Annotated in this window: 41 protein-coding genes, 1 tRNA gene and 1 pseudogene (2 of these 43 cut by a window edge); 25 read left to right on the forward strand and 18 right to left on the reverse strand. The window is 71.7% G+C overall.

From position 1 onward, the window contains the following. Positions 1 to 953: the 5' end (the start) of an anthranilate synthase family protein gene (locus ACN265_RS08815; RefSeq protein WP_421406690.1), read on the reverse strand. It extends 967 nt beyond the left edge of the window; the window shows 953 of its 1,920 coding nt (coding positions 1–953); its start codon is at positions 951 to 953; the stop codon falls past the left edge of the window. Positions 954 to 1,183: 230 nt separating this feature from the next. On the opposite strand from ACN265_RS08815, the gene ACN265_RS08820 reads away from it, so the two are divergent. The 3 genes from ACN265_RS08820 to ACN265_RS08830 all read left to right on the forward strand — a co-directional run bounded on the left by ACN265_RS08820 (position 1,184) and on the right by ACN265_RS08830 (position 5,679). Further along, the gene (locus ACN265_RS08820; protein ID WP_420117163.1) at positions 1,184 to 2,611 is read left to right on the forward strand and encodes an FGGY family carbohydrate kinase; all 1,428 of its coding nucleotides are present in this window, start codon (positions 1,184 to 1,186) and stop codon (positions 2,609 to 2,611) included. Between the two features lie 69 nt (positions 2,612 to 2,680). Further along, on the forward strand, positions 2,681 to 5,260 hold the full coding sequence (locus tag ACN265_RS08825) for a nitrate- and nitrite sensing domain-containing protein (protein ID WP_421406691.1): 2,580 nt from the start codon (positions 2,681 to 2,683) through the stop codon (positions 5,258 to 5,260). A 5-nt stretch (positions 5,261 to 5,265) separates the two neighbouring features. Continuing rightward, entirely contained in the window at positions 5,266 to 5,679 is a 414-nt protein-coding gene (locus ACN265_RS08830) for a roadblock/LC7 domain-containing protein (RefSeq protein WP_204926246.1), read from the forward strand. 100 nt (positions 5,680 to 5,779) lie between these two features. Here ACN265_RS08830 and ACN265_RS08835 read toward each other — a convergent pair whose 3' ends face one another. Beyond that, a complete protein-coding gene (locus ACN265_RS08835; RefSeq protein WP_420117161.1) occupies positions 5,780 to 7,273 on the reverse strand; it encodes a GH1 family beta-glucosidase in 1,494 nt (497 codons plus the stop codon). Between the two features lie 896 nt (positions 7,274 to 8,169). Here ACN265_RS08835 and ACN265_RS08840 point away from each other — a divergent pair. Next, positions 8,170 to 11,067 (forward strand): glycoside hydrolase family 48 protein, encoded by a 2,898-nt coding sequence (locus ACN265_RS08840; protein ID WP_421411433.1) that lies wholly within the window; start codon positions 8,170 to 8,172, stop codon positions 11,065 to 11,067. A 338-nt stretch (positions 11,068 to 11,405) separates the two neighbouring features. Here the strand turns inward: ACN265_RS08840 and ACN265_RS08845 are convergent, their stop codons facing one another. Further along, positions 11,406 to 12,011 carry a DUF3159 domain-containing protein gene (locus tag ACN265_RS08845; RefSeq protein ID WP_204926249.1) on the reverse strand — a complete coding sequence of 202 codons (606 nt, stop codon included), beginning with the start codon at positions 12,009 to 12,011 and terminating at the stop codon, positions 11,406 to 11,408. A 227-nt stretch (positions 12,012 to 12,238) separates the two neighbouring features. Between ACN265_RS08845 and ACN265_RS08850 the strand changes: the two genes are divergently transcribed. Both ACN265_RS08850 and ACN265_RS08855 read left to right on the forward strand, forming a co-directional pair. Next, entirely contained in the window at positions 12,239 to 13,126 is an 888-nt protein-coding gene (locus ACN265_RS08850; protein ID WP_204926195.1) for a phosphatase PAP2 family protein, read from the forward strand. After that, positions 13,114 to 13,845 (forward strand): maleylpyruvate isomerase N-terminal domain-containing protein, encoded by a 732-nt coding sequence (locus ACN265_RS08855; protein WP_421406693.1) that lies wholly within the window; start codon positions 13,114 to 13,116, stop codon positions 13,843 to 13,845. The genes ACN265_RS08850 and ACN265_RS08855 overlap by 13 nt, the downstream gene beginning before the upstream one ends. A 161-nt stretch (positions 13,846 to 14,006) precedes the next feature. Here the strand turns inward: ACN265_RS08855 and ACN265_RS08860 are convergent, their stop codons facing one another. Next, complete coding sequence (locus ACN265_RS08860) at positions 14,007 to 15,221, reverse strand: low temperature requirement protein A (RefSeq protein WP_421406695.1); 1,215 nt, start codon at positions 15,219 to 15,221, stop codon at positions 14,007 to 14,009. A gap of 134 nt (positions 15,222 to 15,355) precedes the next feature. Between ACN265_RS08860 and ACN265_RS08865 the strand changes: the two genes are divergently transcribed. After that, complete coding sequence (locus ACN265_RS08865; RefSeq protein WP_421406696.1) at positions 15,356 to 16,375, forward strand: LLM class F420-dependent oxidoreductase; 1,020 nt, start codon at positions 15,356 to 15,358, stop codon at positions 16,373 to 16,375. A 1-nt stretch (position 16,376) separates the two neighbouring features. Continuing rightward, a complete protein-coding gene (locus ACN265_RS08870; protein WP_204926198.1) occupies positions 16,377 to 17,186 on the forward strand; it encodes an SDR family oxidoreductase in 810 nt (269 codons plus the stop codon). A gap of 50 nt (positions 17,187 to 17,236) precedes the next feature. Here ACN265_RS08870 and ACN265_RS08875 read toward each other — a convergent pair whose 3' ends face one another. The 5 genes from ACN265_RS08875 to ACN265_RS08895 form a co-directional block, all read right to left on the reverse strand. Next, on the reverse strand, positions 17,237 to 19,576 hold the full coding sequence (locus ACN265_RS08875) for a transglutaminaseTgpA domain-containing protein (RefSeq protein WP_421406697.1): 2,340 nt from the start codon (positions 19,574 to 19,576) through the stop codon (positions 17,237 to 17,239). Beyond that, positions 19,552 to 20,736: a DUF58 domain-containing protein gene (locus ACN265_RS08880; RefSeq protein WP_421406698.1), complete on the reverse strand. Its 1,185-nt coding sequence runs from the start codon at positions 20,734 to 20,736 to the stop codon at positions 19,552 to 19,554. Before ACN265_RS08880 ends, ACN265_RS08875 begins: the two co-directional genes overlap by 25 nt. Positions 20,737 to 20,747: 11 nt before the next feature. Further along, positions 20,748 to 21,746, reverse strand: coding sequence for an AAA family ATPase (locus ACN265_RS08885; RefSeq protein ID WP_421406699.1), 999 nt, complete (start codon positions 21,744 to 21,746; stop codon positions 20,748 to 20,750). A gap of 35 nt (positions 21,747 to 21,781) precedes the next feature. Continuing rightward, positions 21,782 to 24,406 (reverse strand): fibronectin type III domain-containing protein, encoded by a 2,625-nt coding sequence (locus ACN265_RS08890; protein ID WP_421406700.1) that lies wholly within the window; start codon positions 24,404 to 24,406, stop codon positions 21,782 to 21,784. Between the two features lie 223 nt (positions 24,407 to 24,629). Further along, positions 24,630 to 27,647 (reverse strand): tetratricopeptide repeat protein, encoded by a 3,018-nt coding sequence (locus tag ACN265_RS08895; protein ID WP_421406701.1) that lies wholly within the window; start codon positions 27,645 to 27,647, stop codon positions 24,630 to 24,632. A 210-nt stretch (positions 27,648 to 27,857) separates the two neighbouring features. On the opposite strand from ACN265_RS08895, the gene ACN265_RS08900 reads away from it, so the two are divergent. The 4 genes from ACN265_RS08900 (at position 27,858) to ACN265_RS08915 (ending at position 33,578) form a co-directional block, all read left to right on the forward strand. Beyond that, a tRNA-Leu gene (locus tag ACN265_RS08900) sits at positions 27,858 to 27,941 on the forward strand. 116 nt (positions 27,942 to 28,057) lie between these two features. Then, positions 28,058 to 28,534, forward strand: a complete 477-nt coding sequence (locus ACN265_RS08905; protein ID WP_421406702.1) for a hypothetical protein — start codon at positions 28,058 to 28,060, stop codon at positions 28,532 to 28,534. A gap of 80 nt (positions 28,535 to 28,614) precedes the next feature. Then, a complete protein-coding gene (locus ACN265_RS08910; protein WP_421406704.1) occupies positions 28,615 to 29,550 on the forward strand; it encodes a tyrosine-type recombinase/integrase in 936 nt (311 codons plus the stop codon). Positions 29,551 to 29,687: 137 nt separating this feature from the next. After that, entirely contained in the window at positions 29,688 to 33,578 is a 3,891-nt protein-coding gene (locus ACN265_RS08915; RefSeq protein ID WP_421406705.1) for a hypothetical protein, read from the forward strand. A gap of 371 nt (positions 33,579 to 33,949) precedes the next feature. Here the strand turns inward: ACN265_RS08915 and cas6e are convergent, their stop codons facing one another. From cas6e to cas3, 7 genes are read right to left on the reverse strand one after another with little or no spacing between them, the layout of a single operon-like run. After that, positions 33,950 to 34,660 (reverse strand): type I-E CRISPR-associated protein Cas6/Cse3/CasE, encoded by a 711-nt coding sequence (gene cas6e, locus ACN265_RS08920; protein ID WP_421406706.1) that lies wholly within the window; start codon positions 34,658 to 34,660, stop codon positions 33,950 to 33,952. Continuing rightward, positions 34,651 to 35,403: a type I-E CRISPR-associated protein Cas5/CasD gene (gene cas5e / locus ACN265_RS08925; protein ID WP_421406707.1), complete on the reverse strand. Its 753-nt coding sequence runs from the start codon at positions 35,401 to 35,403 to the stop codon at positions 34,651 to 34,653. Before cas5e ends, cas6e begins: the two co-directional genes overlap by 10 nt. 5 nt (positions 35,404 to 35,408) lie before the next feature. Beyond that, a complete protein-coding gene (gene cas7e / locus ACN265_RS08930) occupies positions 35,409 to 36,581 on the reverse strand; it encodes a type I-E CRISPR-associated protein Cas7/Cse4/CasC (RefSeq protein ID WP_421406709.1) in 1,173 nt (390 codons plus the stop codon). An 11-nt stretch (positions 36,582 to 36,592) separates the two neighbouring features. Then, on the reverse strand, positions 36,593 to 37,192 hold the full coding sequence (gene casB, locus ACN265_RS08935; protein WP_421406710.1) for a type I-E CRISPR-associated protein Cse2/CasB: 600 nt from the start codon (positions 37,190 to 37,192) through the stop codon (positions 36,593 to 36,595). 14 nt (positions 37,193 to 37,206) lie between these two features. Further along, a complete protein-coding gene (gene casA, locus ACN265_RS08940) occupies positions 37,207 to 38,781 on the reverse strand; it encodes a type I-E CRISPR-associated protein Cse1/CasA (RefSeq protein ID WP_421406711.1) in 1,575 nt (524 codons plus the stop codon). Between the two features lie 5 nt (positions 38,782 to 38,786). Next, positions 38,787 to 39,182 carry a hypothetical protein gene (locus ACN265_RS08945; RefSeq protein WP_421406712.1) on the reverse strand — a complete coding sequence of 132 codons (396 nt, stop codon included), beginning with the start codon at positions 39,180 to 39,182 and terminating at the stop codon, positions 38,787 to 38,789. After that, complete coding sequence (gene cas3 / locus ACN265_RS08950; RefSeq protein WP_421406713.1) at positions 39,175 to 41,643, reverse strand: CRISPR-associated helicase Cas3'; 2,469 nt, start codon at positions 41,641 to 41,643, stop codon at positions 39,175 to 39,177. Before cas3 ends, ACN265_RS08945 begins: the two co-directional genes overlap by 8 nt. 424 nt (positions 41,644 to 42,067) lie before the next feature. Here cas3 and ACN265_RS08955 point away from each other — a divergent pair, with 424 nt between their 5' ends. After that, complete coding sequence (locus ACN265_RS08955; protein ID WP_421406714.1) at positions 42,068 to 42,553, forward strand: hypothetical protein; 486 nt, start codon at positions 42,068 to 42,070, stop codon at positions 42,551 to 42,553. Then, a complete protein-coding gene (locus ACN265_RS08960) occupies positions 42,487 to 45,360 on the forward strand; it encodes a tetratricopeptide repeat protein (protein ID WP_421406716.1) in 2,874 nt (957 codons plus the stop codon). The genes ACN265_RS08955 and ACN265_RS08960 overlap by 67 nt, the downstream gene beginning before the upstream one ends. Before the next feature lie 71 nt (positions 45,361 to 45,431). Here ACN265_RS08960 and ACN265_RS08965 read toward each other — a convergent pair. Further along, a pseudogene (locus ACN265_RS08965) lies at positions 45,432 to 46,246 on the reverse strand (IS630 family transposase); the annotation flags it as partial. 131 nt (positions 46,247 to 46,377) lie between these two features. Continuing rightward, complete coding sequence (locus ACN265_RS08970; RefSeq protein ID WP_421406717.1) at positions 46,378 to 46,803, reverse strand: hypothetical protein; 426 nt, start codon at positions 46,801 to 46,803, stop codon at positions 46,378 to 46,380. Positions 46,804 to 47,283: 480 nt separating this feature from the next. Here ACN265_RS08970 and ACN265_RS08975 point away from each other — a divergent pair, with 480 nt between their 5' ends. The 11 genes from ACN265_RS08975 to ACN265_RS09025 form a co-directional block, all read left to right on the forward strand. Then, positions 47,284 to 48,138: a MinD/ParA family ATP-binding protein gene (locus ACN265_RS08975; RefSeq protein ID WP_421406718.1), complete on the forward strand. Its 855-nt coding sequence runs from the start codon at positions 47,284 to 47,286 to the stop codon at positions 48,136 to 48,138. 29 nt (positions 48,139 to 48,167) lie between these two features. Then, positions 48,168 to 48,539 (forward strand): hypothetical protein, encoded by a 372-nt coding sequence (locus ACN265_RS08980; RefSeq protein WP_421406719.1) that lies wholly within the window; start codon positions 48,168 to 48,170, stop codon positions 48,537 to 48,539. A 10-nt stretch (positions 48,540 to 48,549) separates the two neighbouring features. Beyond that, the gene (locus ACN265_RS08985; protein WP_421406720.1) at positions 48,550 to 50,583 is read left to right on the forward strand and encodes a hypothetical protein; all 2,034 of its coding nucleotides are present in this window, start codon (positions 48,550 to 48,552) and stop codon (positions 50,581 to 50,583) included. 16 nt (positions 50,584 to 50,599) lie between these two features. Then, positions 50,600 to 52,069, forward strand: coding sequence for an SCO6880 family protein (locus ACN265_RS08990; RefSeq protein ID WP_421406722.1), 1,470 nt, complete (start codon positions 50,600 to 50,602; stop codon positions 52,067 to 52,069). A 254-nt stretch (positions 52,070 to 52,323) separates the two neighbouring features. Further along, positions 52,324 to 53,610, forward strand: coding sequence for a hypothetical protein (locus tag ACN265_RS08995; protein WP_421406723.1), 1,287 nt, complete (start codon positions 52,324 to 52,326; stop codon positions 53,608 to 53,610). Continuing rightward, entirely contained in the window at positions 53,610 to 55,460 is a 1,851-nt protein-coding gene (locus ACN265_RS09000) for a type IV secretory system conjugative DNA transfer family protein (protein WP_421406725.1), read from the forward strand. Before ACN265_RS08995 ends, ACN265_RS09000 begins: the two co-directional genes overlap by 1 nt. Continuing rightward, positions 55,460 to 56,062 carry a hypothetical protein gene (locus tag ACN265_RS09005; RefSeq protein WP_421406727.1) on the forward strand — a complete coding sequence of 201 codons (603 nt, stop codon included), beginning with the start codon at positions 55,460 to 55,462 and terminating at the stop codon, positions 56,060 to 56,062. Before ACN265_RS09000 ends, ACN265_RS09005 begins: the two co-directional genes overlap by 1 nt. Next, positions 56,059 to 56,319, forward strand: a complete 261-nt coding sequence (locus ACN265_RS09010; RefSeq protein ID WP_421406728.1) for a hypothetical protein — start codon at positions 56,059 to 56,061, stop codon at positions 56,317 to 56,319. The genes ACN265_RS09005 and ACN265_RS09010 overlap by 4 nt, the downstream gene beginning before the upstream one ends. Continuing rightward, on the forward strand, positions 56,316 to 56,540 hold the full coding sequence (locus tag ACN265_RS09015) for a hypothetical protein (protein ID WP_357537064.1): 225 nt from the start codon (positions 56,316 to 56,318) through the stop codon (positions 56,538 to 56,540). Before ACN265_RS09010 ends, ACN265_RS09015 begins: the two co-directional genes overlap by 4 nt. After that, the gene (locus ACN265_RS09020) at positions 56,537 to 57,031 is read left to right on the forward strand and encodes a hypothetical protein (RefSeq protein WP_421406729.1); all 495 of its coding nucleotides are present in this window, start codon (positions 56,537 to 56,539) and stop codon (positions 57,029 to 57,031) included. The genes ACN265_RS09015 and ACN265_RS09020 overlap by 4 nt, the downstream gene beginning before the upstream one ends. Beyond that, positions 57,028 to 57,671: the 5' portion of a M23 family metallopeptidase gene (locus tag ACN265_RS09025; protein WP_421406730.1), read on the forward strand. 442 nt of this gene lie beyond the right edge of the window; only the first 644 of its 1,086 coding nucleotides appear in the window; the start codon lies at positions 57,028 to 57,030; the stop codon falls past the right edge of the window. The genes ACN265_RS09020 and ACN265_RS09025 overlap by 4 nt, the downstream gene beginning before the upstream one ends.

The following is a 57,671-nucleotide window of genomic DNA, read 5'->3' on the forward strand; positions in this document are numbered from 1 at the left end:
TAGTAGCGCCGGCCGGTCCGTTCGTGCCGGGCGATCACCCGGCAGGCGTTCTGCATCGGGCTGCCGGTCACCGTGGGGGCGAACATGGTCTCCCGCAGCACCTCCCGGACGTCGCGGGTGCCCCGGCCGGCCAGCAGGTACTCGGTGTGCGCCAGGTGCGCCATCTCCTTGAGGTACGGCCCGACGACCTGCCCGCCGTGCTCGGCGACGCCGGCCATCATCTTCAGCTCCTCGTCGAGGACCATGTACAGCTCCTCGACCTCCTTCGGGTCGTGCAGGAACCGCAGCAGCGCGTCCCGCCCGGCGGTGGCCCCGGTGTGCCGGAAGGTGCCGCTGATCGGGTTCATCATGACCAGCCCGTCGTCGACGCTGACGTGCCGTTCCGGGCTCGCGCCGACAAGCGTCCGGGTGCCGGTGTGCACCAGGAACGTCCAGTACGCGCCCCGCTCGTCGCGCAGCAACCGGCCCAGCGCCGCCAGCGCGGCGCCCAACGGGCTGCCCTGCACGGTGGCGTACAGGGTGCGGTGGATGACGAAGTTCGCCCCCGCACCCCGACCGATCTCCTCGGCCAGCACCCGGTCGACGATCCGGGCGTACTCGTCGTCGTCGACGTCGAACGCGGCGTCGGCGCAGACCACCGGCCCGGCCGGGAGGGCGGCGAGCAGGTCGGCCAGGGGCAGCGTGGCGTGCCCGGTGACGGTCAGGTACTCCATCGGGACGCCGTCGTCCACGCAGGCGAAGCCCCGTTCGGCGATCTGCCGGTACGGCACCAGCGCCAGCGTGCGGGGGCCCGCAGCGTCGTCGGGCAGCGGCAGGTCGGCGAGCCGGTCGGCGACGTCGACCGGGCCGGTGAACAGGTCGACGTGGTCGACGCCGTCGCGGCGCAGCAGCGCGAACGGGCCCGGGTCGACGCCGTCGGCGACGGCGGCGAGCAGGTCGTAGAGGTGGTTCATCGGGTTTCTCCTCCGGGTCGGGTCGCCTCGTCGTCGGGCGGCCCCGGGTGCCGGGGGAGGACCGGCGGCCGCCTCGTGGGGCGGCCGCGTGGATAGCTACGCGCGGGGGATGGCCGCCGGGTCGGCGGGCCACCAGCAGGTCAGGTGCGCGGGCATACCGACACCCTAGGCGGCGGACGGGCGGCAGGGAAGGGCGTTCCCGTCCGCGCCGCCGGGTAGCGTGACCCGCGATGAACATTCTCGCTCTCGACCTGGGCACCTCCTCGGTCCGTGGTCTGGTGCTCGACGCCGACGCCGACCCGCTGCCGGGAGCGTTGGCCCGCCGCCGGGTGCACCTGACCGTGGCCGGGGACGGCACCGGCACCCTGGACGCCGCCGGCTACCTCGCCGGCCTCACCGAGTGCCTCGACGAGCTGGCCGCCGCCGGTCACCTGCGCGACGTCGGGCTGGTCGCGGTCTGCGCGCAGTGGCACTCGGTGCTGCCCCTGGACCGCTCCGGTGACCCGCTCGGCCCGGTGCTGACCTGGTTGGACACCCGGGCCGCACCGCCGTCGGGGGCGTCCGGTCCGGCCGACCCACAGGAGTTCCACGCGCGGACCGGGGCGTGGTGGCACCGCTGCTACTGGTCGGTGCGGCTGCCCTGGCTGCGGGACCGTACGGCCGGGGTGACCCGGTTCGCCGGCCTGGTCGAGTACGTCCTCGGTCGACTGCTCGACGACGCGCCCATGTCGGTGTCCATGGCCTCCGGCACCGGCCTGCTCGACCTGAGCCGGCTGGCCTGGGACGACGAGGCCGTCGCGGTGGCCGGGGTCCGGCCGGGTGAGCTGCCGGAGCTGGCCCCGATGGACTGGCAGGGCCGGCTGCGGGCCGAGCACGCCCGCCGGTGGCCGCAGCTCGCCGGGGCGCGCTGGGCCGCCCCGGTCGGCGACGGGGCCGCCTCCAACGTCGGCTCGGGCTGCGTCGACCCCCGCCGGGCGGCGGTCACGGTCGGCACCTCGGCCGCCGTACGCCTGGTCCAGCGGGTTCCGGCGGGGTCGCCGCTGCCAGCCCTGCCGGCCTCGCTGTGGCGTTACCGGGTGGACCACGAGTACGTGGTGACCGGGGCGGCCTACTCCAGCGGCGGGAACCTGTTCGCCTGGGCCGACCGGGAGCTGCGGCTGCCGCAGGGGCCCGATCTCGACGCCGCGCTGGCCCGGATCGCACCGGACGGCGTACTGCCGGCCAACCCCCGCCTCGGCGGGGACCGGCCCCCCGGCCTGGCCCCGGCCGGCTCGGGTGAGCTGCGCGGGCTCAGCTTCTCCAGCACCGGGGTGGACATCCTCGCCGGGCTGATGACCGGGCTGTGCCGGATGGTCGCCGACGACCTCGCCGTGCTGGAGTCCGGTGTCGACGCACCCGTCGAGGTGGTGCTCGGCGGGGGAGCGGTGACCGCCTCCGCGTGGTGGCGTACGGCGTTCGCCGCCGCGCTCGCGCCGCGTCCGGTCCGGCACCGCGCCGAGCGGGAGATCGGGGCCACCGGAGCCGCGCTGGTCGCGCTGGGTCGGGTGCCCGACGCGGACCGGCTCGCCGGCACCGGCCGTACGGAGGAGGACCCCTCGCCGACCTCGGCCGTCGGAGCAGGCACCTCCGCCCGGTCGGATGCGCCGTCGACCCGTTGACATGGGCGTCTGGCCTGGTTGGATGGACCCGGCCCCCCGTCGTGGGGACGGGGACCGAGGAGGCGAGACGTGGACGCAGGTCCCGACCCGACACCGAGCGCGGAGTCGCCGGGTCGGAACCGGTTCGACGAGCGGGTCGTGCCGCACCGGCGGCGTTCGCCGTTGCGGCTGCGGGACTGGCGGATGCGCACCAAACTCGCCACCGTCCTGGTCATCCCGTCGGTGGCGTTCCTGGTGCTGGCCGGGGTGCAGACCGCGGGGCTGGTGGGACGCACCACGGCGCTCAACGACTTCGCCCGGCAGGTCGGCATCGGGCAGCAGATCACCACGGCGGTGGACCGGCTCCAGCAGGAACGCGACCGTACCGCCGGTGAGCTGGCCGCGCTGAGACGGGCGGGCAGCGCCGCCGACCGGGACGCGGCGCTGGTCGCGCTCCGGCCGCTGCACGCCGCCACCGACACGGCCTTCGGGGCGTTGCGCGAGGCGGCCGGGCCGCTGGCCGACTCCGACGCCGCCTGGCAGGTCGCCTACGCCGAGGCGGTGGAGGCGTACGACCAGGTGGTCTACATCCGTTCGGCGGTGCCGCCGGCGGTGCTGAGCAGCGACACCATCCTGGGCAACTACCACCGGGCGGTGGAGGCGCTGCTCGGCCTGCTCGCCGAGCCGAGCCCGGGGCCGGACCGTCCGGAGTTGACCGACGCGGTGCTGCGCTACGTGCAGCTGGCCCGGGTCAAGGAGCTGTCCGCACGGATCAGGGGCCAGTTGTACGCCGCCTCCCGGGCCGGCCGCTACGGCCTGGAGGACCAGGTCAACCTCGCCGACCTGCGGGCGCAGCAGCTCGCCGCGCTGGGCGCGTTCCGGGTGGCCGCGACGACCGCCCAGATCCAGGCGTACGACCGGACCTCGCGGACGGGGGCGTTCGTGGACGCCACCCGGCTGGAGGAGCGGAGTATCAGCACCAGCGGCACCGCCCTGCCCGCGGTGCTGCCCGCCAACCAGTGGTGGACGGCCAGCGAGCAGCGGCAGGAGCTGCTGCGACAGCTGGAGGAACGGGTGCTCGACGACGCGGTGGCCCGGGCCGATGAGGTCAGCGGCGCCCAGTTGCGCACCACCCTGCTGGTGCTGGGCGGCATCGTGGTGGTGCTGGCCCTGGCGGTGCTGCTGGCCGTCCTGGTCGGCCGGTCGATCGCGAACTCGATGCAACGGCTGCGGGACCAGGCGTTGCGGATCGCCCAGGTGGAGTTGCCGCACGCCCTGAAGCGGCTGCGCGCGGTCGACGGCGGGGTGCCGGCGATCGACGTGCCGCCGGCCGTGGTCCGCTCGCTGGACGAGATCGGCGAGCTGGCCGAGGCGTTCGTGGCGGTGCACCGCAGCGCGGTCAGCGTCGCGGTGGAGCAGGCGGAGACCCGCCGGACGGTCAACGCGATGTTCGTCAACCTGGCCCGGCGCAGCCAGGTGCTGGTGGAGCGGCAACTGGAGCTGCTGGACGACCTGGAACGGGAGGAGGCCGACCCGGACCAGTTGGAGAACCTGTTCAAGCTGGACCACCTGGCCGCCCGGATGCGCCGTAACGACGAGAGCCTGCTGGTGCTCGCCGGCACCGAGTCGACCCGCCGGTGGAACCGGCCGGTGCGGTTGGGTGCGGTGCTGCTCGCGGCCAGCGCCGAGATCGAGCAGTACCAGCGGGTCCGCCACGAGTCGGTCGCCGACCTCTACGTGGTGGGGCACGCCGTCGGGGAGCTGGTGCACCTGGTGGCGGAGCTGCTGGAGAACGCGACGGCCTTCTCCCGGCCGGACACCCTGGTCCGGGTGACCGCGTGGGCCGAGGGCGGCGGGGCGGTGGTGGACATCGCCGACGCCGGCCTCGGCATGAGTCCGACGGCGTTGGCACAGGCCAACGCGGTGTTGGCGGAGCCGCCGGTGGCCGACGTGGCGGCGGTCGAGCGGATGGGTCACTTCGTGGTCAGCCACCTGGCCGCCCGGCACGGCGTCGGCGTGCGGCTGGTCGCGCAGGGGCAGGGGCTGGTCGCCCGGTTGACCCTGCCGGCGGCCCTGCTCGCCCCGGCGCCGGAGCTGGACGGGTCACCGCCGCACGCGTCCGCCGGGCCGCGGGCGCTGGCCCCGGTCGCCCCCGCCGTCCTGCCGGCCCGTCCGGCCGTGGGGTCGCCGTCCGGTCCGGTCGGGCCACCCTCGCGTCCGGCGCAGTGGCCCGGTCCCGGCGGGGTGGCCCCGGCGGAGCTGCCGGTGGCGGGCCGTCGCCCGGTTTCGTCGCCGCCGAACCAGCTCCCGGCCCGGGTCGTGGACGTGCGGACACCGGCTCCCCCGGCCGACGGCGGCTGGTGGTCCCGGCAGGGCCCGGCCCCGTCGTCGCCGGCCACCCTGGGCGGGGGCACCCCGGCGCCGCCGCTGGTCCCGGTCACCGGGGGCACCAACGACCGGGGGCTGCCGGTGCGGGTGCCGATGGCCCAGCTGACCGCGGTGACCGAGCCCGCCCGGCCGCCGTCGGCCCGGGTCCGCGAGGACCTGGACCCGGAGGCGGTGGGCGGGATGCTGTCCCGGCTCTACAGCGGCGTGCGCCGTGCCGAGGCCGAGGAGACCACCGAGTTAATCTTGCCGCCGGGTGTGCGCAGCGAAGGGGGACGACAGTGATGACACTGAGCCAGGAGGCGCGTGACCTGAACTGGTTGGTCAACGCGTTCGCCGAGCGGGTGCCCGGGGTGGCGCACGCGGTGGTGGTCTCCTCGGACGGTCTGCTGGTGGCGATCTCGGCGCAGTTGCCCCGCGACCACGCGGACAAGTTGGCCGCCGTGACGTCGGGGCTGATGAGCATCACCGCGGGCGCGGCCCAGATGTTCGACGGGGACGTGGTCAAGCAGACCGTGGTCGAGATGGGCCGGGGCTACTTCCTGGTGATGCAGATCCGGGACGGGTCGATCCTGGCCACCCTGGCCGGCGCGGACGCGGACATCGGCGTGGTGGGCTACGAGATGGCCCGGCTGGCCAAGCAGGCCGGCGAGATGCTGACCCCGGCGTTGCGCGCGGAACTCCAGCAGGCGTTGCCCCGCTGACCGGCCTCTGGTCGGCTGCCGGGCCTCTGGTCGGCTGCCGGGCCGGACCGCCCCCACGCGGTCCGGCCGTGCCGGTGCTGCTCCGGTCCCTGCGCCCGACCTACAGGCCGTTGTCCCGGATGACCTGGCGGTACCAGTGGGCGCTGCGCTTGAGGACACGCCGCTGGGTCGGATAGTCCACGTAGACCAGTCCCCAGCGCTGGTCGTAGCCCTCGGCCCACTCGAAGTTGTCGAGCAGCGACCAGACGTGGTAGCTCTCCAGCGGCACGCCGTCGGCGATGGCCCGGTGGGCGGCGGTGAAGTGGTCACGCAGGAAGGCGATCCGGCCGGCGTCGTCGACGGTGCCGTCCGGGCCGAGCGTGTCCGGGCAGGGCAGACCGTTCTCGGTGACGGTGATCGGGACCGGCCCGTAGTCGCGGGTGACCCGGGTCAGGATGTCGTACATGCCCTGCGGGTAGATCTGCTGCCAGTCCGCCTCGCTGGTGGGCCAGCGGGTGACGGTGTTGCCGTTGCCGGTCAGGTAGAGCGGGGTGTAGTACTGCACGGCGAGCAGGTCGATCGGGCTGGCGATGGTCGCCAGGTCGCCGTCGCGGATGCCCTTGGCCATCCGGCTGTCCGGGCCGAGGTCGGCCAGTACGTCGGCCGGGTAGGCACCGGTGAGGATGGAGTCCAGGTAGAGCCGGTTCTCGTACCCGTCGTGCAGCGTGGCGGCCGCGGCGGCGGCCGGGCTGTCGTCGGCGGGGTAGCACGGGTGCAGGTTCAGCGCCGGGCCGATCCGGGTGTCGAAGCCGGTGGCCCGCAGCGCGCGGACGGCGAGGCCGTGGGCGAGCTGGAGGTGGTGGGCGACGAGGTAGGCGGCGTCGGCGTCCTGCCGGCCGGGGGCGTGGTGTCCCCAGAGGTAGCCGTTCTGCACCACGGTCTTCGGCTCGTTGATGGTCAACCACACCGGCACCTGGTCGCCGATGCCCCGGAAGACCGCGTCGGCGTAGTCGGCGAACCGGTGGGCGGTGTCCCGGTTCTCCCAGCCGCCGTCGTCCTGCAACGCCTGCGGCAGGTCCCAGTGGAACAGGGTGACCATCGGGGCGATGCCGCGTTCGTGCAGGCCGCCGATGATCCGCTTGTAGAAGTCGAGCCCGCGCTGGTTGGGCTTGCCGGTGCCGTCGGCCTGGATCCGGGGCCAGGAGATGGAGAACCGGTAGCTGCGCAGCCCGAGGTCGCGCATCAGGTCGAGGTCGTCGGCCCAGCGGTGGTAGTGGTCGGCGGCCACGTCCCCGGTGTCGCCGTTGCGGGTGCGACCGGGGGTGTGGCTGAAGGTGTCCCAGACCGATTCGCCCCGGCCGTCCTCCTTGGCGGCGCCCTCGATCTGGTACGCCGAGGTGGCGGCGCCCCAGCCGAAGTCGTGGGGGAAACGCACCCGTTCCGCGGTGGGGTCGGCGGTCGGGTCGCCACCCTTCGGCGCGTCGCAGCCGGCGGCCAGCACGCCGGTGGCCGCGGCCAGGCCGGCGCCAGTGGCGGCGGAGAGCCCGGCGCCGGCGGTGGCGGTGGCGGAGAGCGCGGCGCGGCGCAGCAGGCGTCGCCGGGTGAGTATCGACATGGATGTTTCTCCTCAGGGTGCGGGCCACCCCGACGGCCGGGAGCGCTCCCAGCGCGGGCGTACGACGGCCCGGCCGCCTCGGGGCGGACCGCCAGCCTAGAGGGCCGCGCGTGGGCGGCCGGGATGGGGAATGGCGAGTGTGACGGGCGCCGTCGAGGGACGGTCGGCCGATCTGTCGAGGGGCAGATAGCGATCGAGGCCGGCCGGGCGGCGCGCACGCCTGACCCGTCGGCCTCTTTTCCCGTCGAGTACGGGGGTTTAGTGTGGGGACGGGGGAGGGCAACCCCCGTCCCCACCTGTGTTGCACACACGCACGCTCGAATTGGCGTCCGGCCGTGCGTGTCGCGCGGGAGCCGGGCCACGCGAGTGGCTCTGGTTCCACCTCCCTCCGTGATGGTGGGGTGTTGGCTGGCGACGGTGTCCGGGCTGGCCCGTCGTCAGCCGTTCGGGCTGAACCCCGTGGTCGGGCGACCACGGTTGTGACCTTCACTTGTTGCATCTCCGTCGATGGAAGCGCTCCCATCGGCGATGCTGCGACTGTAACGCCCGTCACGGCTTTGTGAAAGCCCCTAAACGAGATCGAAACATCGACCTGCGTTTCGACAGAGGTAGTTGTCGTGGGAGCGCTTCCATGGCACACTGTCGAATCAACGCAGCGGAGCCAGACACGCGCGAGTGATGGGTCGCCGAGGGCATCCGGGTCTCCCGGACGGCACCCGAAGGAACGGCACGACGGCCTGAGCCGTACCCCGTCCCTGCCCCGGCCCACCGGCCGGACCGACCACCATTCCGGCACCTCCGTCCCCCCGCGCACCCCTGTAGCAGCGCGTGGAGGTGCCCCCGCCGGGGCCCGCAGCCCCGGCCCGGTCCGAGGAGACACCGCGCACATGAGACTCATGGCAAGACGTCGCCGCACGGCGATGCTCGCCGCCACCGCACTCGCCATCGGCGGGGTGGGCCTGCCGGCCAGCGCGGCCCAGGCCGCGCCGGCCTGCGACGTGGTCTACGCCACCAACGACTGGGGCAGCGGCTTCACCGCGAACGTCACCATCAAGAACCTGGGCGACGCGCTCAGCAGCTGGTCGCTCAAGTGGACCTTCCCGAACAGCAGCCAGCGGGTCACCCAGGGCTGGTCGGCGAAGTGGAGCCAGAGCGGCAGCGAGGTCACCGCGACCAACGAGTCCTACAACGGCAACATCGCGACCGGCGGCTCCACCACCATCGGGTTCAACGGCTCCTACTCGGGCAGCAACCCGAAGCCGACGTCGTTCACCCTCAACGGCACCCCGTGCAACGGCACCCCGGCCAACCAGCCGCCGACGGTCTCCCTCGGCGTGCCCACCGGGCCGTTCACCGCGCCGGCCGACGTGCCGCTGACCGCCACCGCCAGCGACCCGGACGGGACGATCAGCAAGGTCGAGTTCTACCGCAACGGCCTGCTGGTCAACACCGACACCTCCGCGCCGTACGCGTACACGCTGACCTCGCTGCCGGCCGGCAGCTACACGGTCCAGGCCAAGGCGTACGACAACGCCAACGGCATCGGCGTGGCGGAGAAGTCGTTCACCGTCAGCCCCGCCACCGGCCCGGCGCTGGTCGCCACGCCCTCCGCGGTGAGCGTCAACGAGGGTGGCAGCAGCACCTTCAACCTCAAGCTCAGCGCCGCGCCCTCGGGCAACGTGCCGGTCACCCTCACCCGTGCCGGTGACACCGACATCACGGTCTCGCCGGCCAGCGTCACGCTGACCCCGAGCAACTGGAGCACCGGGGTCACCGTCACGGTCGCCGCGGCGGAGGACACCGACACCGCCGGTGGCACCGCCACCATCACCGCGGCCGGCACCGGAGTCTCCTCGGTGGTGGTCACCGCCACCGAGATCGACAACGACACCCCCGGTGGGGACAACGCCTACGTCGCGAAGTTCCTCGACCAGTACGGCAAGATCAAGAACTCGGGCTACTTCAGCCCCGAGGGCGTGCCGTACCACTCGATCGAGACGCTGATCGTCGAGGCCCCCGACCACGGCCACGAGACCACCTCCGAGGCGTTCAGCTACTGGCTGTGGCTGGAGGCCTACTACGGCCGGGTGACCCAGAACTGGGCGCCGTTCAACAACGCCTGGACGGTGATGGAGAAGTACATCATCCCGTCGCACGCCGACCAGCCCACCGCGGGCGTCGCCGGCACCCCGCAGTACGCCGCCGAGTACAACCTGCCCAGCCAGTACCCGTCGGCGCTGAACGCGAGCGTCCCGGTCGGCCAGGACCCGCTGCGCTCGGAGCTGCAGTCCACCTACGGCACCGGCGACATCTACGGCATGCACTGGCTGATGGACGTCGACAACACCTACGGCTTCGGTCGCTGCGGTGACGGCACCACCAAGCCGGCGTACATCAACACCTTCCAGCGCGGCACGCAGGAGTCGGTGTGGGAGACCATCCCGCAGCCGTCCTGCGACACCTTCAAGCACGGCGGCCAGTACGGCTACCTCGACCTGTTCGTCAAGGATTCGGGTGCCCCGGCCAAGCAGTGGAAGTACACCAACGCCCCGGACGCCGACGCCCGCGCCGTGCAGGCCGCGTACTGGGCGCTGACCTGGGCCAAGGCGCAGGGCAAGCAGGCCGACGTCGCGGCCACCGTGGCCAAGGCCGCCAAGATGGGCGACTACCTGCGGTACGCGATGTACGACAAGTACTTCAAGAAGATCGGCAACTGCGTCGGGGCCAGCACCTGCCCCGCCGGCACCGGCAAGGACTCGGCGCACTACCTGCTGTCCTGGTACTACGCCTGGGGCGGCGCGTACGACGCCAGCGCGGGCTGGTCCTGGCGGATCGGCTCCAGCCACAGCCACTTCGGTTACCAGAACCCGTTCGCGGCCTGGGCGATGACCAACGTGAACGAGCTCAAGCCGAAGTCCCCGACCGCGGTCGGCGACTGGCAGAAGAGCCTCGACCGGCAGCTGGAGTTCTACACCTGGCTCCAGTCCGCCGAGGGCGGCATCGCCGGTGGCGCCACCAACAGCTGGGACGGTAGCTACGCCCAGCCGCCGGCCGGCACCGCCACCTTCTACGGCATGTACTACGACGTCGACCCGGTCTACAACGACCCGCCGTCGAACCAGTGGTTCGGTATGCAGGTCTGGTCGATGCAGCGCATCGCCGAGCTGTACCTGGAGACCGGCAACACCAAGGCCAAGGCGCTGCTCGACAAGTGGGTGCCGTGGGCGATCGCCAACACCAAGCTGGGCACCAACTGGGCGGTTCCGTCCGAGCTGAAGTGGACGGGCCAGCCCGCCAACTGGAACCCGAGCAGCCCGGCGTCCAACACCGGCCTGCACGTCGAGGTCAGCTCCACGGGCCAGGACGTCGGCGTCACCGGCTCCCTCGCCCGGACCCTGATCGCGTACGCGGCCAAGTCCGGCAACACGCAGGCGAAGACCACCGCCAAGGGTCTGCTGGACGCGCTCTCGGCGGCCAGCGACAGCAAGGGTGTGTCGACGACCGAGACCCGCGGCGACTACAAGCGGTTCGACGACGTCTACAACGCCGCCGACGGCCAGGGCCTCTACGTGCCGCCGGGCTGGACCGGGAAGATGCCGAACGGTGACACCATCGCCGCCGGCAAGAGCTTCCTGGACATCCGGTCGTTCTACAAGAACGACCCGGACTGGCCGAAGGTCGACGCGTACCTCAAGGGCGGCCCCGAGCCGACCTTCAACTACCACCGGTTCTGGGCCCAGTCCGACATCGCCATGGCGTACGCGGACTACGGGATGCTCTTCCCGAACGGGTGAGTTGACCCTGCCGGGTGGGTGGCGCGGCGCCACCCACCCGGAGGCCGACCGGGCCCGGGGGAGCGGACAGCCCGGTCGGCGGGCGGCCTGATTCCCACGGTCAGGCCGGGGGTGGGTCGACCGTCCGGCCGACGCAGCGGAGCGGCCGGCCCACCCCGCCATCCCCCCTTCCCGCCCCGGCGGGAAAGCGGTGAAAAAAGAGCGCGCGCGGGATAACGCGACGCCCTATGACGGAGTACCGTGTTGATCGGAGAGGCCGCTCCCCCCGTGGCGGCCTCTCCTTCAACGTCTGTGCCCCCGGTGCCCCGCACCCCACGTCGGCAACGGGCGGTCCCGGCTCACCCGGGTTGCACCGGGTGCCGCAGCCCCGGATGACCGGCCGGCAGCGACCGGCGGATCACCACCCAGCTCACCGTCAGCGCCGCCGCCACCAGCGGCCAGGTCAACGCCACCCGGGCCACGGTCAACGCGACCACCTGCCCGCCCAGCCACAGCGGCAGGAACACCGCCACCCGCAGCACGTAGGTGGCCGCCCACACCCAGCTGCCCCGCCCGTACGCCCGCAACAGCGCCGGGTCGCGCCGCCACCGCCCCCGCTGCCGCAGCGCCGCCCCGACGACCACGCCGAGCAGCGGCCGGCGTACCACGATGCTCACCATCCAGACCAGCGCGCTGGCGAGGTTCGAGAAGACCTGCACCGCGAAGAAGTCGGCCGCCCGGCCGGTGCGCAGCGCCACCACGGCGGCCAGGCACACGGCCAGCAGCCCGATCAGCACCGCCCGGGGGCGGTCCCCGCGCCGCCACCGCCACAGCGCCACCGCCGTGCCGGCCAGCACCGCCACCGCCACCCCGCCGACGACCGACCGTCCGGTCGCCAGCCAGCCGACGGTGAACGCCACCGGCGGCAGGGTCGCGTCGATCGCGCCACCGCGCCCACCGAGCAGACCGGCCAACGACTCCACCGGGTCCGGTGGCCCGGCGTCTGCGGGCTGCCCGGGCGCTGGCTGCGGGGCCGGCCCGTGCGGTGTCAACGGGGTGCCGTCCGGCGGCTGCCGGGTCGGTCGTCCGTGTTGTGGTGTGCCGGTCACCGTCACCTCCCGTGGTCCCGTGTCAAGGTATCCGGACCGTCCCGGTGGGCCCACGCGCGACGTGCCGCGCGTGCCGCTACGGTGTGCGGGTGCGTGCGACGGCAAGGGGTTGGACCGCGGTCTGGTTGGTCGTGCTGGCATTGGCCCAGACGGCGGCCTTTCTGCTGGTGTGGCGGTTCGCCGTGCACACCGGGACCGGGCAGTGGCTCGACACCGTCGCGTTGACCGGCAACCGGATCGGCCAGGACCGCATCGACGGTCTGGTCAACCGGATCCTCAACGCCATGTCGGTGGTCTCCCTGCTGGCGGCCATGGTGGTGATCTTCTTCATCGCCCTGATCCGGGGCCGCAAGGCGCTCGCCATCTCGGCCACCCTGTTGATCGCCGGGGCGAACGTCACCACCCAGGTGCTCAAGTACGTCATCGACCGGCCCGCGCTCGGCATCGACCCGCAACGCGACGCGGTCGGCAACAGCCTGCCCAGTGGACACACCACCATCGCCGCCTCGGTGGCGCTGGCGCTGATCCTGGTGCTGCCGGCGAAGGTGCGCGTGCTCGGGGCGTTCCTCGGCGCCGCGTACGCCGCGGTCGCCGGGGTGGCCACCCTCTCCGCCGGCTGGCACCGGCCCAGCGACGCGGTCGCCGCCTTCCTGGTGGTCGGGGTGTGGGCGGCGCTGGCCGGCCTGCTGCTGCTGGTGTTCCAGCACGAGCAGGCGCAGGTCGCTCCCGACGACGCCCACAAGGTGGCCGCCAGTGTGCTCGGCATCGGTGGCCTGCTCGCCGTCCTCGGCTGCGGGTTGGCCCTGTCCGGCCTGCTCGACCAGCAGCAGACGCCGGTGGACGAGTTGACCCGCCGCACCCTATTCATCGGGTACGCCGGCAGCGCCGCCGGGATCGCCGGCACCATGGGGGTGGTGGCGGCGCTGGTGCTGCTGTCCGTGCACCGCCTGGTGCCCCGTTGGAAGGGCTGACCGGAGGCCGGGGTCGGCACCTGGTGCCCCTGGCCGGTACGGCGTTCCGTGCCGAGTGCGTCCGGCTGGCGGTGGTCCTGGCCACGCTGACCGACGCGGACCTGGACCGGCCCACCCCGTGCCCGCCCTGGGCGGTCCGGGACCTCGTCGCCCACGTCCGCACGGGTGCCGGACGCCTGGTCGACATGCTCGCCGCGCCCGCGCCGCCGCGCGCCGAGGTGGACGCCGCCGGCTACTTCGGCCCGGCGAAGTTCACCCCGCAGGTCGACGCCGACCGGATCGCCGACGCCCGGCGGGCGGCCCGCGGTCCTGCCACCCCGACCGGGTCCACGGAGGCGGCGGCGACCGCGGCGGCCTTCACCGCCGCCTGGCGGGCGACCGACGCGGCGGTGCGGACGCAGCCGGCTGACCGGGTCGTCCGCACCCGCCACGGTGACCCGATGACGGTGCACGAGTTCCTGGTGACCCGCGTGGTGGAGGTCGGCGTGCACGGGCTCGACCTGGCGGTGGCGCTGCACCGCGGGCCGTGGCTCACCCCCGCCGCCGCGCGGGTCGTCGCCGACCTGTTCACCGGGGGACGACCGGTTCCGGACGGGCTCGGCTGGGACCGCCTCACCCTGATCCGCAAGACCACCGGCCGCGCCCCGCTCACTCCCGCCGAGCAGCGGATCATCACCGCGCACCCCTGGCCCCACCTGTCCCTCACCACCCAGCGCTGACCCCCACCCCCAACCCCACCCCCATCGCGCGCGGTGATCAAGAGGTTTGCGCGCGGTGATCAAGAGGTTCGCGTCAGTTTGATGATCAGACTTGACGCAAACCTCTTGATCACCGGACTCAGGCGGGCGGCTGAGCACGGGGCGGGTGGGTGGGGCGGGGGTTAGAGGGGTGGGGTGGCCGGTTCCGGGGGGTGACCCCGGGCCCGGCGGGCGTCGGCTGCGGCGACCCCGCCGAGCACCAGCGCGGCCACCGTGGCGGAGACCAGCGGCACCACGTGCAGCAGCAGCGGGAAGAGCACGACCAGCAGCGCCGCCGCGAGCCACCGCGACGGCGACACCCGGCCGAAGACCTCGTACTCGAAGCGGGCGCGGGCGAGCAGGAACAGCACCGGACCGCCCACCAGCAGCACCACCCACGCCGCCTCCGGGGAGGTGAGCGGATGCTCGATGGTCAGCTCGTACCCGATCGCCGTGCCGACCAGCCCCACCACCATCGCCAGGTGGGTGTCCGCCGCCGAGCGGCCGGTGTCCGACGGGTGCCGGGACCGCACCACCGCCTCGGCGAGCACCTGCCCGGCCCGCTGCACGTAGATCCGCCACAGCAGCACCGAGGTCACCAGCGCCACCGCGAACGCGCCGGTCCGGGCCGGATCGAACGGGCCCGTGCTGTACGCCAGCCCGCCCACCAGGATCGTCTCGCCCAGCGCGACCAGGAAGAACTGCTGGTACCGCTCGGCCAGGTGCTCCCCGGCGACGTCCCAGCGGCTCGCCCTCGACCGGCCCAGCCCCGGCACCGGCCACCCGAACCGGGCGGCCAGGTACTCCACGACCAGCGCCAACGCCCAGAGCAGCCCCCGGGGGGTGGGCGACAGGAACGCCCCGGTCAGCCAGAGCACCCCGGTCGCGCCGAAGGTGATCAGCATGCGCAGCTTGAGCCGCCGGTACTCGTGGCTGCCGAGGGCCAGCAGCAGCAGACCCGGGCGGGACACCTGCGTCACCACGTACGCCACCGCGAACGCCAGGCCGGTGGAGGTGAATGCGCGGGTGATCGCCACCCCCATCACCATGCTGCCGACCAGGGCGGTGATCACCACGAGCTGGAGCCAGCTGTGGTGCGGGTCGTACCGGCTGGTCGTCCACGCGGTGCCCTGCCAGACGGCCCAGAGCGCGAGCAGCAGCAGCAGCGTCTTGACGCCCCCGGTGACCGGGGACCAGCCGGTGGTGCCGCCGGGTTCCAGGGCCAGGTCCTCGAAGGCGCGGAACGAGATCCGGGTGAGCGCGAAGACGTACACCAGGTCGAAGAAGAGTTCCAGGAACGTGGCCCGCTGGGCCGTTCCGGTACGCCGCAGCGGGGCGGCCCCGTCGCCGCCCGTCATGCTCGTCGGCAGTCGCCGTCGGCCCGGCCCACCAGGGGTTCGTAACATCCCGGGCGGCACCGGCGGCGGGTATCGCCGAATCCATCCCGGTTCCGGCCTTGTTCCGGCCGGGGCGAGCGGGCACGATCGACCGGATGACGAACCGATGGGGCTTCACCGTGCCGCTGACCGGCGTCCCGCTCGCCGAGCACGCCGCCGGCTACGCGGCCCTGGCGGAGGCGGGTTTCACCGACCTGTGGTCGTCGGAGGTCAACGGCACCGACGCGTTCACCCCGCTGGCGCTGGCCGCCGCCTGGCAACCCGGGCTGCGGCTGGGCACCGCGATCACCCCCGTCTTCACCCGGGGACCGGGCCTGCTGGCGATGAGCGCGGCGGCGCTGGCCGAGGCCGCCCCGGGCCGGTTCGCCCTCGGCATCGGCGCGTCGTCCCCGGTGGTGGTGGGGGACTGGAACGGCGTGCCGTACACCGAGCCGTTCCGGCGCACCCGCGACCTGCTGCGGTTCCTCAGGCCGGCGCTACGGGGCGAGACGGTCGACGGGGCGTTCGACACGTTCCGGGTGCGCCGGTTCACCCTGGAACGCCCGCCGGCCAGCCCACCACCGGTGCTGCTGGCCGCCCTGCGCCCGGGGATGCTGCGGCTGGCCGCCGCCGAGGCCGACGGGGTGATCCTCAACTGGCTGGCCGCCGACGACGTCGCGCAGGCCCTCGCCGAGCTGACCGGGCGCGGCCCCGGCTTCGAGGTGGTCGCCCGGGTCTTCGTCTGCCCCACCGAGGACGCCGGCTACGCCCGCACCCTCGGCCGGCGGCTGATCACCAGCTACCTCACCGTCCCCGCGTACGCCGAGTTCCACCGCTGGCTGGGGCGCGAGGACGTGCTCGGCCCGGTCTGGGCGGCCTGGGCGGCAGGTGACCGGCGGGCCGCCGCCGCGGCCGTGCCCGACGAGGTGGTCGACGCGCTGATCCTGCACGGCTCGCCCGAGCACTGCCGCGACCAGGTCCGCCGCTACGCCGACGCGGGCGTGGACGTGCCGGTGCTGGCCCTGCTGCCCACCCCGGAGGTGACCGCCGGTGGGGCCGCCGCCCTGGGTGAGCTGATCAGCCGGCTGGGCCCGCCGTCGGCGGTGGACGCCGGACGGCCGGCGGAGCGGGGCTGAGATGAACCTGACCGACCGGGTGGTGGTGATCACCGGGGGAGCGGGTGGCATCGGCGCGGCGCTGGCCCGCCGGTTCGCCGCCGAGGGGGCCGCCGCCGTCGTCCTGGCCGATCTCGACGCCCACGCGACCGCCGCCGTCGCCGAGTCGGTCGGCCCGGTCGCCCGGGGGGTCGCCGTCGACGCCGCCGACGAGGGCCAGGTCCGCGACCTGGTCGCCGACACCGAGCGACGGTACGGCCGGATCGACCTGTTCTGCGCCAACGCGGGGGTTGCCACCGGCTCCGGCATCGACGCCCCCGACGCCGACTGGGACCGTGCCTGGCGGGTCAACGTGCTCGCCCACGTGTACGCCGCCCGCGCCGTGCTGCCCGGCATGCTGGCCCGGGGCGGCGGCCACCTGATGCACACCTGCTCGGCGGCCGGGGTGCTCACCGCGGTCGGCGACGCCCCGTACACCGCCACCAAACACGCGGCGGTCGGGCTGGCCGAGTGGCTGGCGATCACCTACCGGGACCAGGGCATCCGGGTCAGCGCGCTGTGCCCGCAGGGGGTGGACACCCCGATGCTCGCCGACGGGCTGGCCACCGGCCACCTGGCCGCCCGGGTGATCGCCGCCTCCGGCCCGGTGCTCACCGGCGACCAGGTCGCCGACGCCGCGGTCGCCGGGCTCGCCGAGGAGCGTTTCCTCATCCTGCCCCACCCCGAGGTCGCAGGGTACGCGCTGCGCCGCGCCGAGGACCCGGACGGCTGGCAGGCCGGCCTGCGCAAACTGGTCCGCCGACTACGCGCCGCCGGCCCGCCCCCCGCGTAACCGGCCCGTCCCGGCACTCCACAGTGCTCCGGATCCGCGCCGGGGGCCGGTCAGCGGGGCCAGCGCAGCGGGCCAGGATGGACCGACCAGAGCAGCCGCCGCCAGCCGGGGCGGGCCGCCCGCAGCGCCGTCGCGTAGGCCACGGCGATGTCCCCGGCCCGGTCGGCCTGGGCGTCGGTCAGCGTGCCCGGGGCGAAGGCCGCCTGGTTGAGCAGCCCGGCCAACTCGGTCAGCCCCGGGTCCCCGGCGCGGGCGGTGTCCGGGACGGGAGGGGAACCCCCGGCGCGGGCGGTGTCCTCGGCGAGGGCGTGCCCGGCCCGGTCGGCGACCTCGGTGGCGGACAGGTCCCCGCCGACCGGCCGTCCCGACAGCCGCAGCGCGTCGGTGGTGTGCCGCCACGCGCCGCCGACCCGGGTCCCCGGGTCGCCCCGGCCCAACCGGGCGCGGGTCTGCGCCCGACGACGCCAGGCCAGCACCCCGAGGGCCACCCCGGGCAGCAGCAACCCGCCGGCACCGGCACCCAGCAGTAAGGGCGTCGACCCGCCGCGCTCACCGGTGGTGGTCCGGCCCGGTGCGGCCACCGCCGGCGGGGTGGCCGACGGGGTTCCGGTCGGCTCGGGCACCTCCGACGGCGGCGGGCTCGGCGGGGCCGGCCGGAAGTCGTCCTCCACCGGCCGGGGCGCGGTGTCCGGGCGGGGCCGGGGATCGAACGGCACCCACCCCACCCCGGCGAAGAGCACCTCCGGCCAGGCGTACGCGTCGGCGGCCCGCACCGGCCCGTCACCCCGGGCGGTGAACCCCACCACCACCCGGGTCGGCAGGCCGGTCAACCGGCCCAGCACCGCGAAGGCGGCGGCGAACTGCTCCGAGGTGCCCCGCTGGCCGCCGCCACCGCGCGGCCCGAACAGGAAGAACTCCAGGTTCGGGTACGCGTGCCCGCTCGGCGCGTCCGCCACCAGCCGGTAGTGCTCGGCGAGGAACTGCTCCACCGCCGCCGCCCGCGCGTACGGGGCGCCGTTCTCCTCGGCCAGGTGGGTGGCGAGCCGGCGCAACCGTTCCGGCGTCCCGTCGGGTACCCGCAGCACCCGGGCCACCTGCGCCCCGGCCGGTACGTCGGCGGTGGCGAGCAGGTTCGCGTCCAGCCGTTCCCGCGCCGAGGTGACCGTGTACGTCAACCCCGGGGTCAGCCCCTCCGGCCGGATCAACGTGCCGCTCTGCGGGTCGTACGCCACCCGGGCCCCGTCCACGGTGCGGGGGGTGGCCACCGCGGGCAGTAGCCGGCCGGTCAACCCGGCCACGGTGATCTCCTGCCGGACGGTGTCCGCCGCCTGCGGGTCACCGCCGGGCAGGACCCGACCGGCGGTGCGGTAGGTCGCCCCGACCCGCCAGGTCACCCCGTCGTAGTCGCTGAGCACGGCCAGCCGGATCGTGGTCGGCCCGTCGCCCGGGGCCCGGGTCGACACGTCCAGCAGCTCCTGCTGCGGCTCCAACGCCCAGCCGGAGATACGGATCAGCGGGTTCTCGTCCAACGACTCCACCCGGGGCGGCGGCACGTAGCGGCGCGGGTCGACCGGCCGGTCGTCGATCCGACCGGCGAGGGCCGGCCCGAGCAGCGCCGCCGACCCGACCACCACCGCCACCCCGGCGGCGGAGACCACCGTCGCCCGGACCCGCACCGGGCCGCGAACGGCCGGCGGCAGCCCGGCGACCGGGTCGTCACCCGGCGTCCGGCCGGCGGCCAGGGCGAGCGCGACCAGCCCGGCGAAGACCACCGACGCCCCGACCGCCGGTGGGGCGTTCGGGCCGACGACGTAGACGGCACCGGCGTACGACGCGGTGGCCGGGAGGAAACCGAGCAGTACCCGGCCGGCCCGCAGCGCCACCTCGGCACCGGCCAGCCCGGCCAACCAGGCGGCCACCACCGGCACCAGCACCGTGTCCGGGGCCGGCTCGACCGGGATCATCGCGGTGAGCAGCCGGGGCACCGCGTTGGCGGCGGCGTCCGCCGCCACGTCGAGGAAACCGCCCGGCAGGTCGGCGTGTGCGGCGGCGAGCCGCACCGACCAGGCCGTCGCGCCGAGCATGGCGGCCACCGACAGCGGCGCCACCTGCCAGGACGGCAACCGGCGGGCGGCCACGCTGACCAGCACCGCCCCCAGGGCCGCGCCGCACACCAGGCGGGTCAGCAGGTCACCGGCGTACACCCGGTCGAGCGCCACGCCGGCCAGGCCGATGGCGGCGACGAGCGTCGCCGGCACCACGGCCGCCCGCAGCACCCGGACGACGGCCCGGCCCGGCCCACCGCCGGCCGGGCCACCCGCCCGCGCCCGGTCCGGTCGGGCGGCGTCGGGCTGTTCGGTCACCGTCACCATCGGCCGGTCGCGTCCCACGCGGCGGCGAACGCCGCGCCGTCGACCGCGTCGAGCACCACCGGCCCGGCCGCCGTCGGCGTCGGCCCGGCCGCCCCCAACACCCCCACCACCACCGACGGGTACGCCCCACGCAGCGCGCCGACCCGCCCCACGTCGTCGCGGCCACCGGGGCCGGTGAGGAAGACCAGCGTGTCGCCCGGCCGGTCGGCGCGCAGCCGGGTCAGGGTCGCGTCCAGCGCCGCACCGTCGCGGTCCCCCGTCGTCGCGCCGACGGGCTGCCGGCCCGGCAGGTCGGTCAGGGTCACCGCGGCGAGCCGGTCCAGCGGCGGGTCGGCCGTCCGGTCGTCGGCCGGACACACCAGCAGCAGCACCACCGGCAGGTCCTGCCGGAACGCGGCCACCACCAGCGACGCCGCCGCCTCGCAGGCCGCCTCAAACGACGCGGCCACCCCGCCGGACCGGTCCGGGTGGGCGGCGGCCCGGTTGTCCAGCAGCACCACGATCCGGGGCAGGCTGGTGTCCACGTTCTCCCGCACCATCAGCTCACCCACCCGGGCGCTGGTCCGCCAGTGCACCCGGCGCAGCTCGTCGCCGACCACGTACTCCCGCAACGCGTCGAAGGTGATCGACCCGTGCGGCACCCCGTCGACCCGCCCGTCGAGGCTGCGTCCCGCCCCGGTCGGCACCGCCGTCAACGGGTGCACCCGGGGATGCACCCGGACCACCGCCGTCGGCCCGTACGCGCGGGTCGCGGCGTACAGGCCCAGCGGGTCGCGGCGGGTCACCCGCAGCGGCCCCACCGGCAGCACCCCGCGTCGACGGGTCGGCACGTCGTAGGAGAGGCCGGTGTCCCGGCCGGGACGCAGCCGCACCACCGGCACCGGCACCGGCCGGCCCGCGCACCGGTCCTCGGCCAGCAGGCTGCCCACCCGCAGCCGCCCGGCGTTGCGGACGGTCAGCGCCATCCGGGCCGGCTCGCCCACCGCCACCCGGTCCGGGTCGGCGGTGCGGGACACCACCAGCCGGGGCGTGCGGGCCGCCACCAGCACCGCCTGCCCGACCGCCACCGCGCCCGCCGCCCCCAGCACGGCAAGCTCCGGGTACGCGAACCGCAACCCCGCGCCGAGCAACGCGGTCGCGGCGACGAGCAGCCCGGTACCCCGGGCGGTGAGCCCCACGCCCGGCCCGCTCAGCCGTGCGTCGGGGTCGACTGGCCCGACGGCAGCGGCACCGGCACCGACGCCACCGCCTGCCGCAGCACGTCGGCGGCGGTCACCCCGCGCACCTGCGCGTCGGCGGTGAGCAGCAGCCGGTGGGCGAAGACCGGTTCGACGAGCGCCTTCAGGTCCTCCGGCATGATCCAACCCCGGCCGTCGATCAACGCGTACGCGCACGCCGCCCGGGTCAACGCGATCACCCCACGGGGGCTGACCCCCACCCGGACCTGCGGATGCGCCCGGGTGGCCGTGGCCAGCCGGACGGCGTACCCGTAGAGGGGTTCGGCGATGTGCACCCGGCGGGCCATCCGGACCATCTCCCCGACGGTGTCCGTGTCGGTGACCGGTTGCAGCGAGTCGGGGGAGCGGACCGTCGCCCCACGCAGCACCTCCACCTCGACGGCCTCGTCGGGGTACCCCACCGACAGCTTCACCAGGAACCGGTCCAGCTGCGCCTCGGGCAGCCGGTACGTGCCGTCCATCTCCACCGGGTTCTGCGTGGCGACCACCAGGAACGGCTGCGGCACCGGGTGCCGGACCCCGTCCACCGTGACCGTCCGCTCCTCCATCACCTCCAGCAGCGCCGACTGGGTCTTCGGCGAGGCCCGGTTGATCTCGTCGGCGATGACGATGTTGGCGAACACCGGCCCCGGATGGAACTCGAAGCCCCGGCTGGCCTGGTTGAAGATCGTCACCCCGGAGACGTCCGATGGGAGCAGGTCCGGGGTGAACTGGATGCGCCGCCACTGGCCCTGCACGGTCGCCGCCACCGCCCGCGCCAGGGTGGTCTTACCCACCCCCGGCACGTCCTCCAGCAGCACGTGCCCCTGGGCGAACAGGGCGGTCAACGCCAACCGCACCACCTCCGGCTTGCCCAGCACGACCGCGTTGACGTTCCCGGCCAGCCGGGCGGCCAGGGCGGCGAAACCCTGGACCTCCGACTGGCTCAGCGGTGCGGGGGTGTCGTTCACGACGGCGGGATGCTCCTCGGCTGCGGCGGCGCTGGTCAGCAGGTGGGCAGCACGGCGATGTCGTCACCGCCGGCCAGGTTGAGCCAGGCCCAGGGGATGTAGTTGCGTCCCTCGTAGTCGACCCGGACCCACCAGGTGGACTGCTTCTGGTCGTTGTAGATCCAGGAGTCGACGTTCTCGCCCTGCCGCCGACAGTACGCCCGCAGCCGGGTGCCCGGCTTCGCCCAACCGACCTGTTTGTCGTTGTCCTGCCGGGGCACCGAGAAGACCTCGTTGCCGTTGCGACCGTCCACATCGCGGTCGCAGTAGGTGCGCTGGTCGCCGTCCGGCCCGTTGACGCAGGTCGCCACCCCGTACAACGGATCGGTGCCCTGCGCCCGGGTGGCGGTGCCCCGACCGGCGGCGTTGACGGCCGTCACCGTCACCGTGTAGGCGGTGCCCGGGGTCAGACCGGTCACCCGCAGGCTGGCGCAGCTACCCGTGGCGCTCTTCCCGCCGGTGGCGGCGGTGCAGATCGACTCCCCGCCCCCGGCGTCCACGGTGAACGTCACCGTCACCGACGTCGCGTCCGCCGACGACCCGGTCAGCGTCACCCGGGGCGCGGCCACCGTCCGGGCGGTGACGCTCGCCTCCGGCCCCGACCCGGCCTCGTTGACCGCCCGCACCCGCACCAGCACGTTCTGCCCGTCGCCCAGCCCGGTGACCGTCGTCGCGGTGCCGGTCACCTCGCTGGTCCGCCCGCCCACGTCCACCTGGTAGCGGCTGACCGGGCGGCCGTTCGCCGCCGCCGCCGACCACTGCACCGCGACCGTGCCCGCCCGGTCGGCCACCGTCGCCGCCCGCAGGCCCGCCGGCTGCCCCGGAGCGGCGAACGGCACCACCGGCTCACTCGGCGGGGAGGCCACCGAGGCGGCCCCCCGGTCGCTGACCGCGATCACCGTGAACGCGTACTGGGTGCCGTAGGTCAACTCACCGGCCGGCACCACCAGCTCGGTGCGACGCGACTCGCCGACCGGGGCGTTCGCCCCGGCCGAGGTGGCGGTCACCGCGTACCGGGCGATCCGGTTGCCCTGCCCGTCGGCCGCCGGCCAGCGCACCAGCACCGTGCCGTCGGGGCGGGCCTGCGCGCTGACCCCGGCCGGTGGGGCCGGCACCGCCGAGGTCGGGGTCACCGGGTTGCTGCGCCGCGCCGGACCGTCGCCCCTGCCGTTCACCGCGTACACCGTGAACGTGTACGTCGACCCGTTGGTCAGCCCGGTGACCTCCAGCGACCGCTGGTTCGCCCCCACCTCGTGCCGACTCCCCGCGCCCTGCACCACGTACCGCAGCACTGCCGAGCCGTTCGCGGCGGCCGGCCGCCAGGCGACCCGGGCCCGCGCGTCCCCGGCGGTGGCGGTGACCTGACCCGGCGCGCCCGGCTTACCCACCCGGGGCTTCGGCGGCGGAGGCGGCGGGGGCGGGTCCGGCGGCGGGTCCCCGCCCAACACGTCGTTGGCGTACTTGTCGACGGTGCGCACCCGGTGCGCGTCGTCGACCACCCGGGCGCTGGCCGAACCCGGGGCGTTGATGAACAGGTGGTTCTCCCGCACCTCCAGCTCCAGCGGGCCGGTCGTCCGGCCCGGCCGGATCGTCTCCACCAACTGCCCGGCCCCGTCGAACGCGTAGATCGTGCCGGTGACCCCGTCGGCGCAGTAGAACCGGCCGGCCCAGGCCACGGCCGGCCCCACCCGGTCACCGCTGCCCGGCACGACGAACCGGGTGACCACCCGGCCGTCGTCGACGGCGAGCACCCGCCGTTCCCCGCCGATCGTCACCGGCACCACCGGGCCGCTGGTCCGCGCCGGCACCGCGCCACCCGCGGCGGCCTCCAGCACCGCACGCCGGGTCTGTCCGCCCCGGACCGTCACCAGCGTGCCCGTGGTGCGGTCCAGCACCGCCACCCCGTCGTCCAGGGTGGACAGCGTCAACTCGTGACTCGGCTCGGCCACCGGATGCGTCTGCACCCGTCGGGGACCCCCGACGTCGGCCCTCCCCGACGCCGGCCCGGACGGCAGCGCGGCGGCGGTGACCGCCGCGACGGTGCCCTCCGACGGCACCGCGATCCACAACCGGCCCCGACCGTCGAACGCGCCGGCGGTGATGCCCGGCGGGAACAGCACCGGGTCACCCACCGGCACCAGCGAACGGGGATCGAGCTGACGCACCACGCCGCGCACCGCGTCCACCACGAAGGCGGCGTCGTCGTGCAGCACCACGTTGACCCCGAGACCGGGCGTGGTGGGGGTGGTCGCGGTGATCTGGAGGGTCGCCAGGTCCAGCGCGCTCACCTGGCCGGTCTCCAGGTCGCGCAGGATGAGCAGCCGGTCGGTCTGGGTGACCTGCACCGGATGCTGCCGGGCCCCGGGAACCTCCTTGCGGGTGTCCACCCTGGCGGTGATCCCGTTGACCCGGGCCAACTCGCCCCGGGTGCTGCTCCACAGCCAACTGCTGGCGTCGAAGCTGGCCAACGCCTCCTCGGCGGCACCCCGACCCAGCAGGGTGAGGCCCAACGCCGCCACCAGCGCGGTCACCGTGCCGACGGTGACCAGCCCACCCCGCAACCGGGACCGTCGGCGGGACGCGCCGCCCCCGGCGCTCGCGGCATCGTCGATGCTGGCCACAGCGGGTCGACCTCCGTCCGGTGGCCTCAGACGGCGTGCCGGGTGCCGGACGCCCTCGCCTGAACCGTGGCACATCATAGGGGTCGATCCGGGACGAGGAAACCCGGACCGTTCCGCCGCGGACACCCAGCGTGCCGGTTCGGCGGGGCGTTCCACCGTCGCGGCGCAGGCCGGAGCCGCCGGTCAGCCGCCCCGCCCGGCCGCCCTGGCCCGGCCGTCGCGCTCAGCTGCTCGGCGACGGCCTGACCCGGTCGGTGCAGACCTGGCCGGAGGTGGCGAACGAGTCCGTCGAGTAGACCGCCAGCACGGTGAAGCAGTAGTCCACCTCGGCGTTCAGCCCGTTGACCGTAAAACTCGTCTGTCCCGGGTCGACGGTCGCCATCACCCCGAGCGCCCGCCCCGTGCGTCCACCCGCGACCATGAACGGCACCGAACCGCCGCTCGGGTCGGACCAGGTGACCGTGATGGTGGCCTCGTCGTCCCGCAACTTCAGGTCGGCCGGGGGCGGACCGGCCGTCTGCCGGGGGGCGGTGCCGGTCGACCGCTGCGGCCCGTCCGCGTCCCGACCCAGGGTCAGCGCCCCGGCCGTGCCCCCGGCGACCAGCACCAGGATCACCCCCGCCACCACGGCCACCGTCCGGCCCCGGCGGCGCGCACGCCCGTCCTGCACCGGGTACGACGGCGCAAGCTCCGGATATCCCGCCCCCTCCACCACCGGCGGTACGCCCCGGTCGGTGCCACGCTCCCCGCCCCCTGGGCCGGCTGCCCCGGGGACCGGTCCGGGCTCCACCGCTGCCTGTGGCGCGGACTCCGTGGGTGCCCGCAGCGCGGGCTCGTGGGCGGCGGTGGGTGCCCTGAACTCGTGCGTACTGTCCGGCGCCGGTGCAGGTGATCCGAAGCCCGTTCCCGGTGCCGGCGGGTGCCCCGCATCCGGCGGTGACCCGGGGGCCCGCCCCGGATCCGAGGGCCATCCCGGGGTCCGGCCCGCGGTCGGTGGCCATCCGGAGTCCTGCGCCACCACCGGCGGTGATCCGGCGGTCCGTCCCGGGTACGGCGGCGGGCCGGTGGTCTGTTCCATGGCTGCCGGCGGTTCGGTCATCGGTACCAGCGGCATGATGATCGACCGACCCGGCGCGACGTCGCCCCACGTCGGGTCGTCGGCGGGAGCCTCGTCGTCCCCGCCCGCGTCGCCGACCGTCCCGGTGGGGCCGGCGGTCCACACCGGGACGGGCGGGTTCCCGGCGTCCCCGCCAGGTGGGGCGTCGAGCGGTGCGGTGGTCACCGCCGGATACCCGGTCCGCCGGTCGGCATCTCCGGAGGCTGCGGGCGTCGGTGGCGGGATGGCTGTCTGCCCTGTCGTCGGTGCTGCTGCCGCCCGGATCGTCGTAGCCGCCGGCGGTGCGGCTGCCGACGGGGCGCTCGGAGGCAGCTCCGGCGGGACGGCGGACGACGGGGGCGCTGCCGGTGCCGCCTGCGGTGGTGCGGGGTACGCCTGCGACGCTGCGGAGGCCGTCGGGCGATCGGCGGGTGCGGCCAGGGCGGGCGGCGGAGCGGATTCGAAGGCGGACGCGGCCGTGGAGGCGGGACCAGCGGTGTCCCCGGACGCTGGGGCGGGAACCGGGTCGGCCGTACCGCCAGGTGCCGTGGTGGGTGCCGGGTCGGCGGCGGTACCGCCGGACGTCGCCCCGGGTACCGCGTCGGCCGGGTCGGCGGAGGACGCTGCGGGTGCCGTGCCGTCGGATGCGGTAGCCGCCGGGGTTCGGGCGGGGTCCGGGTGCTGGTCCTCCAGCAGGGGGCCGATCTGCTGGACCCGTACCGTCGGCCGGTCCCAGCCCGGCGCGGGTGGGGTCGCAGCCGGGCCCGGTGCGGGCGGGACTGCGGGAATCGCCGCCGAACCGGGCGCGGCCGGTGGTGCGGGAGTCGGCGCGTCGGCGGGTGCCGTGCCCGGTGCGGCACCGTCACCGGTCGGGGCGGGCGGGGCGGCGGTGGGGAGGGGGTGTGCCGGACCGGCCTCACCCGGCGCGGGCGCAAGGGCGGTCGGCTGCCCGTGCCGGATGGGCGCGCCGTCCGCTGGCCCGCTCGGCTGGCCGGGGCCGGCGGGCGGCACGGTGGGGATCGGCACCGGACGCCCGTGCTGGGCCGGCGGACCGGACGGCACCCCGGCCGACGGTGCGGGGTGCGGTGCGGCCGGGGGAGCAGCCGACCGGCCGGGTGCTCCCGGCGGGACGGCATCGTCCGCCGGGACCGGCGGGACAGCGGAGGGCTGCTGGAGGTGGGGCGGCGCCCAGGGCGAGGTGGGTGGTGCGCCACCGGAGACCGGAGCGGGTGACGCCGGGTACCGCTGCGCCGGGGTGGCATCCGGTGCCGGTGCAGCGGCGGGCGGTGGGCCCGGCGATGACGCCGGCGGCCCGGAGTGCGGTGCGGTGGAGGCCGGACGGGGCCGGGGCGCGCCGGGCCGGTGGGTGGGCTGGACGCCGTACATCTGCCGGGGCAGTGGCACCCGGGGCTCGGCGTCCGGAGCCGGGCCGGCCGGTGCGGGGCGGGCCGGTGCGGGGCCCGGTCGTGGTGCCGACGGGCGAACCGGCTGGCCCGGAGGGGGCGGGTGGCCGGCCGGCACCGGTGGGCCGGGTGCGGCGGGGGTGGGAGGCGCGGAGACAGGATGGGGCGACGGCGGGCCCGACCCGGGCCGGGGCGTCGGAAGGGGTCGGTGCCCCCGGTGGGGCGCCGTCGGGGCATGGTCGGGCGGGGTCTGCGGGGGAGTCGGCAACGGGGGCGCAGTCGCGGCACCGGGGGACGGCGACGGTGGCTGGCCGTCGGGGATTCCGAGGTACTGACGGGCGGCGCGTACGGCGGGATGCTGCTCGCCGAGTGCGGCGGGCCCGGCGGTGGCCACCCGGGTGTAGTTGCGGCGGGCCTCGTGCCGGTTGCCCAGTTCCTCGGCGACCCCGGCCAGGTCGAAGGCCAGGGCCAGCATCAGCGGGTCGGCCGGGTTCCACCGCCGCTCGCCGGCTGCGTACGCCTCCTCCAGCACCCGCCGGGCGGCGGCCGGATCGTCGGCCTCCCGGTGCAGCCTCGCGAGCAGGTGCGCGGTGCCCATGATCTCCGGGTGGTCCTCACCGTACGCGGGACGGGCCGAGGCGATCGTGTCGGTGAGCAGCCGGCGGGCCGCCGACAGATCACCGGCGGAACGCAGGGCGAGAGCCCGATGCTGGACTGCGGCGAGGGGTGAGGGTACGGACACGCAAGCAATGCTGCCGCCTGAGCGGGTCCGGACGCTACCCGCCCGCTCCAGCCGCGTCCTGACCTGCGATGATCCGGCTCCCGCCGGTAGGGCGGGCGGCGATGTGCATGATCCATACGGGCCGTGTACAGTAATGCCCCGTGCGGCCCACCAGGGCGGCTGACCGGGGGTGAGAGCCGCCGGAGCCGACACGGTAGGCTGGACGGGCAGGTCCGGGTGGCGGAATGGCAGACGCGCTAGCTTGAGGTGCTAGTGCCCGTATAGGGCGTGGGGGTTCAAGTCCCCCCTCGGACACACTTTTGCAGCATCCCTGCTGTCTACGACGTACGTGTGGTCAAGCGCTCTTGACCACACCAATCTGATCTCCGTGTTGACGTCGGCCGGTCCCGCTTCGGGCGGGGGTGGCCGGCGTGGCTGACGTGGTGATCGCTCCTGTCGTCCCGCCGGTCGTGCTGGCGGGCCGGGGTAAACCGGGTGGTCGGTCTGACGGGAGTCTTCGTCGTCGGCCGTTGCCGCTTCCGGATCTTCCGACTCCTCGTGTCGGCACCCTGGTCTATGGGGTCGCGGCGCTGGATGCCAGCGGTCGGATCGCCGACAGTGGGGTCGTTCGGGCGCTCGGTTGGGTGCCCGGTACCCGGCTGCACATCCATGCGGGTGCCGGTCTGGTGGTGCTCCGCGCGGATCGGCAGGGCGTGTTCACGGTGACCGGTCAGGGTCATCTGCGGCTGCCGGCGGCGGCGCGGCAGTGGTGCGGGTTGACGGCGGGTGACCGGGTGCTGCTGGCGGCCTGTCCTGCGGATCGGTTGTTGGTGGTGCATCCTCCGGCGGCCGTGGACGCGATGGTCGTTCCGGTGCACGCTGCTGTTCTCGGTGGTGGTCGGCCGTGACCGGTGGTGCGGTGGGGCGGGCGGAGCTGGACGCGGCCCGGTTGTTGTTGGCGCGGATGGGGATCTCGCCGGCTGATCTGGTGGAGGCGGCGGCGGTGCGGCCGGTGGCGCCGACGTTCGCGGAGTACGTGCCGGTGGTGTCGGCGGCGGTGACCGCGGGCACGCGGCGGGCGTACGGGTCGTACTGGAAGCGGGTGGTGGAGCACTGGGGGCAGCGGCGATTGGATGAGCCGAATCCGTCAGAGATCGAGTGGCTGGCGGAGTACGTCAGGACGCATGTGGTGGCGCGTCGCAATGCGCGGGGTGGGCGGAGCGCGGCGGAGCATCTGATCGCGGCGTTGCGGTGTCTGTACAAGCGGGCGGTGGCGGACGGGTTCATCGCGGCGGCGGACAATCCGGCGCTGAAGGTGGCCAAGCCGCGGCGGTTGGCGAGCACCAGGCGGGCGGTGGCCGATGCCCGGTTGGCGGAGATCAACGCGGTCGCGGCGGGTACGGGTGATGATCCGGTGTTGGACAGTCTGTTGTTGCGGTTGCACACCGAGACGGCGTGCCGGCGGGGTGGGGCGTTGGCGTTGCGTCCGGTGGATCTGGATCCGGATCAGTGTCTGATCCTGTTGCGGGAGAAGGGTGACACGGTGCGGTGGCAGCCGGTCTCACCGACGCTGATGCGGCATCTGCAGCGGCACGCGGAGGAGCGTCATGCCCCGGCGCGGGGCCAGTTGCTGCGGTACCGCAACGGGCAGCCGATCACGTACCGGCGGTACGACCATCTGTGGGTGCGTATCGGTGAGCATCTGCCGTGGGTGTACGTGCAGCAGATCAGCACCCACTGGTTGCGGCACACGACGTTGACGTGGGTGGAGCGGAACTTCGGCTACGCGGTGGCCCGTGCCTACGCCGGTCATGCCGACAGCGGCGGTGATGCCGGTACGACCACCACGTATGTCCGGGCGAGTCTGCAGGAGGTCGCCGCCGCGTTGGCGGCCCTGACGAACGAGCCCCATCCCCTGGCATGAGTGTCGGCAGTGGGCGTGTGGGGCCTGTTCTGCGGTCCTGAACGCCGCGGTTGCGCGGACATCGCCGGGCAGAGATGGCGAGCGGGGGTGCGGTGGTCACCGAAGGGCACGGACGGCGCGGTGATCCCGTACCCCGCATGGGCGGGAAGCAGCCCGCAACCGGGAAACTGGCGTGCCTGCTGCCGGACCACTCGCGCGGGCGCCTTGAAGAAGGCGGCGGCCAACGCTACCAGGCGAAATGGCTACCGCAATTTCGTGGTACGGGCGGCGCAATGGGACCGGACATCGTGAAGAACCTCGCGAGTCTCGGTAGCCGCGAGCCGAATGTAGTCGAGAATTCGATGGCGAAACGTAAAGATGCTGACATGGTCCAGAAGCGACGCGATGGTCGACAGCACCAGCGCGCGGTGCGGCAGCAGATCCGCTGGTCGGTCGTCGACGCTGCCTTGGCGCCGTTCACTGCGGTGTCCTTGCGCGCGGTCCTCGGTGCGGCGATGGACGCGCCCGGCGCGGCACCGTGGGCGGCGCACCTTGCCCCATTGTGGCTCCGGAGCCTGCGTCGGCCGCCTCGCGGCGACGTCATCGCCGCCGCTGAGCATGTGGATCAGCTCGCCGCAGCCGCGTTGCATGCCTTGCCGGACCGGCCAGTAATGGCATTACGGCTGCCGAATGATCCTCGCCGTCGCGTCGGCTTCAACGTCGGTGCTCGCCGCTGGCGCGTTCACCCCGGCGATCACGAGCACCCCACGCTGACGCTGCGACGCCTGGCTGTGACCGCCCGAGCAGTCGACGAGGACGTCCTTCAGACCTTTGGGTTCAGTTTCACCGACGCCATGGAGGTTATTCTCGCCTACAGCCACCGATCGATAGCGCGCCTCGCGCTGTCCTGGCCGGAGTCCGGGCAGGACAGTGTTGGGACGGTGTCGATACCGGTGATCAGCGCTGCGCAGATCGAAGCAGCCGCCGAGGTGCAGGCACTTGCGCCCGCCGAGATCACGCAGCAATGCAGCAACCCGCAACGCGCTGCGGCGGCACTCGCGTGGTTAACCTGCGACGCCCACAAGGTGCAGGTCCGGGTGTCGGCGTTCACCCCGCCGCTGGGAGCGGTGCTTTTCGTCCGTAGCGCGCAGGCCACGATCGGGGTCCCGACGACTCTGACACTGGATGCGCTGATCGCCGCTGGTGAGGCGATCCTGCGCCGCGCTGGCAGTCGACCTCTGGCACGGCATCGGATTCAAGCGCTGACCCTGGTGCATGCCACCGACCTCTTCTCGAGGAGGGTTGTGGACCGGTCCACGGAACTCCCGTCGCCGGGGATACCCTTCGTAGCGGGGCCACGGACGTTGTTCACGGTCACCAGCGCGCTTACCCCGCCCACCCTGAGCGAGGCCCTCGACGAGGCGGCCGGCCGGCTCCGCGAGTACGCAAACGGTCGCCAGGACCGGACCGACGCGGACACGGTGAAGGTGGTGGTATTCGGCGGGCCGCTGTCGCTCGGATTCCAAGCCGTGACCGACGCGGTCCTCGTCCACGTCGACGAGCTGGTGGAAATCCTTGCCGATACCGGCGGCGACTGGAGCACCGTGGAACACTTTCTCGAGGACCTCGGCCGTCATAACGGCTTCGAGCGGGTCGAGTTCGTCGATCTGCTCGACGTGTGGGCGGCGTGGCGGCGGCACGGCCGGCTCGGTCCCGTTCCGGCCGAGCACGGCACGGTCCTCCATGTGGTTCCCGATAATCATGACGTCACCTGGGACAACGCCGCCGCTTGGGAACCCGTCGACGCGGTCCTGACCGCGGTCGGGATGCCCCCGCACCACGATTGGCCGGTAGGCCGCCTCATACCGCCAGTCGGCGCGGACCTGTTCACCAAGTCGGACGCCGACATGGCTATAGTCGGGGTCGATCCGCCGGTCATCATCCAGCTCGATGCCTCCGACGGACAGGCGTTCGGCTTGGATCCGGACACGATGTTCGGGATGGCCGACGGCATCCGCCACAGCCTGTCCGGTCACCCGGATACTGCTGGGCATGCACGCCTTGCCGATGGTGTCCCGCTGCGGATCGTCCTGCGGCTCATTGGCAACGGCCCCAGCGGGAGCGAGAACGATCCTTGGGTCCGCGTCGCTTTCGCACCCAAGCATGCCGTGGTGGAGATCGGGTTCGGCGTGGGCGTGCTGGAGGAGTTTCTCGGCGATGGTGGGACCGGACACCACACCGTGGGAGCCGCCCTGCACGAGATCATCCGCCAAGTTCGCGTCGAGCGCGGCGAAAGCTCGGGCCCGTCAGCGGAGGTCTTCCTGCATGGATGGGAGACGACTGGCCCGATCATCACGTTCTTCATCCGCGCCGAAAGCCTGCCGCGGATGGCGCCCGTCGACACACTGCCTCGCACTGAGGCCGTGCGAGCGCGTGCTCTGCACCGCGTTTTTGACCTCATCCACCATCAGAGAATCGCGGGAACCTTCACGGGTGAAGAGGCTCACGAGCTGTGCCAGCACCAGCTAATTCCTACCATCGAACAGCAGCTGAGCGATCAGCTCACCAGCGTCGAACCCGGCCTGCTACGCCAGTTGGCGATCCGGCTCAACGCAGTGCACGCCAGCCACTTCCAGCTCACTCGCCAGGTCGCGTACGCGCTTACCCGCCCGTGGGCAGGGAACTGGCATCACCTGGCCCGCGACAATGAGGCCATGATGAGCGTCCGCGCAGCGGAAATCCTCTTCGAGTTCGCGCTGGCGCAGCGGCCCTGCGGTGAACGTCGCGCCGACGCGATGGCCGCCGCCGAACTCACAGCCCTGACTGAATTTCTGCTCACCGTGACCAGCCTCGACCACAGCTACGAACTGCAGTTGCACGACCTGCGCATCGACGTCTTGGCAGACGGAACGTTCGCCGTCCAGGCAACAGACGATCCCGAAGGTGACCGACAACTACCGGGCGTCGACATCGAGGCGTACCACCAAGCCCTGCGGGACGAGGAAATCGCCGCCGGCACCCGCGCACCGGCGCCCATCCCATCTGCAATCCCGGACGAGATCAGTAGGTCACCGTTTCGAGACAACCACCGGACGCCTGTCGACTACCGCCCGACCCGTGATGACCTGCCGCCCTCCCTGCGCACGGTCGACGATCACCTCGCCGCAGGCGTGGACGCTGTCCATGCCGTCCTTGGTGTCGCCGTGGACTGGCCGACCGACGACGACGGCATCGCGGTCACCAGCGTCACGGATCTCATCACTGAAGCGTTCTCCTGGTCGGGACTTCCCGAGGAGCAGATCCGGGCCGCACTCGACACCCTCACGCTCAACCCAGACGCTCTGCCGGGGTTGCGGGAACGCAAATACCTCGAGGTCGAGCGCCGCGAAAGCCGGATCCCGCTTCGACCACTACCTCTCATCGACCAGGAGGTATGGATCATGCCTTGGGTCGCCCTCGCAACACAGCGACTGCACGCCGCATACTTCGGTAGTTCTCGTCTTCCCTATCCCGATGCCTCGGTCGCCCCGCAGGCCACGCAAGCGATGGGGATGCACCGAAACGCGTCCAACATCGCGTTGGAGCACGAGGTTCGAGCGATCGTCGACTCTCTGGGGTTCCCGCACCGCTTCCAATTCACCCAGAACCAACTAACTGAGGCGGGCATCGCTGACCCTGTCGGCGAGATTGACCTTCTCATCGCCGATCCGGCCACGCGGCGGCTGTGGCTCTGCGAGGTCAAGGACCCGATCGCCGCCTTTAGCCCGGTGACCTTGCGCGTGCACGTCGGCAAGTTTTTGCGGCCCCGATCGGGCCATGTCGCCAAGCTAATCAAGAAGGCGGAGCAGCTCAGGCAGTATCCGAGCGAGGCTGCGGCAGCATGCGGAGTGGACGGAGACGGTGCCTGGAGGGTCGTTCCGCTGATGGTCACCAGAAGAGTCGAGCCCGCAGCCTACGCCACTGCGCCGCAAGTCGCTTTCGCACTGCCACACCAGCTCGACGCGACGCTCGCTAGCCCCCGCGACCCCCAGCCCGGGCCGCGCCCCTGACAAGCTCTACGGTGACGGGCTCCACCATGCGACGTAGTGGGCGCCTGCCGATCGATATGCTCCCGTGCGACTTGCCCTGGATCGAACCGAACAGACCGTTTCCGCATGAGGCGATCCGCCAGCCGCCAAACCTGAGGCAGACGACTTGCCGTCGGTGTCCTTGAAACGCCCGTGGCTCCTACCCTCGCGGGCGACGTCACCGGCAGAACGGGACCGGAGTCGGGTGCGACGATACGACGGAGAAGACCCGGACGGCGACGAGCGTGACACCACCGGGCGAGGCCCGGCTACCATCCAAGAGCCGGATAACCGTGGACCGCGTTGTCGGGTGCCTGCCTATCCGCTCAATGCTCTTCATGATCGCTGCGCCTTCAGTAGCTGGGCGTACGGACCGGGGCGAGGCTGATCAGGCCGCAGCCGTACGCTCTGCTATGGCCGATGCCTTGCCGCACTGCCTCTCGAAAGGTATCCGCGTCCGTGACGATCAGGTGCCCCTCGAACCGAACTGGCTCGATGGTGACTGGTCCTCGGTCGCCGGGGCGGAGCTGTCCGGTCTGGGTGAGGCACGGCGAGGGCGACACGTCCGGCTGTCCGTTGTACGCGGTTGGCACCACGAAGCCGTGCTGCCCGCCCTTGCGGATCAGCCACTCGATCTGCTCTTCGGGCTTGCGTCGGGCGATCCGCTTGCCGCGTGGTCGTTTGCCTTCCTCAGCGGGTGGCCTGTCCTGGCCCGCTTGGTTGATGATGCTGCGGGTTGGGTTGCCGACCAGCCGGAATGCGAAACGTCGTCCGGGAGTGATGGCGTCGAGCAGTGGTTGCAGGCTGCGTACCTGGGGCGGTTCGATGAGGTAGTCGCCGGACAGACGACTCCAGTCGGGTTTGACGCTGCTCTGAACGTACTGGGCAAAACCACGATGAACGCTGTCGAGTCGCCATAGGACGGACTGTGCTTGCCGGGCAGGAGTGTCATCGGGTAGGTCGGGATATCCGGACATTACCGTCCGGTGCATCTGCCGGAGGTCGGCGTGGTCGCGGCGGAAGTCGCGCGAGTACACGTTGACCGTCAGCTTGCTCAGGTACACGAGGCTTCCTTCGCGGTGATGATCAGTTCGTCGGTCAGCGGCACGGTTCCGGTCCGGACAGCGCGGGCGGAGTACCGGCGCTCGTGGGGTGCGAACGACAGGGGAACGTCCATCCGCAGCTCGGCAGCGGGCTCTGTCGGTTGACAGTCGACCGTGGTGCGCAACGGAACACGGGCTGTGTTCCGTTGCTCGGCAGTCCGGACTTCGGCCCGGTTCTCCAGCCACGGATGGGTGGTGAGGGCTTCCTCCAGGGACTGGTCGGTAAGTCCGAGGCCGGTATCGGCCTCCTCGTGACGGCCGTTGGTGACCAGTGGCCGGGCCGGCGGGAAGGCCCGGCGGCCGAGGAACAGCGGCCAGACCGGTGCCCGTAGGGCGTCCTGGATCTGGGCGAGCCGGGCGGAGTCCTGGCCTTCGAGCACGACCAGGAAGATCGCGTCGGCGAGGTAGTACCGGTGGCTGAGGGCGGTGCGGTGCCCGCTGCCCGTTGTCGTCGGCACGTTCTGGGTGACGTGATAGTCCCGTTCCAGGATGCCCTCCCGGTCGACCCGGACACCCATCCGCAGGTTGGCCAGCTCGACGAGGGACGACGTGTCGTCGCGGGGTATGCCGAGAGCGGCGGCGAGCAGGCCGACTACCCCGGACTTGGTGGGTTCCCGACCGGTGTCGCGGATGTTGTTGCGGGATCGGGTGCCCCAGGACTGCATAGGCGCGTCGAGGCAGAGTGCGAGGGAGTGAATCGGCACCGCCCTCACACCTTCGTCGCGGCCAGCACCCGGGACACCAGTTCGTGCCGGCTGGATGCTACCTCCCGGGCGTCTAGGCCGGTCACGTCCGCGCTGATCGAAGCGGCGACCACCGCCCGCAGGTCGTCCTCGCCGTAGAACCGGCGAAGGCGGTTGAAATGGCCGAACAACTCCTGCGTCGAGGTCACCATCAGGTCGTGGCCGGTGACCGGCTTGAGGAACGCGTTGGCCAGGTTCCAGGCGCCCTTGTCCCGGACCACCACCAGGAGGGTCTCGGGCGGGGTCAGCGCCGCCGTGGAGTTCTGCTTGCCGCTTGGTACGGCATCGATGAACGCCTCCAGCCAGGCCCGGGTCGCCCGTGCCACCAGGTCGGTGTCACCGCGCAGGTTGGTGCCGAGTTGGTCGAGGTGCAGGTTGGCGTACCGGTAGTAGCACGCGGAGTTGAAGTCGACCGTGCCGATCATGTCGGCACCGGACTCGTCCTGCGGCTGGAGGTCGTCGACGGCAGTGTAGTAGTCGTACTCGTTGACCACGGCGTGGGTCGAGATCGCGTGGGCGACCTGGGACGAGGCGTTGACGTTGAAGTCCTTGTTGTCGGCGATCATCCGCCCGAAGAGCGCGACGTCGACGACCCGGCTGGCGTCGAGGATCCGACCTGCCGCTTCCAGCGTCTGCTTGTCCGGCTTGATCTTGCTCTTTTTCTCGTCGGCGGCGTCCGTCTTCTTCTTCTTCTTCTTCTTCTCGGCTGCCTTGGCGCGCGCTGCCGCGTCGGCGGCGAGCCGGTTCCAGTCCCGGTCGCAGTAGTCGGCGAGGAGTTCCACCGCCTGGTTACCGACGAAGAGCAGGTACTCGGTGAGTGTGTTCCGCCGCTTGTCGAGGCCGAAGCCGAGGGCCAGCAGCGCCGATGAGGCGACCCCGACAGACTCGTCGTAGTCCCGTCCTCGCTCTTCCTTGAGCATGAGGGCGGTCTTGTCCACCAGCCGTTTGGTGCGCACCCCGGTCTCGGTAGCCGCCAGCCCGTAGCGCTGGAAGAGCAGACGTGCGGCCCGCTTGAGAGACTGGCTGGAGATGCGACCGCGCACCTGGCCGCCGAACGTGGCGGTCTTCGGCTGGCCCACGTCATCCCGGTTCAGGTTGCTGACCGGGAAGGACTGCAGCAGGTGCAATTCGATGATCATGGTTCTCCTGGCTAGGCGTCAACCGGTTCGGCAGGGACATCCTCTGCCGGTTCTGGATCGGTACTGGAGATGACCTTTGGCGTACGCTTCGGCCGGTGGTAGTCCCGCGCCCAGCGCAGCCGGACACGGTGGGTCTCTTCGGCGGAACCCTGCATGTCGACCAGGTCGGTGAGCATGCGGTGAAAGTCGATGGCGACGTCACCTGAGCGCAGAAGCTGGACGGCCTGCCGCAGGTAGTGCGGCAGCGCGGCCTCGTCGACAGAGAGCAGCTGGGTGAACCGCCGGGCTGCCGAGGGTCGCTTCTCGACAAGGTCACGCATGGCAGTGCCGAGCGACCTTCCCCGAACGGTGTTCCCGTGCGGGTGTAGCGCGAAGAGTCCGGCAATCAACAACCACACCCTTTGCTCCCGCTCCGGTGGCTCATAAGGAAAGACGACGTCGTACGCCTCGGCTTCCTGCTGGCCACCGGAGAAGGAACGCCGTAGTCGGGCCAGAGATCGCCGGGCGTCGCCAGACCTGCGCGGATTGTCCGAGGTGACGGCGTAGTGCAGCCCGTAGAGGCCACGCACGAAGGCATCGCGCCGCTGGGCCAGGGTCGTGCTGGGGTCCATGATGTGCTGTCCTCCTACTCGATGTAGCCGGCGAGGTGACCACGATAGGCATTGATCTCGCCGTTCAACTGGTCGATGAACTGGCCATAGCACTGGCCGGCGATCTCCAGGTTGCGGCCCTGTCGCGGAGAGCCCTCCGCCCAACGCACCGCGGCCTCGGTGGCAATCCGCCGTACCTCGCGGTCCCAGCCCCGGGCGGCGGGCACCGGGCTGGTCCCCGATTCGAGCGCTCGGGCCAGCGCCTCCAGAAGCGCATCGAACGGACGAGACAACAGCGGCCAGTACGCCAGGTCGAGTCCGTGCGCGGCGGGAGCCTTGAACTGCGCCCGGTGCTCCCGATCCATCTGATTCAGCGCACTGCCGACGAGGTTGGCCAACTCGATGCTGCGCCCGATTACCGGCCCCGCGACCGGGTGGTCAGCGCGCAGCAGCGCGACGGGCATGGCGACAGTCTCCTCCAGGGACTGCTGCACGACTGATCCCTTGCTGTCGAGCTGCTGCCCAAAGACCCGCAGGGTGTATACCGCGTGGCGAGGTATCACCCCGTCCATGACCATTCGGGCGACGTGGTCGAGGGTCAGCGGTCGTTGCCAGTGTCTTTCCTCCGACCCGATCGGAGCAAGGAGAAGTTCCTGGCTGAACCGCCAAATCCCGCGGTGTTCCTGGAGCCGTAACGGGTACCAGGGGCCATACGTGGGTTTGGTGGACCTGCCCTTGGTTGTACGTCCCTTCTTGCTCTTCGAGCGTCGGTGGGCCGCCATCCACTCCTGGTCCTGCGGCTCGCCGGCGAGTCTGGTGCCGGGAGTGATCACGACCCGGTCGACGTACGTGCTGCCATCGATCTGTCGAGGCACCAGCCATACCCGGCGAGCCGGCCAGGTGAGCAGGTCGGTCCAGCCCTCGGGGTGCCGTTGATCCGGCTCGGGGCCAGGTGGGGCGGCCTCCCACGCCGGCCGGTCGTCCACGCCGGTGCTCCTGGGCGCCTCGTCGTCGGGGCAGTACGGCATGAGGTTCAGCAGCAGCGTCTCCTTGAGAGTGCCGCCTTCGACCAGCACCATCCCCATCGCGTTGGCTGGCGCAGCCTGGGATGCCTTGTCTTTGCGGTACGGGGTCTTCATCCCGCCCGGGTCGTACGCCTGGAGGGTCACCAGCCACCGGGCCGCCTCGGCGGGTGTCAGACGCACCTCGGCCGATGCGGTCGTGTGGTCGAACAGCGTCGTGTTGTTGCCGACGGCTCGGTGCGGCACGAGTTTCGCCGCGCTGGAGGCGGCGACCCCCGCCACCGCCGGACACTGGAGGAACGGCCGCTCGGCATCGAACAGCTCGAAGCGGTCGGCGAGCACCTTCGGGGTGGGCAGCCGTTCCGCCCGCCACAACTCCGCCCACTCCACCTCGCTGGCCGGCCCGTACGCCCGGTGCATGAAGGCCAGGACGAGCCGGTGCAGCGCCGCCGTCATCGGTGGCGTCTGGCCCAGGATGCGCCGGAGGAGATGGGCGTCGGTCAACAGCTCGACGAGGTCGAGTTCGTCCCGGGTGCCGTCCATCCGCACCACCGGCAGCCATGGCTGCTCGGTCAGGTTGAAACGCACTGGGTTCACCCGTCCTGATCGTCGTGTTCGAGGTCCGTCTCCGGGCCACTGATCCGAAGGCCGGCGCTGTCGGAGTAGCGCACCGACAAGCTGCCGAGGGCACCGATTCCGTTCCGCACCACGACCGGCCGGGAGTCGACGAGCCAGGGTGATGCGGCGAAGACCGCCGGGACCGGGATCACGCGCAGGGTATCGAGCACCACCGACAGGTTTCCCTCGCCGGCGGCTACCCGGACCGTGGAGTCGAGCAACTCCGACAGCGACTCCGGGTGGGGCGGCTTCGTATCGGCAAGATCGACGGGAATCTGGCCCGTCACCGGTACTGTCCGACCGTTCTCGTCCCGGAGCACGACCACGTCGATCCAGTCGTCCAGCGACCAGCTTTCGCCCTGGTCATGCACTGCGGGGGCCCCGTCCGTCCGGCTTGCGGGTCTGGCCGGTGAAGCGCGGATGTGCGGTGAGTTCCATCAACGCGCGAGGATGGGTGGGGGGTGGCAGAAAGCGTCCCGCCGCGTTCTTCCGGTCGTCGTTCTGCGCTTTCTCCAGCTTGGCCTGGGCGAGTTGCCACCGTGCTTCCCACCCCGAGGGGTACGCGATCCCGTCCGGGTCCGAATAGACCGCGTCGACCAGTTCCGGAACCTCGTCCGGCATCCGCAGCTCTCGCCGCTCGCGCAGCAACGCCCAGGTGCGCAGCAGGACGACGTCCTGGTAGATGTGCGTGGTGTACGCCGGCCAGACCGGACCGGATACCTTTTCGGTCACGCCGACGAGGGCGAGGGTCGGCGGCGAGCCCGGATCTGCCTGGCGGAACCGGTGCAGCCGCCCGGCGCGCTGGATCAGGCTGTCGACGGGGGCCACATCGCTGGCCATCGCGTCGAAGTCCAGGTCCAGACTCTGCTCCAGCACCTGGGTTCCGACGACGACGTAGCCGCCTGCGGGAGCGCGGGTGCCTTCCGGGCCGAACAGTTCCCGAAGCTCCTGCTCGACCTGGGCGCGTACCGCCGCCGGGAGTTGGCCGGTGAGCGACACGATCCGCGGCCGCGCACCCGGGGGCAGCGCGGACACCGCCTTTTCGAGCAGTTCAACGGTGTAGTCGACCCGCCGTACGAGGTTGTGCACGACCGCCACCCCACAGCCGCGACGCGCCTGCGCCAGCACCCACCCGGTGAGCTCCTGGTCGGCGATGTGGGTCAGTGAGACTTGACGGTTGGCGTTGGTGCTGGATGCCGCTGCCTGTGCGACCTCGGGAACCCCCTGGTCGTCGAGCCAGACCGCGTGCGGATAGTCCAGCTCGGGCAACGACAGCCTCAACTCCTTCGGGCGAGACCGCCGGGCACCGGCGTACCAATGCCGGAGCAGTTCCTCCCTGCGCAACCGGGGCAGGGTTGCCGACAGCAGGATCACTGGCACCCCGAGCCGGCCCATCCACCACAGGATCCGGTCCAGGATCGTCGACATGTACACCTGGTAACCGTGCACTTCATCGATCACAAGGACCCGGTTGGAGAGTCCGACCAGGGGCACCGGCGCCCAGGGAGAACGGATTCCGCCCTGTAGCACCCGGTCGATGGTGCCCACAGCCAGCGGGGCGAGGAGCGCCCTGAGTTTGGTGAACCACTCCCGTGCGCCCTGCTCCTGGCCGCCGGCCGGGTCGTCGATGCCGACGTCCTCCGGGGTGACCGGCTCGATCCGCGCAGCCTGCGCCCGCCGGTCGGCCAGGTGTTCAGCGGCCGTGCCGTGCAGGAGCTTGACCGAGAGCGCTGGGTCGATGCCCGCTACCAACGGGTCGACCTCGTCGAACATCTGGTTGCTGGTGGCCCTGGTGGGCATGGCGATGAAAAATCCGGCCAGCCTCAGTCGATGCACCAGCCCGACGGTGCTCTGGAGAGCGAGGCGGGTCTTACCCTCGCCGGTGGGCGCTTCGACGATCAGAATTCCCGGCCGGGTCTTGGTAGCCATCAACTGCTCGACGGCCCGTTGCAGGGGTCTGGGCTGCTGACCGAACAGATGGTCGAAGCTCACGTCGTCCGGTGGCATCCACCCGGACCATCCGAGGCGATCGACGACCTGGTCCCGTGCGCGGCCCCGGGCGGTTCGGAGGTACTCCGTCAGTTCGACGCTGCTGCCCGCGTGGGTAGCCTTGTGGATCGAGCCGGAAGCGATCCAATCGCTCACCGTAGTCAGGCCGGCGAGGGTGACTGCACCGCCGGTCCCGACAGTCACCTCCGACCACGCAACGGTACGCGGATCGGGCAGCCCTAACAGTTCCGCTGTACGGCAGAACAACTCCTCAGCCCACCGCGCCCATCGCTCGCCGCCGTGGTCCACAACTGCCGATTCGGCGTTGCGCAGCGCCTCGTCCGAGAAGAAGCTGCCGTGATGCCCACCGAGAGCCTGTGCCAACGTTCGGACCGTCTCTGGCTTCGCGCCCCAGCTACTCAACAAACGGCGTAGGTGATAGGCCGTCAGGAGACCATGAAAGGTATCGGTTCGACGACCACCCGCCCGAATCCGGTTCAACCGGTCAGCCTGCACCGCAGCTTCTGGCGGTAGGAACTTAGCCGCGACATCAGCCCGTAACGCCTGGAAGGCCGGTGAGAGTTTTCCGAGATCGTGCAGACCGCAGAGCAGTCCGACCCAGGTATTGGCTGGGCCGCCGAGCGGATCGAAAGCGGTGTGGAGTTCCGCGCGGCAGGTCGAGCTGAGTAGCCGATCGAAAAGCAGTTCGGCGACGGTGGCGGTATCGATCGTGTGACAGATCAGCGGGTGTGGGACAGTCTCTTCTCCTTGCTTGGCAGTGCCCGCCTTACCCCAAAAGACCCTTACATCGACTCGCTCATCACGCGAAAGGCCAACGGCCACGCTGATCCGCCCTACGTCTGCCACCCATGCTGTTCGTGCGCATCGATGGACCGCTCGCCAGCCGCTTGAGCACGAAGGTACGAGGATGTGGTCCGAGAAGCGATCACGCAAGTTAACTGTCCGGAAGGCGTCATAAGGCGGTGGGCACGATTGGTCGCCATCTCCACGCTGAGGTCGATAGGCAGTGAGTATCCGGTGAAGGCTCCCAGTGCCGGCGTCGAGCTCCGTACCGAGGCTGAGTTGGTGGTCACAGTGAGGAACCCCCGGTCCGCGACATCGACTAACCCACCTCGGAGCCCTCGCCGGGCCTGTCTCGCCACACTCCCTTACTCGATGACGTTCAGTACGCTCTGCATGACGGTGAGGGGCTTGTCGATACTCCTGCCCGTAGTGTTCGGCGTAGAGGCTTGGAAGGGGTTGAGGGATGCTGGACGAGGCATTGACCGCGTTGGCGGTCGCGAGCGGGACTGCCGTGGTCCAGGCCGCAGGAACCGATGCCTGGTCCGGGCTGCGACGGGCGGTGGCCCGCTGGTTCGCTCGTGGCGATGTCGGCCGCGAGCAGGCTGAGTTGGAGCGCTTGGACCAAACTGCCGGTGCATTGCAGACCGCGACTAGCGAGGTAGCCGAGCAAAAGCGCATCGACCAGCAGGCGGTCTGGCGGACTCGCGTCGAAGTGATGCTGGAAGGTTTGAACAACGCCGAGCGCGCCCATTCCGCCGATCAGTTGGGCAGCCTGCTCGCCCAGCACACCTCCGGTGGGAGTGTGGGTATGTCGGCCGGCTATGGCGGGACCGCAGTCGGCCGGGACGTGAACATCGCCGCCGACCACGGATCCGTCGCCGCTTGGAGCGTGGGGGACGTGGGGGACGTGGGGGTAAACCCTACCCAGCCGGGATCGAATCAGGGCTGAGCGAGCCCGGCGCCCCTCCAGCCCTCACTTCGGGTACCTGGATCCAGGCCAGGGATGGCGGGATCGCTGCCAGGAGTATCAACAACGTCTACCAGCACTTCCACGAGCGCACGACGACCGTCCGCCTCGACCAGCCACAATCGGTCGAGAAGTGGACCGCGCAGCAACTCGGCGTCCATCCCGCCATCCCTGGCAGCAGCACCCCTGACGTTGATCAGGGGTTCGTGCTTCCGGCCTACCTTGAGCGCGACCACGACCAAAGGCTGCGCAACCACCTGCTCGCCGCAGCTCGGGGCGGGCAGACGATGCTCGTGCTGGTGCGGGGGGCATCCTGCACGGGCAAGACCCGTACCGCATTCGAGGCCGTCCGTACCTGCCTGGCGGGCTGGCAACTGGTCTACCCCAAGACCCCCCGAGGGCTGCGCGTCCTGCTCGACATTGGTGCTGTCGCCCCACGCACCGTCGTGTGGTTGAACGAGGCCCAGAACTACCTCACCGGGCTCGGCGGGGAGCAAACCGCCGCCACATTGCATACTCGCCTCGAAGCACCAGGACCAGTGGTCATCCTCGGCACCCTATGGCCCGAGTACCATCACGACCTCATCGCCACTCCCCAAGCCAACCACGGCCAGGGCAAGCACGACGCCCACCCCAATGCGCGCCTGCTGCTCAACCAGGCGATCCTCGTCGACGTCCCCGCATGTTTCACCGCCGAATCCCTCCAACAGCCAGTCGTGAGCCGCGACCCCTCACTTGCCACGGCCGTCCGCGCCAGCGCCGAAGGCCGGATCACCCAGACCCTCGCCGCCGGCCCCCAACTCGTCGACCACTACGAGCAGGCCATCGAACCCCACGGCCCCTACGGCAACGCCGTCATCACCGCCGCCATGGACGCCCGCCGCCTCGGCCACACCTCACCCCTGCCCGCCGAACTCCTCAAAGCCGCCGCCCCCGGGTACCTGACCGAGCAGCAGCGCGCCGCCGCCGACACCGACACGTGGTTCGACAGCGCTCTCGCCTACGCCAGACAGAAGGTCAGGGGCGTGGCCGCGGCCCTGGAACCCGTCGCCACCCCGAACGGCATAGGTGCCCTCCCCGATACTTATCGCCTCAGCGACTACCTCGACAACTACGCTCGCACCACCCGTCTCGACGTCTTCCCGCCCGGCTCCTTCTGGACCGCCGTCCAGGACCACGCGGCCAGAGCAGCAGACCTTCATTCGCTAGCAAATGCTGCTTATTCGCGGGCCCGTTACCGCATCACAGCAGACCTCTATGAGCGCGCCGCAGACGCCGGACACAGCCAGTTCTGGGCCTTGGATGAGGTGGCGCGGTGGTGCGAGAAGGCCGGGGACGTCAAGAGCGCGGAACGGCTGTACTGGCGGGCCGCCGACGCCGGAGACCGCCGTGCGCTGATGTCGCTGGCGTTGATCCGCGAGGACGCCGGGGACACTGAAGAGGCGGAACGACTCGCCCTGCGCGCCGCAGACGGAGGAAGCACCTACGCTCTGACATTGCTGGCGGAGCAGCGCAGGCAGGCCGGGAACACCGAAGGCGCGGAACGGCTGTACTGGCGGGCCGCCGACGCCGGAGACCGCCGTGCGCTGATGTCGCTGGCGTTGATCCGCGAGGACGCCGGGGACACCGAAGAGGCGGAACGTCTCGCCCTGCGCGCAGCAGACGCCGGAGAACGCGATGCCCTGGAAAAGTTGGCGAAGCAGCGCACGCAGGCCAATCGACGCGCAGGCTGGCGGGACAGCGAGGGCGTGGCACGGTTGTACCAGCGGGCCGCGGCCACAGGGAACCCCAGCGCCCTAGCGCACTTGGCACTACCGCTCGAATGGGCCGGAGATAGGGAAAGCGCGGAACAGTACGCTCTGCGCGCTGCAGACGCCAACTACACCTTTCCCTTGACCACCCTCGCACTGATACGCGAACGGGCCGGGGAGAGGGAGACCGCGGAACGACTCGCCCTGCACGCCGCTTGCGCGGGAGAAATCTACGCTGTGACGAAAATGGCCGACTGGCGTGAGCGGGCCGGAGACATCGAAGGAACAGAACGCCTCTACCAGCACGCCGCCGACACCGGAAACACTCGGGTTGTGGACATGCTGGTGGAAGCACGCGCGAACGCCGGGAGTGCCTCAGGCGCGGAGAGACTTGCGCTACGTGCCGCCGCGGCCGGAAACACCTCTGCCCTGACGTCGCTGGCACGGCGACGAGAGAAGGCCGGAGACATCGAAGGGGCAGAGCGCCTCTTCCATCGAGCTGCCAACACCGGAGACACCCCAGCCCTGATGTCGTTGGCGCGCCTGCGCGAGAAGGCTGGGGACATCGACGGGGCAGAACAGCTCTACCAGCGAGCCGCTGGCGCCGGCAACACTTGGGGTGCCTATGCCCTGACGCAGCTGGCGCGGCTACGCGAGGAGGATGCGGATGTCGACGGGGCGGAACAGCTATACCGGCAGGCCGCCAATATGGGAGAAACCAACGCTCTGACGTGGCTGGCCCTGCAGGCCGAGCAGGCAGGGAATGCCGAGCGCGCAGAACGGCTCGCTTTGCAGCTTGCCGTGGGCAGCGGAACCTCCACAACCCTGTGGGAGTTGGCGAGGCTGCGTAAGAAAGCCGGGGACGCCGAGGGGCTAGAACGGCTCTACCAGCGCGCCACCAACGCCGGAGTCAGAAATGCACTGGAAGATCTGGCACGGCTGCGCGAACAAGCCGGAGACGCGGAGGCTGCAGAACAGCTGAAGCGATTTGGTCTGGAAGCCGACGGTTCTCCACACCAACCCAAGAACCCTACGTAGAAATCGGGGTTGACGATACAGCCCCCGTCATACGGATCGGCTACGGACGGGTTTCCACCCCGCCACCAGAACACCAACGGGGCCGCGCGGTGCTGGTCCAGCCACTTCTGGGTGCGGCGGCTGGTATGGGTGGTGTCGTTGTCGCAGAGCACGACCACGGCAGGGCGTCGGGGAAGGCGTCGAGGAGTTGCTGCAGGAAGTAGCAGAACACCTCGGAGACGGCCTTGACGCAGGGGTGGTAGTGCCAGGTACCCGTGGTGAGGTTGACCGCGTCGAAAATGCTGCGACGCTGGTTGGCGTCCGGGGGTGTCCGCTTGGTGGGGGGACGTCGGCGGGCATCCAGCAGGCGCCAACCTTGGCCGCAGTTCTAGGTAGGTTTCGTCCTCGGCCAGCAGCACCGCTGCGGCAGGCAGCCGGCGGAGGCAGGCGCGGACACGGGCGCAGATGGCGTCGTGGTCGATGTCGGTCCTGGCAACCAGATGGGGTCGCCGCCAGGTGGCCTGTTCCCGGATGCGCCGGTACCTGGTGTGCAGGCTGATCGCGAGACGCCCCAGCCCTCGCCAGACCCGGATGGTGGTCCAGGCTTTCGGGTCGCCAGCAGGGCGTGGATCCGCCGGCCGAGGCCGGAGCTGCCGTGCCGGGGGGCGACCCGGACGGGGCCGGTCGGGTAGGCCGGTCAGGCCTCCGGTGTCGTGTCGGGCGATCCACCGCCGCACGGTGACCGGGTCGTAGGGCAGCAGGTCAGCGATCAAGGCCGGGCTCATGCCATCGCCGAGAGCAGGATCATCACCGCCCGCGCGGCGACGCGCCACCGCTGGTGCAATGCGGTGCGGAGGTCCTGGTAATGCTGGTCGGTCAGGTTGGCATAGGTCTGCGGGGGTCGCACACTGATCGTGGCCTCGCTGGTGTTTGCACGGTGTCCACGTACACGTGACGCTTGCTGGTGAGGACGTGACCTGGCCGGGCACTTGCACCAAGCTGTCATGCGGGACTTCTACTTCCTTTCTGCTGTTGTCGTCAGTCCTGTGTGGCCTGTCTGCCTTCGCGGGCTGCCTCCTCCACGCGGAGCAGGTTGTCGATGATGGTGGCGATCCCCTCCTGCGCTGCGGGGGAGAGCTTGGTGATGGAGCGGGCCATGACCCGTACCCGGCGGCTGTGCTCTTCGGGTTCTTCCTGGTCGCCGAGGAGGTAGCCAGCGGGTACGTCGAAGAACTGGGCCAGGGCACGGAGCGTGGATGCCTTCGGGTTGATCCGTGGGGCGCGTAGCAGGTTGCGGATGCCTTCGGCGGTGATGCGGTGACCTGCCTGGGTGAGCGCCCGCGCGACCTCGGCCTCGGTGTAGGGGGCGCGGCCATCCTGGCTGCCCTCGAAGAGGCTGCGGAGTCTTGTCTGGATCAGTGCGGAGGCGTGGTCCTCTGCCTGGTCGGCTGGGTTGTCGGTCATGGCGCCCCTCCCACTTCCAACTACAGTTGGCTGAACTGCGGACTGTAGTTGACGCCCCACTAAGACGCGTGTTTAGATCGCGTTGTCGTTCCAACAACTGTGGTTCGCTTCGAAGTGAACCACAGTTGTTGGAGCGTAGCGGATCGGACTGACCCTATCCAGGCCACGTCCGATCCACGGGAGGCGGCACCCGAGGGGGGTGTTGCTCCCGGGGCCGCTCGCCCGGACGACGTCCACGTCGGGGCGGGCAACGGGGGCCGGTCGCGTCGAGCCAAGTCGACCGGCCGGTGCCACGCAGCACGCCTTGAGGGCGGGGTCGTGCTGCGTTCGCTGGGTGAGCGGCCCCATCCCGCCCCCACTGCCGCCCGGGTGTAAGTGGCAGAAGGGGATCGACCGCAGGCAACGAGTCTGCTGGGCGGTCTTCCATCCCGACGAGGTCGTGGCCATGACCAATCCGCTATGAGGTGAGGTGAGTCCATCGTGAGTGCTCGCGAAATCCCGCGTGAATTCGGTGCGGGCACTCGAGTAGAAGCGCTCTGGAGCAGGGCGGCTTCCCTGCAGGCTGGCTGCCCGCTGGTCAGCGTCTCATCGGCCGACGGCGGGGTGGGGCGCTCCACGCTTGTGGTGGCGCTCGGTGGGTTGCTGGCGCTTGCGGTGCCTGGGCCGGTGGTCGCCGTTGATGCGACCGTTCGCGCCTGGGGCGGCGTGGAGCATCGGGTGGTACGGCGCAGCCCAGCAACCGTGTGGGACGCCGTGCTTGCCGGGACAGCGCTGGCCGACAGGGGGGTCGCGGAGCGCCTGATGCAGGGCGGCCCGACCGGACTGCGGGTGCTGGTGGGGGAGAGCAGGCTGACCACGCAACGGCGGCCGCCGAACTGGCCGGAGCTGCTCGGTGTGATCGGTCACCTCCGCATGACGTCGAAGCTGATGCTGCTGGATCTGCCCACCGCGGATACCGCGCCGACCTGGCGAGTCCTGAGCTGGGCGACGCTGCCTGTCCTGGTGTCCCGGGCAACGGTGGACGCCGTGCAGCACACCCTGCGGCTGCTGGCCCATATGCGGGCGGCGGGTGTGGAACGGGTGACCGATGGCGCGCTGGTGGTGGTCATGGCGACCTCGCCGAGCACCGCCCGGGAGGTGCGGGCGGTCGAACAGTTGGCGAAGCGGGCCGGCATCGACCTGGTGCGGGTGCCGTACGACCCGGTGCTCGCGCGTCCGGACGCACTCGATCCCCGCTCACTGAGCAAGGCCACCCGGTCGGCGTTGACCGAGGTGGCGGCGACGGTGATCGACCGGTGCCCGGTCACCGACTTGTCGGGCGCTTCCTTGACCTGATCTGTCGCATTCCACGGGGAGGACTAACGATGCTGGTGCATTGGCTGGCGGCCGCGATGACCGTTCGGGCGCCGGTGATGACGGCGCTGCTTGCGCCGTCACCCACGCCTACGCCTACACCGTCCGGTGAGGGCTTCGACTTCAGCCGGATCAGTCCGGACCCGGCGGCAGTGCCACGGTCCGACCTGTTCTACAAGTTGGCCAACGCCGCGCTCTTCCTCGGGGTGGTGTCTGCGGTGGCAGGGCTTGCCGCAGGCGCGATCGCGTTCGGCATCGGGCCGATCTTTGGCGCGCACATCATCAGTGACCGCGGCAAGTCGATGATGTGGAAGGCCGGGCTCGTGGCGATCGTGGTCGGCTCCGCCACCTCCATCGTCGCGTTCCTGCTTACCGAGATCTAGGGCTGCGGGCATGGAGGGGAGGACGTTCGCGCTGACGAACGGCGCGATGACGACCGTGCGTTTGCGGGTAGTGGCAGGCATTGCGGCGATGGCGATACTGCTCATCGGCCCGCTCCTCGTCCCGGGACAGGCGGTGGCCGCCCCGACTCCGGTGCCGGCCGCACCGGTGGTGCCATGTCCGGCACCCGAAGGCGGACAGCCCGGCGGTCCCAGGGAAGCCGAGACGCTGCCGCAGGTGGGTTGGTGCCTGCCGTGGGCGCGGTGGCAGGCCGGCGATGGCTGGGTGACCACCTGCAGCACGGCCACCACCGTCGTCGACCAGGAGCGTTGCGATGCGGTGTCGATGACGGTGCAGTCACCGCCTCCCGACGGAACCCCGTCAGTGCTGGACGAGGTGATACCGGCGTCCGGCGAACAGCCGGTGCGCTGTGAACGCTTCACCGCGCGCGCAACGGAGGACGAGACGAACGCCGCGCGCTGGCTGGCGAAGCGGGACCGCTGCGAGTCACTGAGGACGTCGCTGCTGCCGTACTCGTCGTTGCAGGCGGCTCAGGGCTGCCAGGTGCTGGATGTGGCCTGCCAGGTAGGCACCCAGGTCAAGGGGGCCGCGCGGAGCGGCTTCGAAGGGCTGGCCGACGTCGCGGTCGCCGGCTTCGCCTGGGCGCTGGGCAAGCTCGCCGAGATCGTGTTCGAGCAATCCACGACCGCCGTGGACGAGCCGTTCTACGGCGTCTACAACGACATCAGCGGCGTACTGATCGTCATGGTGCTGCTGGTGTTCGTCATCTCGACCGCCATCAACGGCCTGCGGATCGGTGGGCCAGGGCCGCTGTCCACGCTGGGCGGGCTGGTCCGGGCCATGTTCGGCATCGCCTTCGCCGGTGGCATCGCCTACCTGCTCATGGCGGCCTGGGACGAGGCGACGATCGCGTTGATCGACCGGAACCAGCAGCGGGACTGGCAGCCCGGGGTATGGGTGGACGCGCTCACCGCGCTCACCCTCGACACCGGCACGGTTCTGCTCGCCTTCCTGGTGGCGGTCATCGGCGTGATCGGCCTGGTGCTCGTGTTCGTGATGCTGCTGTTCCGGTCGCTCCTGGCCGCCGGGGCGGCCCTGTTCGGCGCGATGGCGATGACGGGGCAGGTGATGGCGGAGACGCGATCGTGGGGACGAAAGTGGTTCTGGACCTGCAACGCCCTGGCCAGCTCGAAGTTCTTCATCGCCGCGTTGTGGATCTACGGCACCCGCACCACGTATGAGAGCGACAACGTCCTCAACGTGCTGCGGGGACTGTTCATCATCATCCTGATGGTCCTCGCGCCGTGGATCCTGCTGCGGCTGACGAGCATGTGGGACGGCTACCTCGCCGACGTCGACGCCCGGGGTTTCCTGACGTCGACCGCCGCTGCAGTGGGAATGGATGCCGCCGCGCGCCGCCTGCCCGATCCGCTGAGTGGCGGTAACGGGGACGTGGATGCGGCGTCGCTGATGCATGGCAACTCCGACGCCATCCCGACCAGCCCGGGTGACGGCTCCAGCCCGGTCGGGAAGAGTGTCGATGCGACATCTGAGGCGGTGGAGGCGCTGCATGGTGTCGGCGACAGTGATCAGTTCGGTGATCCCGCTACCGACGTGGCTGCCGACCGCAGCGGCGGTGAGAACGCCGAGGAAGCCAACGGAGTGGAACGGGACTCCCGTACCGCCCAGGGGGACATGGCGCAGGGCCAACTCACCCTGCCGGGGGACACCACGGGTCAACAGGGCGCGCTGCCGCTGACACCGCAGGCGACCCCCTCAAAGCCAGCGATAGCCACCGGGGCGGGCGGTGCCGACACCCCAGCTGAGGGCGGGTCGCCGACGGGCAACCCGGTCGGTGCGCCAAGCCCGGCCGTTCCCGCGCTGCCCCCGGAGACCGGTCCCGGTGCTGCCGGTGCCCGTGGATCGGCCGGCGGCGAACCTTCGGGTGGCACCGGGGCATCGGGCGGAGCTGGCGGTGCCGCTGCGGCCGGTGGAGCCGCCGAGATCCCGATCGTGCCGGTGTAGACGAGGAGAGGACGACATGACGCAGTTCCATTTCCCGCCGCGTTCCACTCGCGGCTCGATCCTTGGTTTCAGCTGGGGCCAGATCGGCACCGCTGTGGCCGGCGTGATCTGCATGGTCGTCGCCGCGAACCTGCTGGCGGTGGGGCGGTCGGGTGCGGCGACCGGCCTGCTGTCGGCTGCGGTGTTGCTGCTGACGTGGGGTCTGCTGCGGGTCCGGGGTCGTCGACTCACCGAATGGACTCCCATCGTCATCGGGGCACTGCTACAACGAGCAGCCCGGCAGGACCGGTACCGCGGTGGGATGCTCACCGCCGCCCCGGGCACGCAGCACCTGCAACTGCCCGGTCCGGCCGCCGGCTACCGGTGGTTGCCGGCAGTGGCGGCGGACGGGTTGACCGAGGTAGGGCTGCTGCACCACCGGCGGGAGGGCACCGTGACCGCCGCGCTGGTCTGCGCGGGCGGCAACCTCGTCCTCGCCGACACCTCCGTGCAGCACCAACGGCTGACGTCGTGGGCCGACGTGTTGAATCTGCTGGGCACCGAGTACGCCGACAGCGGTCTGGCACGCTGGTCACTGACGGCCAGGGCGGTACCGGACGTCAGCAACCGGGCACAGCGGTTCCTGGCACGCCAGGGCACGGGCACCGACACGTCGGCGTACCGGTCGCTGGCGGAGTTGACTGCGGCGGCGGCTCCGGGAGCGCAACGGCACGAGGTGTTCCTGACGGTCGTCTTCGACGTCAGGAAGCTGTCGGCCGAGGTCTCGGATGCGGGCGGGACGGATGCGGCGATCGCCACGGTCGTGCTGGACCGGCTGACGGGCATCCGCGCCGCCGTCCGCGAAGCCGGGATCGCGACCAACGGGTGGCTGACGCCCCGGACGTACGCGGCGGTGTTACGCGGCCAGTTCGATCCCGACGACACCGAGGTGGAGGTCGCGCCGCACACGGCAGGGCCGATCGCCGCGCAGGCGGTCGGGTGGTCGTTGTACCGCCACGACTCCGGATACTCGCAGACCCTGTGGGTGTACGAGATGCCCCGCCAGCCGGTCCCGATGACGTGGATGACGCCGCTGTTCACCCGCACGGTCGGCCGGCGGGCGGTGACCACCGTCGCCGAGCCGGTGCCGGCGCAGCTCGCGCAGTTGGCGACGCGACGGGACAAGGTCGCCCGCGCCGGTGACGAGGTCACGAAACGGCGGATGCGGTTGGTGCGTACCGCCCGGGAGGACGAGGAGGCCCGCGCAGTCGAGCAGGTCGATCGGGAACAGGCCGCAGGTCACGTCCGGTACCGGTACGCGACCCTGGTGACCGTCACCGCGGACAGTGCGGAGCGGCTGCGCGATGACGTACGAGCCGTCCGGCGGGTGCTGGGTCGGTGCGGATGTCAGGCGGTCGTGCTCTACGGAGAGCAGGACCAGGCGTTCGTCGCCGGAGCGTTGCCGCTGGCTCGTGGTTTGAAGCCGCTGCGGGGGTGGTTCGCGTGACGCCCCGGGTGGAACGGGAAGGGTCGTGGTCGCAACGCCTCGGGCAGGCCGCTGGTCGGCGGGACCTCGCGACGGCTCAGACGGTGCTCGACCGTGAGCAGCGCACGACACGAAGACTGTCGGAGCGGCTGCTGGGGCCGCCACCGGTCGATGGGCGAGGCGCCTACGGTCGGGTCGCCGGGAGGGTGTTCTGGCGGCTGCGTCTCCCACCGTTGGTCACTACGAGCGCGCAGCTGTGCAGTGTCTTCCCGTTCGTGGCCGACCCGGGGCTGGGGGTGGATGGGCCGCTGATCGGGCAGGAGGTCTACTCGCGGGCGGCGTTCGTCTTTTCCATCCACGAGCTGTACCGGGCGGGGCTGCTCAGCGCCCCGAACATGGTAGTCACCGGGGAGATCGGCAGTGCGAAGTCGTCGCTTCTCAAGACCATCGCGTTCCGCGGTATCCCGTTTGGGGTCCGGTTCTACATCGTCGACGTCAAGGGCGAGTACGACACCCTCGCCGCGGCGGCGGGCATCCGGCCGGTCCGGGTCGGTCCCGGCTCCGGGGTGGTCATGAACCCGCTGGCGGGCATCCGCCGGCTGCCGGGGCAGGGTGAGGCGGAGTGGCTGCAGATTCAGCGGGCCCGTCGACTCCTGCTGCTGGAAGGACTGTTGGAGATCCAACTCGGTGGCCCGCTGACCGAGGCGGAACGGTCACTGGTCGAATACTCGCTCGACGCGGTTACGCGAAGCGACGACGGCACCGGCCCGCACCGCCAACCCACCCCGACCCTGTCCCGGGTGCTGGCGGCCATGGGCGACCCGCAGCGGTGGGCGCACCGGCTCGCCGGAGTGCACTACGACCTCGACCAGTTCACCGCCGACAGCCGTCGGGTGCGGTTGGCCCTGGAACGGCTGATTACCGGTGCGCTCGGTGGGATCTTCGACGCACCGGATGCGGCGACGCTGTCGGTGGACTTCGACCAACCGGGCGCGATCCTGGACCTCCGGGCGGTCCGCGCCTCGGACCAGATGACGGCGATGGCGATGACCTGCGCCCAGTCCTGGCTGGAGGCGGAACTGACCCGCCCCGACGCACCCCCACGGGTGTGCCTGTACGACGAGTTCGCACTGGTCAGTCGACATCTGGGCCTGATGCGGCGGATGCGGGAACAGGTGAAGCTGGCCCGGGCGCTCGGCACGGCGAACATCCTGGCGTTCCACCGGTTCTCCGACCTCGCGGCAAGCGGCGGTGCCGACTCCGAGCAGGTACGCATCGCCCGGGGCCTCATCGAGGACACCGGGGTACGGGTCTCGTACCGACAGGCACAGGGCTCCCTCGACGTGGCCCGCGAGTTCCTGGGCACGACCGACGTGGAGACCAACCTGCTCCTGCACCTCCGCCGGGGCGTAGGGCTGTGGAAGGTGGGACTGCGTTCCTACGTCGTCAAACACCAACTCTCTTCGGTCGAACGCGCCATGGTGGACACCGACAGCCGGATGCGGCGGGAAGCCGGGCCCGGTCGCGGAGAGCTGGCTGCGCCGGTGGGGCAGGTGCGGTGATGGGCGGCTCGCTCATGTCCCCCGGCCACCGGCTGCCCCGTCGGGGAGTGGCCCGCGCCGACATCGTGGCCCGGCTCGCGTTGCTGGGCATCACCGGACTGCTCGTCCTGCTGTTCACCGTCACGTTGTGGCTGGCCGGGCAGGTCGGCGGGCTGCTCACCCACGCGACCTGGCCGGACAGCACCCCCGCCGACGCGCCGGGCATCGCCGTGCGGATCGTCGCCCACCTGGGCGACCCCGCGCAGGCATGGCCGCCCGCGGCCCGGGACGCACTGCCGCCTACACCGGTGCTGTACGGGCTGTGGGCAGTCCTGTTCACCGCCGCCATGGTCGGCGTCGCCGCGCCCACACTGCGACTGGCGCGGCAACGGATACGCCGCCGGGGCTTCGCCCGCCGCAGGGATCTCGACCGGCTGGTGACCGCCGACGCGGTACTGCGCCGGGTGGACATCCTGCGCCCGGGCCTGACCCTCCGCGACGACGACCACCCCGAGACCGTACGGGCGAAGAACTGCCGCCGCTCGGACCCGCTGGAGGTGGCCCGGTTCCTCGGCAACGATGCGCTGACCGGTGAGCCGCTGTACCTCGCCAACGAGTACACCGAGCTGCTCGCCGGAGCGGCCCGGTTCGCGAACAAGACCTCCCGCTACATGATTCCCCGGGTGGCCGACGCCCGTGGCGCGGTCATCTCCACCTCCACCCGCCTCGACGTCGCCGCAGCCACCTACGAGCTGCGGGCCGAGATCGGCCCGACCTGGATCTTCGAGCCACAGGGCCAGGTGCCCGGGGTGCCCCGGTTGCGGTGGTCACCGATCGAGGGCGCCGAGGACCCGGACATCGCCGCGCTCCGCGCGAAGGGCTTCGCCGCCGGCGCCGGACTCAAGGGCGACGTCGAAAACGGCCAGTACTTCCAGGACCAGGCCGCAGCCATCATCCGTGGCCTGCTGCACGCCGCCGCCCTGGACGAGCACACGACGATGACGGACGTGGCGAGCTGGGCTGCCAACCCCAACGATCCTCGCGCCGAGCGGATCCTGCGCCACCATCAGCAGACAGTGTGGGCAGACCGGCTCGCCTTCCACCGGGAGTCCACCGGCCGCAGCCGCGACGCCATCCAGTCGGTGGTGTTCGGCGCCCTCGACCCGTTCAGCAACCCGCGCATCCTGCACGCCTGCTCCCCACCACGCGGTCAGCAGTTCCGGGTCGAGCAGTGGCTGGACGAGTGCGGCACGCTCTACCTCGTCGGGACGCGCAGCGGGCAGGCACTGATCGCGCCGTTGTTCGCCGCTGTCGCCGAGGACATCATCTACCGCACCCTGCAGCGGTCGTTCGTGGCGCAGGGCGGTCGGGTGGAGCCCTGCCTGTACCTCGTCGGCGACGAGATCACCAACATCGCGCCGCTGCCCTCGCTCCCTGCGCTCGCTTCCGAGGGTGGTGGCGCCGGCATCGCCCTGTCGATCTCGTGCCAGAACACCCACCAACTGGAGGAACGCTGGGGACGCACCGGCGGCCAGGCCCTCCGCGACGGCGCGAACGCCCGCTTCGTCATGGGCGGCACCCAGGACGTGTCGGCGCTCAAGGACGCGCAGTCGCTGCTCGGACAGGTACAGGAGCGGTCATCGGCGGCATCCTGGGGCGGCGGACGGGCATCAGTACAGGAGAACACCCGGCGGGAGAACCTCGTCGACCTCGCCGAGCTGCGCAACCTGCCCACCGGGCACGCCCTGGTGCTGCTGGGCAACATGCCGCCGGTCGAAGTGGTGCAACCGGCCTGGTGGGAGCGTCCGGACGCGGACCGGTTCCACCTCGGCCAGGCCACCTTTACCGCCCGGCTGAACGGAGCCCGCTGATGTCGGATCACACCTTCCTGTTCGAACTGCCGGAGCAGGCGTCGCCGCCGCAACGCGCAGTCGCCGAGCTGGCCGAACTGATCGACACCGTACGCGCTGCGGTGGACCGGCTCGCCGAGGCGCACGTGTCACTGAGCGAACGCGTCGACGTCCTCGACGCCCCCACCGGGTGGACGCCGGCCCGCTACTGCTGGCGGGACCTGAGCCCTGACGACGCCCGGGACCTGTGGACGTGGTTGACGGCCTGGACGACCTGGCTGGTCGACCGTTACGGCCTTGCCCAGGACCTCGGCCCCTGCTGGCCGGCGCACCCGTCGCTGGTGGAAGAGCTGACGGCGTTGTCGGTGTCCTGGCACCATGCCTACTCCCCGCGCGCCGACCCCGAGGGTCCGCTGCGCTGGCACGAAGCCCTGCACCGTGCCCGACACCGCTGGCAGCAGTGGGACACCACCCGATGTCGTCACGGCCAGCACACCCCACCCAACCCGGACAGCGTTTGGGTACAGCCCTGGCCCGAGGCAGCCGAACGCGCAGTCGATGACGACGTGAACGCACGGCACACGGAGGTCGACTCGAAACCGCGACAGGAGGCCAGCCAATGACACAACCCGCCGAGGTCACCAGCGTGTGGGACTGGCAACGGTTCGAGACCGCGATGGCCGGACTACGCGCCGGGGTCGACACCCTCGACGACTTCATCGCCGGCATCCACGAAGCACGCGACAACTGGCGTGCCGACCAGCAGGAAGAGAGGCAGCAATGGACGGACCTGGACGAGCTGACGCGGCGGGAGACGGAACTGGACTGGGCCAGCGACGGGTACCTCGACGGCGGCTACACCCGCGACGTCGACGAGTGACCACGGCGACCTCGTTCGACGGACCACTGGACTCGATCAGCGCCAACCTCACCCAGCTCCGCGGTGACATCGGTGTCCTCGTCGAGACCGCGACCCGGCATCCGACAGCACAGCGGCACGCCGTGCTGGTCGACGTCCACCACCAGCTACGTCTGCTCGGGCAGCGGGTGAACGCCGCGCTCGGTGCCCCGGACGAGGACCGGCCGAAGGAGGCGACGTGATACGACTCCCGACTCTCGGCAGCGTGATGGTGCTCGCCGCCGTCATGGCGGTCGGCTGCACCCGCTCCGCGCCAGCCCCCGCTTCTGCCCCGCCGACCCCCGCAGGCACGGCGACGCCCCAGATCGCCTCGCCGGCCGACCTGGACGGAGTCGGGCCGACGGGCCCGGCCGGTGCGGACCCGGAGGCGGTGGCTGCCGCCGTCGGCTTCGTCGCCCGGTGGGCACGTCCGCAACTGGACGCCTCCCGTTGGCTGGCCGCCCTGCACCCACGTGCCGTGCCCGAATATGCAGCGCTACTCGCTACGGTCGACCCGGCCAACGTCCCTGCCACCAAGGTCACCGGTCGCGGTCAGGTCGTCGCGGCAACCCCGACCCATGCGTCGGTGGACGTCCCCACCGACACCGAGGTTCTGCGGGTGATCTGCGTACGTGACGGCCGACGGTGGCTGGTCGCCACCTTGGGCGTACGCGAGGAGGCCACCGTACGGTGAACGGTCGACGGATCGGTGTCGGTGTCGTGGTGGTGCTACTGGCGTTGACGTGTGGCCTGCCGCTGGCGGCGGTGCTCATCGAAGCCCCGGCCGCCGCGTGCACCACGATGCTTTCGCCCACTCCGGTCGGTGCCGTGGGCACCCACGACGCCATGGGCCGCTGGACCGGGGAGCAGGTCGCCAACGCCGCTCGGATCGTGGCAGTCGGCCAGCAGCGGGGAGTGCCCGCTCGCGGTTGGGTCATCGCGGTCGCCACGGCGATGGTCGAGTCACGCCTACGGAACCTTCGCGGCGGAGACCGTGACTCGCTCGGGCTGTTCCAGCAGCGACCCAGCCAGGGATGGGGCACCCCCGCACAGATCCTCGACCCGGCATATGCCACAACCAGGTTCTACGACAAGCTGCTCCAGGTCGACGGATGGCAGCAACTCCCGTTGACCGTCACCGCGCAGCGGGTCCAGGTGTCCGCCTTTCCCGACCGGTATGGCGAGTTCGAGCGCGAGGCCGAACAGGTCGTCGCCGCAGTGGCCGGGGTCGCCTCGATCGGTGAACTACCCGGAGCGAGCCTCGCGCGCTGCGACGGCCCGGTCCTCGTCGCGCCATCGGGCTGGACCCCGCCCCTACGGGCCGAGGTCGGCAG

Source organism: Micromonospora sp. WMMD730, from assembly GCF_049178955.1.
GTDB classification, from domain to species: domain Bacteria; phylum Actinomycetota; class Actinomycetes; order Mycobacteriales; family Micromonosporaceae; genus Micromonospora; species Micromonospora wenchangensis.

Excerpts from the sequence above, each read along its gene's own strand:
- ACN265_RS08820 (WP_420117163.1), top strand. The coding sequence starts at position 1,184 with ATGAACATTCTCGCTCTCGACCTGGGCACCTCCTCGGTCCGTGGTCTG.
- ACN265_RS08835 (WP_420117161.1), bottom strand. The coding sequence starts at position 7,273 with ATGTCGATACTCACCCGGCGACGCCTGCTGCGCCGCGCCGCGCTCTCC.
- ACN265_RS08840 (WP_421411433.1), top strand. The coding sequence starts at position 8,170 with ATGGCAAGACGTCGCCGCACGGCGATGCTCGCCGCCACCGCACTCGCC.
- ACN265_RS08860 (WP_421406695.1), bottom strand. The coding sequence starts at position 15,221 with ATGACGGGCGGCGACGGGGCCGCCCCGCTGCGGCGTACCGGAACGGCC.
- ACN265_RS08865 (WP_421406696.1), top strand. The coding sequence starts at position 15,356 with ATGACGAACCGATGGGGCTTCACCGTGCCGCTGACCGGCGTCCCGCTC.
- ACN265_RS08870 (WP_204926198.1), top strand. The coding sequence starts at position 16,377 with ATGAACCTGACCGACCGGGTGGTGGTGATCACCGGGGGAGCGGGTGGC.
- ACN265_RS08915 (WP_421406705.1), top strand. The coding sequence starts at position 29,688 with ATGGGCGGGAAGCAGCCCGCAACCGGGAAACTGGCGTGCCTGCTGCCG.
- cas7e (WP_421406709.1), bottom strand. The coding sequence starts at position 36,581 with ATGATCATCGAATTGCACCTGCTGCAGTCCTTCCCGGTCAGCAACCTG.
- casB (WP_421406710.1), bottom strand. The coding sequence starts at position 37,192 with ATGGACCCCAGCACGACCCTGGCCCAGCGGCGCGATGCCTTCGTGCGT.
- ACN265_RS08955 (WP_421406714.1), top strand. The coding sequence starts at position 42,068 with ATGCTGGACGAGGCATTGACCGCGTTGGCGGTCGCGAGCGGGACTGCC.
- ACN265_RS08970 (WP_421406717.1), bottom strand. The coding sequence starts at position 46,803 with ATGACCGACAACCCAGCCGACCAGGCAGAGGACCACGCCTCCGCACTG.
- ACN265_RS08980 (WP_421406719.1), top strand. The coding sequence starts at position 48,168 with ATGCTGGTGCATTGGCTGGCGGCCGCGATGACCGTTCGGGCGCCGGTG.
- ACN265_RS08985 (WP_421406720.1), top strand. The coding sequence starts at position 48,550 with ATGGAGGGGAGGACGTTCGCGCTGACGAACGGCGCGATGACGACCGTG.
- ACN265_RS08990 (WP_421406722.1), top strand. The coding sequence starts at position 50,600 with ATGACGCAGTTCCATTTCCCGCCGCGTTCCACTCGCGGCTCGATCCTT.
- ACN265_RS09000 (WP_421406725.1), top strand. The coding sequence starts at position 53,610 with ATGGGCGGCTCGCTCATGTCCCCCGGCCACCGGCTGCCCCGTCGGGGA.
- ACN265_RS09005 (WP_421406727.1), top strand. The coding sequence starts at position 55,460 with ATGTCGGATCACACCTTCCTGTTCGAACTGCCGGAGCAGGCGTCGCCG.
- ACN265_RS09010 (WP_421406728.1), top strand. The coding sequence starts at position 56,059 with ATGACACAACCCGCCGAGGTCACCAGCGTGTGGGACTGGCAACGGTTC.